The following is a 55,918-nucleotide window of genomic DNA, read 5'->3' as shown; positions in this document are numbered from 1 at the left end:
GCCGATGTTGAGCGTGAATCCGATCAACGCCGCCGTGAAGGCGTCGAGCAGGATGCCGACCGACGGCAGGCCGTAGAAGATGAGGAACAGCTGCACCAAAAGTGGCGTACCCCGGAAGATCCAGACATAGAAGCGCACAAGCGCGACCAGCGGCTTGGGGCCGAACAGCCGGGCGAGTGCTGCACCCAACCCAACGGCCAGCCCCAAGGCGAAGGACAACAGCGTCAGCGGCACGGTGAAGATCAGCGCCGCCCACAGCAGCGAAGGCAGCGACTCCAGCATCAGTTGCAGCCAGTGCGGCACGTATGACCCTCCAGATTGGTCGAAGCAGCTTGGTCAAGGCGAGAATGCGTCTGCCATATCACGACAAAAGCGGCGGGCCGTCAAAGACGGCTCGCCGCTCTATGTGTCTCATGGCCGCGGAGCGGCTCGCCTCGTAGATTACTTCGAAACATCCTGGCCGAAATAGGTGTCGGCGATCTTCTTATAGGTGCCGTCGGCCTTGATGTCGGCCAGCGCCTTGTTGATCGCGGCGACCAGCTCCGGATCGCCCTTGCGTACGATGACGCCGGAATAGTCGGCGTTTTCCTCTTGCGCGGCAATCTTCACATTGGCGTCGGGCTTGTGCTTCTTGAAGTCGAGGAACGACAGGCTGTCATTGATCGTGGCGTCGGCGCGGCCGGTCAGAAGCAGCTGGATCGACTGGTCGAAGCCATCGGTGCCGACCAGCTCGGCGCCGTTCGTTTCGGCCAGCTTGCCGAAATTCGAGGTCAACGACTGCGCCGACTTCTTGCCCTTGAGATCGGCGAAGCTCTTGATGTCGGTGTTGTCGCCGCGCACGATCAGCACCGCCTTGGAGGCGATGTAGGGATCGGAGAAGTCGTACTTGGCTTTGCGGGCATCGGTGATGCCGACCTGATTGATGACGGCGTCGTAGCGATTGGCGTCGAGGCCGGCGATCAGTCCATCCCACTTGCCTTCGAGGAACTCGGCCTGGACACCAAGCTTCTCGGCAATCGCCTTGGCAATTTCGACGTCGAAGCCGACCAGTGCACCGGACGTGTCATGGTAGGTGAACGGCGCATAGGTGCCTTCCGTGCCGATCTTGATGACACCGGCGTGCTTGATCTGGTCGAGATTGGGGCCGGCATGACCTGAAGCGACAGCCAGGGCCTGCAGCGTTCCGGCGATAATGAGCGACTTGAGCCATTTCATTTTTCTGTGATCCCGTCCTTGGCCGGCTGGCCGGCATATTTGTGAGCGCTGGAAACTGACAGATGCAAGCCGAAAAAATAAGGAACAGCATTTCAAAAACGGCGGGTTTATGAAACCATATTCTCTAAACGGCGCTTTTTCACTCGTGATCGCAGCCATCTCGGACCTCCTGAGAATCCTTCAGGCAACACAATCGCGCCGCTGCGGTCGCGGAACCTTTCCCGCGCATGGCAGTTCTGGCTGTTCTAGGGCACGACGCCGGCATTTCAACCCGAGCGGCAGCCAACTTTGCAAAGTCATTCGCACCACCCAGGGAGCGCCTCATGATGGAAGACACGGCAGGACGGATCATGGTCCGCGCGGCAATGAAGGCTCCCTACCTCGAGCGTGACGAAGAGCATCGGCTTGCATTGCTCTGGAAAGAGGACAACGACCAGAACGCGCTGCACTCAATCACCGTCGCCCATATGCGGCTGGTCATTTCCATGGCCTCCAAGTTCCGCCATTACGGCCTGCCGCTCGGCGATCTGGTCCAGGAGGGTCATGTCGGATTGCTCGAGGCCGCCGCCCGCTTCGAGCCGGAGCGCGAGGTGCGGTTCTCGACCTATGCGACATGGTGGATCCGCGCCTCGATGCAGGACTATATCCTGCGCAACTGGTCTATCGTGCGTGGCGGCACCAGCTCGGCCCAGAAGGCGCTGTTCTTCAACCTGCGACGCCTGCGCGCGCGGTTGGCGAATGGCACGGAGCCGCTCTCCAACGCCACGCTCTATCGCGAAGTGTCGGAGGCGCTTGGCGTCTCCGAAGCCGATGTGGCGATGATGGATTCGCGGCTCTCGGCGCCCGACTCCTCGCTCAACATGCCTATTGCCGACGATGCGGGTTCGACCGAGCGCATGGATTTCCTGATTTCGGACGATCCGCTGCCCGACGAGATCGTCGGCGACAAGATCGATGTCGCGCGCCGCTCGCTCTGGCTGAGGGAGGCGCTTCGCGCGCTCAACGCACGGGAGCTTAGGATCATCGAGGAACGGCGGCTGAACGACGAGGGCGCGACACTCGAAGCGCTCGGCGAAACCCTCGGCATCTCCAAGGAACGCGTCCGCCAGATCGAGGCCCGCGCCATGGAAAAGCTCAAGGTCGCATTGGTGAAGCAGAATCCGGAGTTCATGGCGACTGCCGCCTGAACGGCGGCAGGCGTCCAGCGGCGCCTACTTGTCGGTGACGATCTTGACCTTGTCGCCGGCCGAAACGGCGGCACCGGGCGACAGCGCGTTGAGGACGCGGAACAGGTCGAGCTTGCGGTCGACGCCGACCATCTGCGCCGAAAGTGAACCCATCGTCTGCCCAGGCTGGACGGTGACGACGCGGATGTGCAGCGGCTTCAGCGCCGCCTTTTCGGCAGCACTCAGTATCCGGAACGAGCCGCTTACCGAACGGGCGATCGTGTCCAGAGACGTGCTGGCGGAAGGGGCCGCGGTCAGCAGCCGGTAGACTTGGCCGCCAGCGCGGATCACCGCTATGTCGAATTGCCAGCCTTCGGCGCCGGCATGCGCGGTCGCCGCCTCATTGCCGTTGATGGTTTCCTGCTTGACGCTACTGTCGACGAGACCAGCCACCCAGCCGCTGCGGATATAGTCCGTCAGCGCCCGGTTCTTGTCGATGGAGACGCCATCGAAACGGATCGCTATGTCGCCGGGGCCGGTGGCCGTCACCGCTGCCGCCGAATTGTCGATGATGAAGCCGTCCGGCACCGTGAACGACACGCCAAGGCCCGGGTGCAGGAAGGTTTCGCCGCGCACATAGCCTTCCTCGGGTGTGTCGCCATAGAGCAGGCCGTCTATGCCGGCGAGGAAGGAATCGCGGTCGCGCGTGCCGACGCCCGGCGCGCCGAACTGGCGGGCATGGCGCTGCGCCAGATCGATGCGCTGCGGCGTGTTGGGGTGCGTGGCCAGGAAGTCCAGGCTGGCGTCGGTGGCGCCGCTGATCGAGCGGAAATCGGTATAGGCCGACATCGATTGAAGGAAGCGGCCTGCGGCGAAAGGATCGTAGCCGGCCTCGCCGATCGACTTGATGCCGATGGCGTCGGCTTCCAGCTCCTGGTTGCGCGAAAATTGCGCCAGCCTCAGCTTGCCGCGGATCAACGCCGCCTTGGCGGTCGGGCTGTCGCCGAGCACATCGGAAACCACCTTGGTCGCCAGGCCTTCCTCTGCCTCGAGCTGTTGGCGCTGCAGGCCGTGATTGGCGGTGACGTGGCCCATCTCATGCGCGATGACAGCGGCAAGCTCGGCCGAATCATTGGCCAGCGCCAGGAGGCCGCGGGTGATGTAGAGATAACCGCCCGGCAGCGCGAATGCGTTGACGTTGGGCGAATTTAGAATGGTGATGCGATAGGTCTGTGTCGGGTTGGCGGACACCACCGTCAAACTACCGACCACCTTGGCGACCATTCGCTCGAGCTTGGGGTCGGAATATTCACCGCCGTAAGTCGCCAGGATGCGCGGGTGCTGCGCCTTGGCCAATTCGGCGAGCTTGTTGTTGGCGCCGACATTGTCCACTGTGATCGGCTTGTCGGAAGGCTGGAAGCCGGATTCCTGAACTTCCGGCGGCGTGAACATCTGGCAGCTTGCCAACGCCACGGCAAAACCGGCCAGCGCTAGAAAACGCGCCAGCGGTTTCATTCCCAATGTGTTAGCGCCGATCGCCAGAACGGCTTCCTTTCGGGTCCCGGCGCATGACCACGAAAATCGGGGGCGATCTTCGGAACGTGTCATGCGCTATCTCAAACTGCTGCAGCATCCGTTGCCCGTCCCTTAGGGCGGGCGGCGGATACTGCAGGCAAATCACGGCCTGTGCCGGACCGGTAGGGCGACCTAGCCACACTCCCCCGGTCATGGCAAGCAAACGCCACATCGCCTGGAGCCGGTTTGACCGTAAATTATGTCCGCTTCCGGGCAACATCGCGTGATGTGGAATATCCAGCACCCGCGCCGATATAGCGCCGGAACGCCTCCGGACCAGCCCCGGTAAAGAAATCATCAGCCTTGCCGGTTGCGGCCACCAACCCATTGTCGACAAACACCATGTGCTCGCCGATGCGGCGTGCATCCTCGGGCTGGTGGGTGACAAATAGCACCGTCATGGCGCGTTCGGCATGAACGGCAGCAACCAGATCCAGCATCTCGTCGCGCAAAGCGGGTCCGAGCGAAGCGAAGGGCTCGTCGAGCAGCAACACCGGTCGGTCGCGCACCAGCACGCGGGCCAGTGCGACGCGCTGGCGTTCGCCCCCGGAGAGCTCGCGCGGCAGGCGTTTCTCCTTGCCCGCGAGACCGGTGCGCGCAAGCGCCTCGGCGACCGCGGCGCGGTCCGCCTCGGTCAGCCCCAGGGAGGGCGAGCGGCCGAGCCCGACATTCTGCTCGACGGAAAGATGCGCGAAGAGATTGTTCTCCTGGAACACCATCGACACCGGCCGCGCCGAGGCCGGCTCGGCGCTGACATCGGCCCCGCCGATCAGCACGCGGCCCGATTGTGGGGGCTCGAAGCCGGCGACCAGATTGAGCAGCGTCGACTTGCCCGAACCGCTCGGACCCATGATGGCGGTGATCTTCGCCGTGGCGAACTCGACGTCGAAGACAAGTGGCACCTCACCATAACTGAACGACACCTTGTCCAGCCGCACCGGCGCGCCCTTCTCGAGCCTGCTGGCCGCCCTCTCACGCATCGCGGACCTTCTCCCTTCCCAGCCAGTGCGCCGCCACGATCAACGCGAGACAGACGAGGCCGAGCAGCAGTGCCAGGCCGGCAGCATCCTCGGTGCGGTAGCTGCCCATCCGTGCCAGAAGAAGGTAGGGCAATGTCTGCACGGAATCACTGCCGAACAGGGCAATGACACCGAGATCGCCCAGCGACAGCGCCATGGCGAAAGCGAAGGCCGTGGCGAGCGGGCGCCGCAGCGACGGCCAGTCGACCAGCATCAGCCGGTTCCAGCCCGCAATGCCGAGCTGTGCGCAGAGCCGTTCGTGACGCTCGCTCGCCGCATCATAGGCGGGACGCACGGCGCGCAGGGCGAATGGCATCGCCATCACCGCGTTGACGGTGACGACCATTACCGGGGCGATGGCAAAGACATCGCCGGCATGGCGCAGCAACAGGAACCAGCCGGCGCCGACGACGATCGGCGGCACGACAAGGACAAAGCCGGCGCCTGTATCGGCAGCGTGTTCGAGCAGTGTCTTTGCGCCGGCACGGCGGTTCAGCGCCAGTGCCCGCCGCGCCATGGTCAGCGCCAGCGACAGCATCACCGAGAGCAGTGCCGACAGGAAGGCCAGCACCACGCTGGTCAGCGTTGCCTGCCGGACAGTGGCCTCACCGGCCAACCGGCCGAGATCCGCACCCAACCCGGTCATCACCGTTGCCGCCATCGGCCCAACGACGAACAGCAGCGCCAGGATGATGAGTAGCGCGTTCAACCAGGTCTCGCTCCGATGGACTGAGAGATACCGACGTTGCGCGACCGGCAAATTGGTGTCGCCGACCACATTGGCGCCCAGGCGCGTCAGGGCCAGCACAACGATAAAGGTCAGGGCAATCTGCAACAGCGTCAGTGTAACGGCCCGCGCGGGATCGAAATCAAAGCGCAGCGCCTGGTAGATGCCGACCTCCAGCGTCGTCGCGGCCGGCCCGCCGCCGAGCGTCAGCACGATCGTGAAGGATGTGATGCAGAGCATGAACACAAGCCCGGCGACGCCGGGCAGTGCGGCGCGCAGCGTTGGCCATTCGATCAGCCGGAACGCCGGCCGCGCCGCCATGCCGAGTTGGCTCGCCAACCGCCATTGGTCGGCCGGTATGGTCTGCAGCGCCTCGAGGAACAGCCGCGTCGCCAGCGGCAGGTTGAAGAAGACATGGGCGACGAGGATGCCGGACAGGCCATAGATACCCGGCCAGCTTCCGCCGCCGATCAGGGCAAGCACGCCGGCGAAATAGCCGGCACGGCCATAAAGCGCCAGAATGCCGAGCGCTGCGACAATAGCCGGCAGCGCCAACGGCACGGCGAAGATCTGCAGGATGAAGGCGCGGCCGAAGAAACGTGGATGTCGCGACAGAGCCCGCGCCACGAACAGCGCCGGGATGGCCGAAAGCAGCGTCGAGAGCGCCGCTTGCCAGAGCGTGAAGCGAATGACGCGAAGCAGATAGGGATCGAAGGCTGCCCAGGCGCCCGAGAAATCATGGGCGCCCTCGAAAAGCAGGCCGGCAAACGCGCCGCCGATCAGCAGCGCGATCGCGGCAAGCGCGACAATGCCGGCGCTGACGCGGGGATCGGCTGGATGGCGCGTACGCATCTCGCGCTATCCAACCCTGCGACGGGTATTGATCGAGGGGAATATCTGGCGAAGGCCGAGCCCACCCCCCTCTGTCCTACCGGACATCTCCCCCTCAAGGGGGGAGATTGCGCACTCAGCCGCCTTCGCTATTCTCAAGAGTGGCAGGACTAAGAGAGGCGATAAAGCTGCCGATATCCCCCCCTGAGGGGGAGATGGCCGGCAGGCCAGAGGGGGGCGGCTTGGCGCAAACATGCGACGCGGCTCGCGCCCTACTTGCTCATCACCGCAAGCCATTCATCGACCCAGGCCTTGCGATTGGCAGCGACCTCTTGCGGGCTGAACAGCAAGGTCTTGGTCGGCTTGACCAGTTTATCAAAGGCCGGATTGAGCGGCTTGTCGGTCTTGCCGGCCGGGAACATCCAGTTGGTCTCGGGAATGGCATCCTGGAACTTAGGCCCGGTCATGAAGGCCATAAACTTGGCCGCCAGCGGATTCTTGGCTCCCGTCGTGGTGATACCCGCCACCTCGATCTGCAGATACTCGCCCTCCTCGAAGGAGGCCGCCTGGTAGCGCCCGGTGTTCTCGGCGATCATGTGATAGGCCGGCGACGTCGTGTAGGACAGCACCATCGGCGCCTCGCCCTTGGTGAACAGCCCATAGGCCTCGCTCCAGCCCGGCGTCACGGTCAGCACCTTCGGCTTGAGCTTGGCCCAGGCCTCCGGCGCCTTGTCGCCATAAACCGACTTGACCCACAGAAGCAGGCCGAGACCCGGCGTCGAGGTGCGCGGGTCCTGGATGACGATCTTGTCGTCGGCACCGCCCTCGACCAGCTCTTTCAGGCTTTTCGGCGGGTTCGTCAGCTTCTCGGTGTCGTAAACGACAGCGAAATAGCCGTAATCAAAGGGGACAAAAGTATCGTCGCTCCAGCCACCCGGCACGTTGACATCAGTTACGCCGCCATGCGGCGCGAACAAGCCTGACGCCTTGGCATCGGCGGTGAGATTGGTGTCGAGGCCAAGCACGATATCGGCCTTCGTCGATGCGCCTTCCAATCTGACGCGGTTGAGCAGCGCGACGCCGTCGGCGACCGAGACGAACTCGACATCGCAGCCGCATTCGGCCTCGAACGCCTTCTTCACCACGGGACCCGGACCCCAGTCGGCGGTAAAACTCTCATAGGTGTAGACGGTGAGCTTGTCCTTGGCCAAGGCCGGTCCGGACAAGGCCACGACCGTTGCTGAAACAAGAGCGTATAAAAGCGTGCGCATCGGCGCCTCCTTCGTTCGAATTGAAAGGAATTGAGGCGTCGGACTGTCCGAAACGTCTAATCCCTCCGCCGGTACAAACCGGATCAGGTTCAGCGGGTTGGCGAGACTGCCTCTCAGCCGGTCCGCGAAGATCGCGTCCGGCACCCCGTTAGAGCGTTTCGACACATAGGCCGGGCCGATCCGCCACGCAAGTGGGAGTTTGCCGCCTTCCGTTTCCCGTGCCGGGCTGGTAAGGGCCACACGATATGAGCACATTCACCATCCTGCTTGGCGGCGATCTCATCCGCACGCCACGGCTCGACCGCCAGGCCGAAGGCTCCCGCGTCATCGCCGCCGACGCCGGCATAGGCCATGCGCAGTTGCTGGGCCTCGTGCCGGAGCTGTGGGTGGGTGATTTCGATTCCGTGCCGGCGAACCTGCCGGACGATCTCGCTTCCGTGCCGCGCCGGACCTTCCCGGCGGAAAAGGATCAGACCGATGGCGAACTGGCCATCGCCGCAGCACTCGAGCGCGGCGCGACCCGGCTGGTGCTCGCCGGTGCTTTCGGCGGCAAGCGCGCCGACCACGCTTTCCTGCATCTGGCGCTTGCCTTGCGCCTGGCCGAAGCAGGGACCGATGTGCTCCTGACCAGCGGCGCCCAGGAAGGCATTCCCCTGCTGCGCGGAATGGCCGGCTTCGACTATGCCGACGGCACGCTGTTTTCGGTGCTCGGCTTTTCCGAGCTTGCCGGGTTGACCGTCACCGGCGCCAAATGGCCGCTGAACCACGTCAAGGTGGCCTTCGGTTCGTCGCTGACCATTTCCAACGAGGTCAAGGGCCGCCTCGAAATCGCGCTCGGCCATGGCCGCGCGATGCTGCTCGCTCATCCCTATCCCTTACCTGAAAGCTGACATGGCCCCGCCCCTTCTCAACCTCGACGGGATAAAACTGACCTTCGGCGGCACGCCGCTGCTCGATGGCGCCGCCTTGACGGCTTCGGCCGGCGACAAGATCGCACTGGTCGGCCGCAACGGGTCGGGCAAGTCGACCCTGCTGAAGATCGCCGCCGGCCTGATCGAGCCGCAGGACGGTGAGGTGTTCCGCCAGCCTTCGGCAACTGTCCGCTATTTGCCGCAGATGCCCGACATGGAGGGCTTTGCCACTGTCCGCGCCTATGTCGAGGCCGGGCTTGGCCCTGCCGACGATCCCTACCGCGCCAGCTATCTGATGGAGCATCTCGGACTGTCGGGTGAGGAACGTCCGAACGATCTGTCGGGCGGCGAGGCGAGGCGTGCTGCCCTTGCCCGCGTCATGGCGCCGGAGCCAGACATCCTGCTGCTCGATGAGCCGACCAACCATCTCGACCTCTCGGTCATCGAATGGCTGGAAGAAGAACTCATCCGCACCTCCTCGGCACTGATCGTCATCTCGCACGACCGCCGCTTTCTCGAACGTGTGTCGCGCGCCACCATCTGGCTCGATCGCGGCCAGACCCGCAGGCTGGACAAGGGCTTTGGCCATTTCGAGGAATGGCGCGACCTGGTCCTGGAGGAAGAAGAGCGCGAGCAGCATAAACTCGGCCGCCAGATCGTTCGCGAAGAGCATTGGCTGCGCTACGGCGTGACGGCGAGGCGCAAGCGAAACATGCGCCGGCTCGGCGAGTTGCAGACCATGCGCCAGCGTTTTCGCGGCCATCGGGGTGCCGAAGGGTCGGCGACCATGGTGGCGAGCGACGCCGCCGAGTCCGGCAAGCTGGTGATCGAGGCGAAGAACATCGAGAAGAGCTTTGGCGATCTCACCGTGGTCAAGGGGTTTTCGACCCGCATCCAGCGCGGTGATCGCGTCGGCCTGGTCGGGCCGAACGGCGCCGGCAAGACGACGCTCTTGAAGATGCTGACCGGCGAGATGAAGCCGGACGCCGGTTCGGTGCGGCTCGGCACCAATCTGGAGATCGCCACGCTCGACCAAAAGCGCGAGGCGGTCGACCCGCAGGAGACGCTGGCGCAATATCTCACCGACGGGCGCGGCGAGAACCTCGTCATCAATGGCGAGCAGCGCCACGTCGTCTCCTACATGAAGGATTTCCTGTTCAAGCCGGAGCAGGCACGCACCCCGGTGCGCGAATTGTCCGGCGGCGAGCGGGCACGGCTCTTGCTGGCGCGCGTGCTGGCGCGGCCGGCAAACCTTCTGGTGCTCGACGAGCCGACCAACGATCTCGATATGGAGACGCTGGAACTGCTGCAGGAACTGGTCGCTGGCTTTGCCGGCACCGTCATCCTGGTCAGCCACGACCGCGATTTCCTCGACCGCACCGTGACCAGCCTGATTGCACCGGATGGTGACGGCCGCTGGATCGAATATGCCGGCGGCTACTCCGACATGCTGGCGCAGCGCGGCGGCACCAGGCTGGACGACCGCAAGGCGCGCGCGAAGGCCGAAAACGGCGAAGCGCCAGTGACGGCCAAGAGTGAAGCGGCCGCGCCAAAGGGGCCAGCGAAGAAACTGTCGTTCAAGCAGAAATTCGCGCTGGAATCGCTGCCCAAGAAAATCGAGGCTGTGACGGCTTCGATCTCAAGACTGGAGAACAACATCGCCGATCCGGCCTATTACGAGCGCGACCCGGCCTCCTTCCAGAAAACCATCGCCGCCCTCGACAAGGAGCGCGCGACGCTGGCGGCGCTTGAGGAAGAATGGCTGGAACTGGAGATGTTGCGCGAGGAAATGGAAGGGTGAAGGATTGCGTGGGGGCTTTTATGCGCCTAGATTATGCGCATAAAAAGAGGCGATCTTTATGCTTCAATCGACGTCAAAACCTCAGCGACAATCTGTGAATACGTCCATCGACTCTCGGTTGATCAGTGATGCGAAAGCTTTGGGCATCAATATCTCACGCGCCGCCGAAGAGGGCATTGCAAAAGCAATCTCGGCAGAAAAAACGCGCCGATGGCAGGAAGAAAATAAGGAAGCCATCGACAGCTCCAATGAGTATGTCAGACGCAACGGACTACCACTGGCCAAACACCGGCCGTTCTGATGGCGCGTTATGATTTCTATAGGAATGCCGCGGGCGGCGGTTATCTTCTCGACGTGCAATCAGACCTTCTTGAAGGACTAAGCACCAGGATCATCATTCCGCTGATGCCGCCCAAGATAGCCCCGGTTCCTGGTCGCCGATTAAACCCGACCTTCGCCATAAATGGCAAAGATCATGTGATGGTCACCCAGTTTATGTCAGCCTTCTCTGCCTCGGAATTGCCGGATCCAGAGGGAAGCCTTTCCAGGCACCATGACGAGATTGTCTCCGCGCTCGACATGCTGTTCCAAGGCTTCTGAACTGCTCCTTCTCAGCCAGCCGTCTTGGCCTGCCAGGCCTTGATCGCCTCGTCGAACACCTTCTCGCCGGGAATGCCCTTTTCCATGGTCAGCAGTGCCCGCCGTCCGGTCTTGTAGACGACCGGTACGTCGATCCAGTCCTGGCCGCGAAGCAGGGTCATGTTGGCGTCTTCGTCGGCCTTGGTATCGTTGAGCGCGACGAGGAAGAAGCCGTCGGCGATCTTCGCCGGAATGCCGATCAACGGGCTGCCGGCATCCTGTTCCGAACCCTTCATGGCGACGCGCAGGATGTTGTCGACACCGCCGCCCTCGAAACCGTCGGGCGTCAGGAAGATCATCTCGATGATATGGCTGGCCGGCAGTGTCTGATCGGTGTTGCGGCGGATGGTCATGCGCAACTGGATGTCCTTGCCGGGAATGGTGGCCTCGGCACGGATCGCCGGCTCCGGCGGCAGGTCGCCACCGGGCGATTCCTGCACCAGCGACCAGACGATATTGCCGGGCTCGGCGGAGCCCTGGGCGGTGCTGGTGCGCTCCTCGTAGAAGATCGCCTTCTGGCCGACAGGCAGAGCGGTTTCCGCAGGCGCAGCTGCCGGTGCGGGCGGCCTGCCGGCAGCATCGGGCGGCGCTGCCGGGGCAGCTCCGTTGGCAGGCGGCGTTGCGGGGGCGGCACCTGTAGCGGGGGGCGCTGCCGCGGCAGGTGTGCCTGCGGCCGGAGAGGAAATCGCCGGTGCGTTCGCCGCCGAGGGCGGCGTGGTCAGCGCGGCGACCGATTCGCCTTCGCCGATGCCGCTTTGGCCACCGGCCGGACCCGGGTCGACTTCACTGCCCTGCGGCGTCAGCCGCTGCGTGAATTTCGTGCTTTCGGCCTCCGTGCCGCCAGCCGCGGGCGCCGGAGGCGTTGCCGCGGCATCGGTTGCCGGCTTGGCAGGCGCTGGTTTCACCGGCTCGGTCTTGACGACCTGATTGCCGCCGAGCCCAAGCATTTTGCCAAAGGCATCCTTGTTCAGCCAGATTCCGTAGCCACCGCCGGCTACGACCAGAAGAGCGACGACGGCCGCGATCAGCCCACCATAGCTGCGCTTGCGCTCGGCTGGACGCAGGCGCTGGAAGGTGTCCGACACCGGCTCTTCGTCGCTGGAAAAGACATCTGCCTCGTCCTCCGCCTCGTCGGCATCCATACCTGGAAGAGGCGTTTCGGCGCGAGCCGGCTGGGAAGGCGCCGGCGTCGCCCTTTGCCAGCTCGGCTCGACCTTGGCGGCAGGTGGTGGCGCGGGCTGATAAGATTCAGGCTTTGCAGCGGGCGGTGCGGGCCAGGCCGATTCAGCCTTGGCCGGCTGCCGTGTATGGCTCGGCTGATTCTTGTTGCGATCGATCGACGAAAAGATGTGTTCCAGCTCCGCCAGCGGATCGGTCTCCGGCAGGCTCTTGGCATAGTCCCGCTCGACACTCGCGATCGCGTCTTCCAGCGAACGCATCTGCGTGGCTATGGCTTCGGCGGCCGGCGGCGGCGAATATTCCTCAAGCTTCTTCGCCAGCATGGTGCGAACGCTGGCATAGATGCGCGTACGCTTTTCCGGCGTCTCGTCGCCATGCTTGCCGAGCGCCTTTTTCAGAATAGCAACGTAATCTGCCATGCTTCAGTCGACCTGTATTTTGTTTCCGCGCCGGCCCCCGCAAATCGGCCGCGATGCCCGGAAAGGCTTCAGAAACTAGTCTTGAAACGGATCGGTCACAAGTATCGTGTCGTCCCGTTCCGGGCTGGTGGAAAGGAGTGCTACCGGGGCGCCGATCAGCTCCTCGATGTAGCGGACATACTTGACGGCCTGGGCCGGCAGATCGTTCCAGCTGCGCGCGCCGGCAGTGGTGCCTTTCCAGCCCTCGAGCGTCTCGTAGACCGGTTCGACACGTGCCTGCGCGCCCTGGCTGGCCGGCAGATAATCGATCATCTCGCCGTCGAGACGATAACCCGTGCAGACCTTGATCTCGTCCAGCCCGTCAAGCACGTCGAGCTTGGTCAGCGCGATGCCCTTGATGCCGTTGACAGCGACGGCCTGGCGTACCAGCACCGCGTCGAACCAGCCGCAGCGGCGCTTGCGGCCGGTGACGACGCCGAATTCATGGCCGCGCGTGCCGAGGAATTCGCCGACCTCGTTCTTCTGCTCGGTCGGGAACGGACCCTCGCCGACGCGTGTCGTATAGGCTTTGGTGATGCCGAGCACATAGCCGATGGCGCCTGGGCCGACGCCGGAGCCGGCGGCTGCCTGTCCGGCAACCGTGTTCGACGAGGTCACGAACGGATAGGTGCCGTGGTCTATGTCAAGCAGCGTGCCCTGCGCGCCCTCGAACAGGATACGCTCGCCAGCCCGGCGCTTGTCGTCGAGGATCTTCCAGACCCGGTCCATATAGGGCAGGATGTCGTCGGCGACCGAGGTCAATTCCTGCATGATCGCGTCATGCGTGACTTCCGCATGGCCAAGCCCCCGACGCAGCGCATTGTGGTGCGTCAGCAGCCTGTCGACCTTCACGGGCAGTGTTTCCAAATCCGCCAAGTCCATCACCCTGACCGCGCGCCGGCCCACCTTGTCCTCGTAGGCGGGGCCGATGCCACGACGGGTCGTGCCAATCTTCGTCCCGGAATTGGATGCGGCGTCCTCACGGAATCCGTCCAGCTCCCGATGCAGGGACAGGATAAGCGCTGTGTTTTCGGCTATTTTCAGGCGATCCGGTGCGACTTCGACACCTTGCGCCTTGAGCTTGGCCACCTCGGCGACGAAAGCATGCGGGTCGAACACGACGCCATTGCCGATGATGGACAGCTTGCCCTGGCGCACGACGCCCGACGGAAGCAACGACAGCTTGTAAACCTTGCCGTCGACGACCAGCGTATGGCCGGCATTGTGGCCGCCCTGGAAACGCACCACGACATCGGCCCGCTCCGACAGCCAGTCGACGATCTTGCCCTTGCCTTCGTCACCCCACTGCGAGCCGACGACCACCACATTGGCCATGTTTCTTTTCCCTTGAGACGCCGCCAAGCGGCTTGAATATGGTTCGAAACGACAGGCCTCTATAACGTCAAGACCTCGCGAGCGCGACCTTTCTTTGCCGTCGGAAATGCCCTGAGGCACAACAATTTTCGGCTTTGACATCATTTACTTGGGCGAGCGAGGGCAATAGGCCGGCAAACACCGCAGCTCCGGCGACTGGAATCCCGCGATGCATCGAAGCGCCTACATATTCCTGCTGCTCACCACCTTGCTCTGGGGTGGAAATTCGGTGGCCGGCAAGCTGGCGGTCGATCACGTCTCGCCGATGACGCTGGTCTTTCTGCGCTGGGTGCTGGCCGTGGCGATCATGCTGCCCATCGGCTGGAAGACCATCCAGAAGGACTGGCCGGTCGTCCGCAAGCACTGGTTCGTGCTGGTCGCCCTCGGCGCCAGCGGCTTCACCCTGTTCAACACCATCTTCTACACGGCGCTCAACTACACGACAGCGATCAATGTCTCGATCGAACAGGCGGCGATGCCGATCCTGATCATGACTGCCAATTTCGTCTTCTTCCGCCTGCGCGTGAACTGGGCGCAGATTGTCGGCGTCGTGCTGACTATCGCCGGCGTGATCCTCACCGCCTGCCATGGCGACCCGCGCCGGCTGTTGACGCTGGAACTCAATTTCGGCGACGCCATCATGCTGGTCGCCGTGTTTCTCTACAGCGGCTATTCGGTCGGACTGCGGTTGAAACCGGTGATGCATTGGCAAAGCCTGATGCTGGCCCTGTCGGTTGCGGCACTCGTCACTTCGCTGCCGTTCTTCCTGTGGGAGGTCGTCGCCGGCAAGGTCATCATGCCCGATGCGCGCGGCTGGACCGTCATCGTCTATACGGCGATCGGCGCATCGGTCGTTTCGCAGATCTTTTACATCAGAGGCAACGAACTGATCGGCGCCAACCGCGCCGGCCTGTTCATCAATCTGGTGCCGATCTTCGGCACGCTGCTGTCGGTGCTGATCGTCGGCGAGACGTTCCACGTCTATCAGGCACTGGCTTTGGTGCTCGTGCTGGGCGGCATCGGGCTTGCCGAATACAGCGGGCGCAAGATGGCGGTGGCGGACCACCGCGGATGACATGTGGCGGCTGACGCTCTCCCCGTTGCAGCGATTCACGCGAACAGCATGGATTTAGCCAATGGCCCGGAAACAGCGGCATAAACCCTGCCGCGTCCCCACTTGGAACATTTCACCTCCAGCGGAGTTTGAACGGCAGGGAGGCGACATGATGAGCCCCAACCCTCGCAGCACGGCAAGCATTGCCGGTCACCCTATCCATCCCATGCTGATTCCGTTTCCGATTGCCTTTTTTGTCGGCACCTTCGTTTGCGATCTTATCTTCTGGCGAACAGCCGATCCCGGATGGGTCACCGGGTCGCTTTGGCTTCTCGGCGCAGGCCTGATCATGGCAGCTCTGGCTGCGCTTGCTGGCCTGACGGATGTTCTCGGCGATGTTCAGATCCGCAATCTCACGACGGCATGGCTCCATGCCGGCGGCAATGTACTCGTCGTGTTGATCGAGCTTTACAACTGGTACTCGCGGTATGCCGGCGGAGCGGCGGCCGTGATGCCAACCGGCATCGTCCTATCGATGATCGTGGTTCTCATCCTGCTGTTTACGGGCTGGAAGGGCTGGGAACTGGTCTACCGACATCGCGTGGCTGTCTCCGATGGCTCGGACGAGTTGACCTGAACCGGCCGCCGCGGCGGCCGGCATCAGCGAGGGGGTCGGCAACCGCCTGCCCTCGATCACATCGCGTTGACGTCGAACTGCAGCCGCTTGGCCGAGTCGATCGACTTATGCGCCTTGACCTTTTCCAGCACGGCCTCCGGGAACGGCGCGTCGAGATAGAGCAGCGCTATGGCATCGCCGCCCGGCCGGTTGCGGCCGAGCTGGAAGTTGGCGATGTTGACGCCGTTCTCGCCGCAGACGGTGCCGAGCAGGCCGATGATGCCAGGCGCGTCCGCATTGGTGGTGTAGAGCATGTGCTGGCCGACCTCGGCATCGAGGTTGATGCCCTTGATCTGGATGAAGCGTGGCTTGCCATCCGAGAAGCATGTGCCGGCGATCGAGCGCGTCATGTGCTCGGTCTTCACCGTAAGCTTGATGTAGCCGTCGAACACGCCCGATTTGTCGCGCTTGACCTCGGCGACGATGATGCCGCGCTCCTTCACCATGATCGGCGCCGACACCATGTTGACGTCGGAGACCTGAGGCCGGATCAGCCCGGCGAGTGCGGCGCTGATCAGCGCGCGCGTATTCATCGTTGCGGTGGAGCCGTCGAACAGGATCTCGACCTCCTTGATCGGATCCTCGGTGACCTGGCCGACGAAGGCGCCGAGCACTTCGGCAAGCTTGACGAAGGGCTTCAGCCGCGGTGCTTCCTCGGCGGTGATCGACGGCATGTTGATGGCGTTGGAGACGGCGCCCTTGATCAGATAGTCGGCCATCTGCTCGGCAACCTGCAGCGCGACATTCTCCTGGGCCTCCGTCGTAGAGGCGCCGAGATGCGGCGTCGCCACCACATTCTCCATGCCGAACAGTTCGTTGTTCTCGGCCGGTTCGACCTCGAAGACGTCGACGCCGGCGCCGGCCACCTTGCCGCTCTTCAGCGCCGCGATCAGGTCGGCCTCGACGACCAGCCCGCCGCGTGCGCAATTGATGATGCGCACGCCCTTCTTCATCTTGGCGATCGCCGCGGCATCGATGATGTTGCGCGTCTTGTCGGTCAGCGGCGTGTGCAGGGTGATGAAATCGGCGCGAGCGAACAGTTCGTCGAGTTCGACCTTGTCGACGCCAAGCTCCTCGGCACGGCTGTCCGACAGGAACGGATCGAAGGCGATGACGTGCATCTTGAGGCCAACGCCGCGCGTCGCGACGATCGAACCGATGTTGCCACAGCCGATGACGCCCAGCGTCTTGCCGGTGATCTCGACGCCCATGAATCGGTTCTTTTCCCATTTGCCGGCATGGGTCGAAGCGTTGGCTTCCGGTATCTGGCGGGCAAGCGCGAAGATCATTGCCACCGCATGTTCGGCTGTCGTGATCGAATTGCCGAACGGCGTGTTCATCACGATGATGCCCTTGCGGCTTGCCGCCGGGATATCGACATTGTCGACGCCGATGCCGGCACGGCCGATGACTTTGAGATTGGTAGCGGCGTTGATCAGTTTTTCGGTGACCTTGGTCGCCGAGCGGATGGCGAGGCCATCATACTGGCCGATCACTTCGGCGAGCTTTTCCTTGTCCTTGCCGAGATCGGGCAGATAGTCGACCTCGACGCCACGATCCTTGAATATCTGCACGGCGGTGGGGGAGAGTTTGTCTGAGACGAGAACGCGGGGCGCCATGGCGGCCTCCTTGAAATGGATTTGATCCTGATGGGAATGGGCGACCCGAAGGCCGCCGCGAATGATCTCAGGCCGCCGCTTTGAGCGACGCCTTCTGCGCGGCGAAGGCCCAGTCGAGCCAGGGCAGCAGCGCCTCGAGATCCGACGTCTCGACCGTCGCGCCGCACCAGATGCGCAGGCCGGGCGGTGCGTCGCGATAGGCACCGATATCGTAGGCGACGCCTTCCTTGTCGAGCATCGACACCAGCCCCTTGGCGAAAGCCGCCTGCCCCTCGGCGTCGAGCGCGGACACGTCCGGATCGGTGAAGGACAGGCAGACGGACGTGTTCGACCGTGTCGCCGGCTGGACGGCGAGATGACCGAGCCAGGAGGATTTGCCGACAAAGCGATCGAGGACGGCCGCATTGGCATCCGCCCTGGCGATCAGCGCGTCGAGGCCGCCGGTCGACTTCGCCCAGTTGAGCGCATCGAGGTAATCCTCGACGCACAGCATCGAGGGGGTGTTGATGGTCTCGCCCTTGAAGATGCCTTCGATCAGCTTGCCGCCCGAGGTCAGGCGGAAGATTTTCGGCAGCGGCCATGAAGGCTTGTAGGTCTCCAGCCGCTCGACGGCGCGAGGCGACAGGATCAGCATGCCGTGAGCGCCCTCGCCGCCCAGCACCTTCTGCCAGGAGAACGTGACGACATCGAGCTTTTCGAAGTCGAGCCTCTGCGCGAATGCGGCGGAAGTCGCATCGCAGACGGTCAGGCCCTTGCGGTCCGCGGGAATGAAATCGCCGTTCGGCACGCGCACGCCCGACGTGGTGCCGTTCCAGGTGAAGACCACATCGCGGTCGAAATCGATCTTGGTGAGATCAGGCAGTTCGCCGTAGCCGGCTTCGATCTTGCGCACGTCGGCGAGCTTCAACTGCTTGACCACGTCGGTGACCCAGCCGGAGCCAAAGCTCTCCCAGGCGACCATGTCGACGCCGCGCTCGCCAAGCAGCGACCACAGCGCCATCTCGACCGCGCCGGTGTCCGACGCCGGCACGATGCCGATGCGGTAACCCGCCGGGACCTGGAGAATTCCCCGCGTCAGCTCGATCGCCTGTTCGAGCTTGGTCTTGCCGATCTTGGCGCGATGGGAACGGCCGAGCGCGGCATTGTTCAGCGCCTCGACCGACCAGCCGGGACGTTTTGCACAGGGACCTGAGGAAAAATTGGGATTTGCCGGACGGAGTCCGGGCTTCGTATGCGTCGTCATCGTGGTCTATCCTTCCAGATAGTGGCCCCTCGTTGGGGAGGGGTGGCCCACGGACGGCGATATGCGTTCAGACTTCGGGCGTCAAGAGGAAAGTTTTTGTCGCTGCCGGGATACCGGCGATCCCTGATCAGGATGTCGTGACTTCAAACGCAAACGGCGGACCCCGAAAGATCCGCCGTCTGCGTTTTCGTGCATGCCGTACCTACTACCAAAGATCGTAGCGCAGCCCAAGCTTGACCTGATGATTGCTGATCCCCTTGCGGATCGGATAGGAATCTAGGCTCTCGGCGGCTACATATTCGGCGTCCGGGGCGGAGAAATACTGATAGCCCAGGTCGACGGAAACGTTCTTCGATACCTGATAGGCGAGGCCCGCATTCAGCGTGTAGGCCAGCGAGTACTGGGTCTTGCTGTCACTTACAGCAAAATCGTCCGTGTCGTCGCCATTGTCGGTGAAATAGCTTGCCGACAGGGTGCGCTTGCTGCGGACGATGCCGATACCGGCGCCGAGATAGGGTGTGATGCCGACATAGGTGCCAAGATCGACATAGCCGTTGAGTATGCCCGACAAGGCGTAGTTCTTAAGGGATGCCGACGCCACGGTCGGCTCTGCGGCAGTCGCTGAATCGTCATAGCCGACGCCGATCTCGTTGCCGGGCAGATAGCCGAGATTGAGGTCGGCGCGCAGATAGTCGTTGAAATGGTAGCCGAAGCCGATGCTGGCAAAGATCGGATCTTCCTTGTCGCTGAAGGCTGCGGTTTCGGTGGCGAAATCATGATTGTCGAAGCTCTTCTGCGCCAGATAGGAGACGTCGCCGCGCAGATACCAGCCGGAACCGACCTCGACCGGGACGTAGTCGGGCGCCTGGTCGACATAGATCGGCGGATGGTAGTCGGCCGCGTGCACCGGCGTCAGCGGCAGGAAGGCCAGTGCACCGAGCGCCAGCGCCATACGCGATGTAAGTTTCATGGTCCCTGACTCCCGAATTTGGCAGCCCGCAATCGCAGCGTCAGCCATCGTTTCAAGGAGCATTGTTAACCATAGTGGTTAAGTGCCGGTTAAGGCTAACAGAGCGTTAGCGAATTCATTTCCCCTGTCGATTCCAGGCGGCCCAACGAAAAACCGCCCGGCTGAGGCCGGGCGGTTTGTGAAGAATGCAAGTAATGTCGATGCTGTTACTTGGTGTAGATCGGCTCGGGTTCGGGCTGGTAGGCAACGACCGGCGCGGCGCAACCATTGTTGCCACCGAACTGGTAACGCAGGCCACCGCGCACTTCATGTGTGTTGATGCCACGATCGAAGCCGGGACCGGAGCTGGTGATGTTCCAGTCGAACATGCGGCCCCCCTGGATATGGGAGAAGCGGTAGCCGGCATCGAGAATGATCTTGTCGGTCAGGCAGTACGAAGCGCCGGCCATCAGACCGTAGGCGAAACGCCAGCTTGATCTGCCGGGATTGAACTCGGTGGTGTTCGGGTCGTAGACATCATCCCACTTGACGCGGGCGCCGCCGATGCCGGCGCCAACGTAAGGCGTGATGCCATGGTAGGTGCCGAGATCGACATAGGCGTTGGCAAGCAACAGCAAGGCGCTCATCTTCGATACTTCGGTCGAAGTACCGTTGATGTCCGAGGTGCCGCCGTTGAAGTTCGACTTGAACCAATAGTCGGCCGTCAGGTCGGTCCGGAAGTGGTCGTTGATCTTGTAACCAACGCCGGCACCGAGCGAGAAACCGCCCTTGAGCTTGCCGAAATCGAAACTTCTGGTGCCGGGCGTGACCGTACAGTTACAGGGATCGACGGTGTAGGTCATATAGTCGATGCCGCGCACGGTCGACTTGTGATAATCGATATCGCCGCGGATATACCAGCCGCCGACCTCGACCGGCTGCTCGTAGATGGCCTGAGGCGGAGCCTCTTCAACCATCGGTTCCGGCAGATCGGCCGCGAACAACGGCCCTGCCAACCCTGCGAACAGGAAGGCGAGCAGGGCCTTTCTTGCTGTCTTGAACATGCTTGTCACCCCTGAGAAGCTCGGAACGGCGAACCCGCCCGAAATGCGATTGGCTTTCAGTCGTGGATAATGAATTGCAAAGGTTAAAAGGCGTTTAACCCTGTTGCTTAACCACGAATCTCGAAACTTCTAGGGATAGGCGCGAGATTTACGGACACCGAACAAAGTGGCGGCTGACAAGAAAAAGCCCGCCGAGGGGCGGGCCTTGGACCGGTTAAGGGAGCGCGGCGCGCCTGGTTGTCAGATCCACGTCCTGCTGGACGCGCTGGGATCAAGCGGCGCTGCGCGTTTCCGAGATGATGTCCACTATGCCATTGACCACGGACTCGACCAGTTGCGGGTCGTCGCCTTCGGCCATCACGCGGATCAGCGGCTCTGTCCCTGATGGCCGGATAACCAGCCGTCCGGTCTTGCCGAGGCGGTTGCGGGCGTCTTCGATGGCGGCCTTGACCGGCGCCTCCTCAAGCGGCTTGCCGCCGGAAATGTGGACGTTCTTCAGGAGTTGCGGCACGGGTTCGAATTTCTTCGACAGTTCGCTGACCGGCCGCCCCTGCCGCTTGATGCAGGCGAGCACCTGCAGCGCCGAGACCAGGCCGTCGCCGGTCGTCGAAAAGTCGGACAGCACGATATGACCCGACTGTTCGCCGCCGACATTCAAGCCATGGGCACGCATATGCTCGACGACATAACGGTCGCCAACCTTGGTGCGGTGCAATTGCAGCTTCATGTCGCCGAGGAAGCGCTCGAGGCCGAGATTGGACATCACCGTCGAAACGACGCCGCCGCCGGCAAGCCGCCCGCTCTGGTGCCAGGATTCGGCGATCAGCGCCATGATCTGGTCACCATCGACGATCGCGCCGTTTTCATCGACGATGACGACGCGATCGGCGTCGCCGTCGAGCGCGATGCCGATGTCGGCGCGCACTTCGTGCACCTTCTTTTGCAGGCCGGCCGGATGGGTCGAGCCGCATTCCTTGTTGATGTTGAAGCCGTTGGGCTCGACATTGATGGCGACGACTTCGGCGCCCAGTTCCCACAGCGCCTCGGGCGCCACCTTGTAGGCCGCGCCATTGGCGCAATCGACAACGATCCTCAAGCCAGCGAGCGACATCGAGCGCGGCAAGGTGCGCTTGGCGAATTCGATGTAGCGGTCATGCACCCCGTCGACGCGCTTGGCGCGGCCAAGCCCGTCGGAATCGGCGAGCGCCAGTTCGATATCCTTGTCGAGCATGCTCTCGATGCGCTCCTCGATTTCGTCGGAGAGCTTGTAGCCGTCGGGTCCGAACAGCTTGATGCCGTTGTCGTAATAGGGGTTGTGCGAGGCCGAGATCATGACGCCGATATCGGCGCGCAGCGAACGCACCAGCATGGCGACAGCCGGCGTCGGGATCGGGCCGAGCAGGAACACGTCCATGCCGGCGGCACAAAGACCGGCGACCATGGCATTCTCGATCATATAGCCGGAAAGCCTGGTGTCCTTGCCGAGCACGACACGATGTCGATGGCTGCCGCGCTGGAAGGAAAGGCCGGCGGCCATGCCGACCCGCATAGCGATTTCAGCCGTCATCGGAAACTTGTTGGCGCGTCCGCGAATGCCGTCCGTGCCGAAATAATTCCCTGCCATGCTAGTCAGCTTCCTCGAAGTTTCTTCCCCGGCACGTCATGCCACAATTGGCCAGGGCGCTATGATCACATTGTGTGATTGTACGTTACCAATCCTTAGAAAACCATTGTTGTGCACTGCACACACGTGGCCGCAACCTGACATGCCCAGACTGCCATGTTGCAATATACAAGTCATGCGAGCCTTTCAGCGCGGATGCACCAGGAAAATCCTGCTCTGAACCAGACAACGGACAACGATTTCATCACCTTATCGGGAGAAACCGGTTTTCGGCGATATATACGCCACTTAGCATCTGGCGCAACCGCCCGTTGAGCGATATTGATCTGCAGGGACGTATCATGGGCTGCTGCAACGGAGAAACGCTATGCTCATCCACCGACTTGCCACTTTGACCGGCCTCGCCGTCGCGACCTTGTTCCTGGCCGCGCCAGCCAACGCACTGACGATGGCCGAGTGCAGCACGAAATACAACGCCGCCAAGGATGCGGGGACACTCGCCGGCGCGACCTGGAACCAGTTCCGCAAGGCTCAGTGCGGCACCGACGCCGCCGCGACGACCGACGCCAAGCCGGCCGATACCACGAAGGCTGCCGAGACGAAGCCGGCCAAGGCTGCCGCCGCTGCGGACGACAGCACGGCCAAGGGCCTGACGGCGAAGGAATGCAGCACCAAATACCAGGCGGCGAAGGCTGCCGGCACGCTGAACGGCATGAAGTGGAACGACTTCCGCAAGTCCGAATGCGCCGCCGGTGCATCCGCCGCTGCCGCCGCCAAGCCGGCAACCACCAAGGCTGCCGCGGCCCCCGCCGACGGCAAGGGTCTGAGCATGGCCGAATGCAGCACCAAGTATCAGGCCGCCAAGACGGCCAACACGCTGAAGGGCATGAAGTGGAACGACTTCCGCAAGACCGAATGCGGCGCCGGCGCATCGGATGACGACACGGTGCCGGCCGCCGACGAGGCCAGCTACACCAAGGAGCCGGCGAAGCCGACGACGGCTGCGCCCAAGGGCGTCAAGTTCCCGTCCGCGATCTCGGCGAAATATGCCAGCGAGACCCCCGGAAAGGGCCGCATGCACACCTGCCTCGACCAGTACTATGTCCTCAAGGACGCCAACGCGCTCGGCGGCCTGAAGTGGATCCAGAAGGGCGGCGGCTTCTACAGCCTGTGCAACGCCAAGCTGAAGGGCTGATCGCTTAGCCATAGTCTCCAAACAAAGGCCCGCGCATCGCAAGATGCGCGGGCCTTTGTTGTTGCGCGAAGACGCACACTGCCTTGCTCGCATCTGCATGTCGCCGGGCTGCCGGCATCATCAATTCGCCTGCACTGCCCCCCGCCAAGCTCATCGGTAGTCCGTAAAGATTCCGGTTGAACATATAAAGAACAAACCGTATACAAAAAGGCGTCAAACTTATTATCAACCAGGAGGGTCTTATGCACAGTTTGAGATTGGCGGTATTGGCTGCGACCGTATTTATCGTTTGGAGCGTCGCCCCCGCAAGCGCACTGACGATGAAGGAATGCGGCGAGACCTATCGAACAGCCAAGGAAGGCGGCACTCTGAACGGCATGGACTGGACGGCTTTTCGCAAGGAGAAGTGCGCGACACCAGCAGCGGACAGTGTCAGCGAGGATACGGTCAAAACCGAGCCGCAGACGAAAAAGGAAACCAGCGCGGCGGTCGCCCCCACTGTAGTGCCCGCGGGCGTGACATTCCCGACCACGCTGGCCGCCGAGTTCAAGACCGAAAAGCCCGCGAAGGCGCGCATGAAGACCTGTCTGCAGGGCTACCATGGCAACAAGGACGCGGGCACGTTGAACGGCCTTCGCTGGATCCAGAAGGGCGGCGGTTATTACAGCCTGTGCAATGCCAAGCTGAAGAGCTGAGCGACAAGACATCTGAAGAAGAGAAGGCCTGCGAACCGCAGGGTTCGCGGGCCTTTTTGTTGCCTTCGAGGACACGCCAGCGGCGACGTTGCCAATCTCCCCCCTTGCGGGGAGATTAGCTATCACCTTGGCCTTCGCCAATCGTCACCGTCGCAGATGCGAGGTCGCGGACAACTCCTCCCCAACGCCAAAAACAAAAAACGCCGCGGAGCAAGCCGCGGCGTTCGATGAAATCAGTGGTCAAGCTCAGCTCGATGGCTGCGGTTCCATGCCGCCTTCGGGCTCAGGACCCTTCTTTCGCCGGCCGCCGGACTTCGGCACGGCCGAGCCACGGCTGGGCGGCGTGTCGTCGCCGAGGTCGCGCGCGGGCTTGTGGCCGGCGATCAACTGCTTGATCTCCTCGCCGGACAGCGTCTCGTATTCCAGCAGGCCCTGCGCCAGCGCGATCCATTCCTTCTTCTTCTTGGTCAGGATGGTCTTCGCCGACGAATAGGCCTCGTCGATCAGGCGGCGCACTTCGGCGTCGATGATCTGCGCCGTTTCTTCCGAGACGTTCTGCGTGCGCGCCACCGAATGGCCGAGGAACACTTCTTCCTGGTTGTCGCCATAGGCGACATGGCCGAGCTTGTCGGAAAAGCCCCAGCGCGTGACCATGGCGCGGGCCAGCTTGGTCGCCTGCTCGATATCCGAAGAGGCTCCGGAGGTGATGTTCTCCTTGCCGAACTTGAACTCCTCGGCGACGCGGCCGCCCATCATGATGGCGAGACGCGAGATCATGTATTTGTAGCTCATCGAATAGCGGTCGCCTTCGGGCAACTGCATGACCATGCCGAGCGCGCGACCGCGTGGAATGATCGTGGCCTTGTGCAGCGGATCGGCCGATGGCACGTTGAGCGCGAGAATGGCGTGGCCGGCCTCATGGTAGGCGGTCAGCTCCTTCTCGGCCTGGGTCATGGCCGACGAGCGGCGCTCGGCGCCCATCATGATCTTGTCCTTGGCGTCCTCGAATTCGGCCATGGTGACGAGGCGCTTGTTGCGCCGTGCCGCCATCAGCGCGGATTCGTTGACGAGGTTCATCAGGTCGGCGCCGGAAAAGCCCGGCGTACCGCGCGCGATCACCTTGAGGTCGACATTGGGCGCCAGCGGCACATTGCGCACATGCACCTTGAGGATCTTCTCGCGGCCGACGATGTCAGGGTTCGGCACCACGACCTGGCGGTCGAAGCGGCCTGGCCTGAGCAGGGCGGGGTCAAGCACGTCGGGCCGGTTGGTGGCGGCGATCAGGATGATGCTTTCGTTGGATTCGAAGCCGTCCATCTCGACCAGCAGCTGGTTCAGCGTCTGCTCGCGTTCGTCGTTGCCACCGCCGAGGCCGGCGCCGCGATGACGGCCGACAGCGTCGATTTCGTCGATGAAGATGATGCAGGGTGCGTTTTTCTTGGCCTGGTCGAACATATCGCGGACGCGGCTTGCACCAACGCCTACGAACATCTCGACGAAGTCAGAACCGGAAATGGTGAAGAACGGCACATTGGCTTCGCCGGCAACCGAGCGGGCGAGCAGCGTCTTGCCGGTTCCCGGAGGGCCGACGAGCAGCACGCCGCGCGGAATCTTGCCGCCGAGCCGCTGGAATTTCTGCGGATCGCGCAGGAACTCGACAATCTCCTCCAGATCTTCCTTGGCTTCGTCGACGCCGGCAACGTCCTGGAAGGTGACGCGACCATGGGCTTCGGTGAGCAACTTGGCCTTCGACTTGCCAAAGCCCATCGCGCGGCCGGAGCCGGACTGCATCTGGCGCATGAAGAATATCCAGACGCCGAGGATTAGGATCATCGGCAGCCAAGAGATCAAATAGCCGAACAGCGAATTGGAACCGTCTGTTTCAGGCCGCGCATTGATGGTGACGTTCTTGTCCTGCAGCCGCGAGACCAGCGAAGGATCGCCGGGCGAATAGGTCTGGAAGCCGCTGGCATTGTCGGTGTAGGTGCCGCTGATGCGGGCGCCCGCGATGGTCACAGTCTTGACCCGGCCCGCCGCGACATCCTGCAGGAACTGCGAATAAGGCACATCGCTGGAAGCCCCTCGCGTCTGCGGCGTCTGGAACAGATTGAACAGGGCTATGAGCAGGACCGCTATGATCGCCCAGAGCGCGAGGTTGCGATAGTTCGGATTCATCAATTGTCCCGTTGGCGTCCGCGGGGCGGACACGCGTCATGAGAGGAAACTTGCGCCTAACATAGGGAGAGCACCTCCCCTTGCCAAGCATAACAGCACGTCTGGGTTAAGCTTTCGCGCAACCATCAGCCGGCACTACGGCCGCTGAAAGGCAAGGGCGGGACCGGGGCCGCGCCAATCAGCCCGGCGACGGCCTGCGCCGGCGCCAGGTCGAAGGACGGCAGGAAGCGGGCAAACGGGGTAACGACCGGCCGCACTTCCATCATCGCAGACTTCAGTCCATATCCAGGCAAACCAAGGCATTCCCCGGCGTGCCACAACGCCGGTTCGGCCGCGAGCGCGGCGCGCATCAGGCTCGGCGGGGCTTTTCCTTGGCCCGTCGCCAGCCGCTTCGCCGCTGCCATGCCTAGCGGGGCAATCAACAATGCGCTGCTGCTGTCGTTCAATGTGATGCGCCGGCGGCCATCCCACAGGGTGCTGCCAGTAAGGGTTGCGGCGGCGGGCAGGCCGCGCGCCTCGCGGCGCAGGAAGATGCCGGAGCGCCGGGAATCGACAACCGTCCGCGACAATGTGGCGCAAAGAAATCCAGCCCTCAGCCGACCGAACAGAGCCTCGCTGCGGGCCTGATCCGGCAGGAAGGCAATTCCGCCGGTCATGGCCAGCAGGATACGCAACGCATAGACGGCCGCTCGCTCGTCGCCTGTGTTCAGCAAGAGCGGATCAAGACGAATGAGCCCGCAGGACAGCCGGGTCGCGAAATCGCCGATCAAACTTGCGGCGGCGAGGCCGAGTTGACTGCGCGCGCGGCCCTCATGCGCGGCCAGCGCCAGTGCATCGTCGATGCGCTGCGCACCGTTGCTGTCGGCAAGGGCTGCCCGCACACGCGGCCGCTCGAAGGCCGCGTCGATATTGGTGGGGTCGTCGGCCCAGCCGACATTCTCACGCCGCAGGACGTCGCGCAGCGCCTCGCGCCGCAACCCGAGAAGCGGCCGAACGATCCACTCGCGCCAGTCATACAAGGTGGCCGGCGCCATGCCGGCAAGTCCCCGGCCTGCCATTTCGGCATGGCCTTGGCCCCCGTCCCGCGCCAATCCTTCCTCGCGCGCTTGCCGCATCAGCACCGTCTCTGCCTGGTCATCGGCGGTATGGCCGGTGAGGATCAGGCCGATGCCTTCGGCTTGTGCCGCCTCGGCCAGCAGCCGGTAGCGCGCCTCGCGAGCGGCGGCGGGCAGGCCGGTCGATGGCTTGGGGCCCGACCATGTCAGGATGCGGTGTGAAATTCCGAGTCTGGCGCACAGCTTCGCCACTGTTTGCGCTTCCGCAGCCGAACCGGACCGCAAACCGTGGTCGATCGTTACCGCCAGCAGCTTGGTTGCCGGCGCCTTACGGTCGAGATGGTGTCTGAGAAGAAGGAGCAGGGCGGTCGAGTCGCTGCCGCCGGACACGGCCGCAACAGCGCCGCTGGTAAAATCGATATGCGAAAAAGGGTTAGTCGAAAGGTCCGGCTCGGTGTCGAGCATAATGCATGTCGCCCAAAAGTGATCCCGGTTTCAGGACAACGACATGTAGGACAAGGATCAGCAGGCAGCCAGAGCCTTCTCCTGCTTGACGCGTTCCTTGAGCGCGCTGGAAATATCGGGGTAACGCTTGCCGACCTCGCTGAAGGTGGCGCAGGCAACGTCATGCTGCTTGAGCCCGACCAGCGACACGCCGAGCTTCAGCAACATGTCGGGAGCTTTCTTGGCCTTGGGGTAGTCCTTGCTGGCGGCAAGGAACGTCTCGGCCGCATCGCGGTATTTCTGCTGGCCGAGCAAAGACTCACCCAGCCAGTAATGCGCGTCCGCCGCCTTCGCATCCTTGGGGAAGCGGGCGATGTGATCGCGAAAACCTTGCTCGGCGGTGCCGTAGTCGCCCGAGAGGATGAACTGGTAGGAGTTGCGGTAAAGCTCTTCCGGGTTGTTGGTGGCGGGCAACGCCGCGACCACCGTATCGGATTTTCCGGCCTTGGGCGCCGCCCCGGCGACTGGCGCGGTGTCCTGCGCCGGCGCGGTCGATTGCGTGTTGCCGCCGGCATCGATCACATTGCCGTTCTTGTCGACGGTGATGGTGCCGAAATTCTTTTCCGGCGCTCCCGTACCGGGAATAACCTTTCCGGGGTCGCCGTCGGGAGATTCGACGATGACATCCTCGACCGTCTTGCCGCCTGCCGATTGATCGTTGGCGGGCGCGGCGCCGGCATCGGCCGGCGCCCGTATTGCCGGGGCCGCCGCCACATCGTTGTCGGTGCCGGTGGTGGCGTCCGATTTCTTCTGCGCCGGCGGCTGCCCGCCTTGCGTGCCGCCGCCTTCCAGCTGCTGGAAGCGGAATTCATTGTCTTCCTGCTGCTTGCGGATCTGCTCCTGCATCTGCAGGACCTGGAAATTGAGTTCCTCGATCTTGCCGTTCATCTGCCGCAGCTGCTCTTCCAGGCTGGTGACAGCGGCAGGATCGGATTGCACCAGCTGAACCTGGTCTGGTTTCTTCTTTTGACCGAAAAGGCTGGGCAATTCGATACTGGGAAGATGGAAGGTAAAGCCGCTGTCGGTTGATTGCCCCGTGCCGCTCGCCCCGGTGCCGCTGGCCAGGGCGGTGACGCCTGATAGGAGCAGCAGCGCAAGCGTGCCGCTCAGAACCGATCTCAAATGCATGTGCCTCTCGCAGTGATTTCGTTAGCTTGTTCGCGCCTTCCAATCAGCATGGGACCAGCCAAGCGCCCTCGGCTCATAGCAGGAGCCGAGACTTCGGCCAAATTTTGTTTCGGGCATCCGGATGTGAAAAAGGCGGCCCCCAAGGCCGCCTTTCGCACAGGTATGTTGCATTCTTACCGCTAGACGGCCGCCGTTCTTGACGCGCCGGTCGGCTGCATGATGCTTCAGGAGCCAGCGCCGCTAAGCGTGGTGACCGCGCGGCGGTTCTGCGACCAGCAGGAGATGTCGTCGCACACCGCGACCGGACGTTCCTTGCCGTAGGAAATGGTCTTGAGACGGCTGGCCGAAACGCCCTTGGCAACGAGGAAGTCGCGGGTGGCGGCGGCGCGGCGGGCGCCGAGCGCCAAATTGTATTCACGTGTGCCGCGTTCGTCGGCATGGCCTTCGACGACGATGGCATACTGCTTGTACTGGTTCAGCCACTGCGCCTGGCGCGAGAGCGTCGTCTGCGCGTCGGCACGGATCGAGGTCGAGTCCGTATCGAAGAAGATGCGGTCGCCAATGTTGACGGTGAAGTCCTGCGCCGATCCGGGCGTCGCCGCGCCGGCGCCGTTAAGGCCAAGATCGGCCGCGTTGTTCGGCGTCTTCTTCGAGGCGCAACCTGCGATGGCGAGCATCGCCACCAGCGCGATCATGACCGGGTTTCTGGTAAGTGCTGCAATACGGCCCATGCCGCCTCTCCTTCGTATTTCGAGTGATCTAATTTGAGTGATTTCGTTGATCACCCAGTAACCACGTTTGGGTTAACCGGCATTCAAGAAACACGGTTAAATTTCGGTTTAAGCTGCCCGTCCGCAGCCGTTTTGGCCTGAAGCCACATTTCACGCGGACCCTAGGCGTAAATACGGCCAAAACGCGACAAAGAGATGGAAATGAGGAATTGAAGAGTTGGGGAATTGAGGAACTGAAGAGAGAATTCACTTCAGCTTTTCTCTCAGATTGATCAGCATGCCGTAGATATGGGCATAGGATCGCAGCCAATCGTCGTGTTGTGCCTGGCTGATGTATCCAAGGTCGAACGCATAGGAAATCCACGTCTCCACCTCGCTGCATGACCCCATTGCCATCGAAATGAACCGCGCGAATTCGGGTTTGGAGTGAGTCTGCTTGGCAAATCCTTCAGCCAAATTGGCGCAGATTCCTTTGCTGGAGCGACGCAACTGATCAGCCAGTGCGTATTGCTCCATTTTCGGGAAAGCGAGCTTTATGGACGTCAAGAGAAACCACATAAGCGCGCTTATATACCTCTAGATCCTTCGCGCGATTAATGTAGCCGCCCGCCTTCTCCATTCTTCAGTTCTTCAATTCCCCAGTTCCTCAATTCCTCTATTCAAGCAGCGGCGACCAGGCCGGGTCGGAAGCGAAGTTCGCCGTCGGGATCGATTGCTCGTTGCGTCCGGTCAGATCGACCGAAATCAGTTTGGGCCCACCGGCGGAATCGCGGAAGAACATCAGCACGCGGCCATTCGGCGCCCAGGTCGGCCCCTCCTGCTGGAAGCCGGAGGACAGGATGCGCTCGCCCGAGCCGTCGGTCTTCATGACGCCGATCTGGAATTCGCCGCCGGTCTGCTTGGTGAAGGCTATGAGGTCGCCGCGCGGCGACCATACCGGCGTCGAATAGACGCCGTCGCCAAAGGAAATGCGGGTCTGGCCCGAGCCGTCGGCTCCCATCACGTAGATCTGCGCGCGGCCGCCACGGTCGGAGGTGAACACCACCTTGCTGCCATCGGGCGAATAGGACGGCGAGGTGTCGATGGCGGTCGAGTTGGTCAGCCTCGTCGTCGAGCGGCTGCGCAGGTCCATGGCGAAGATGTTGGAATTGCCGTCGTCGCGCAGCAGGCTCATGATCACCTTCTGGCCGTCGGGCGAAAAGCGCGGCGCAAAGGTCATGCCGGGGAAATTGCCGACCAGTTCGCGCTGCCCCGTTTCGATCTGCAGCAGGTAGACCCGCGGCTGGCCGCTTTCATAGGACATGTAGGTGATTTCCTGCCGGTTCGGCGAGAAACGCGGCGTCAGCACGATCGACCTGCCGTCCGAGAGATAGCGCACATTGGCGCCGTCCTGGTCCATGATCGCGAGGCGCTTCTTGCGCGCATTCTTGGCGCCGGATTCGTCGATGAAGACGACGCGGGTGTCGAAATAGCCTTTTTCGCCGGTCAGCCGCTCATAGATGGCGTCGGCGATAATGTGGGCGACACGCCGCTGATTGGCGTCGTTGGCGAAGAACTGCTCGCCGGCCATCTGCTGGCCGGCAAAAGTATCCCACAACCGGTACTGGGCGCGGATGCGGCCGTCGGCTTCCTTGCTGACGCTGCCGGTGACCAGCGCCTGCGCGTTGATCACCTTCCAGTCGTCGAAGCGCGGTGCTGCATCGGGGTTGGTGATCTTCTCGATAAAGGCGCTCTTGTCGATCGGAGCGAACAGACCCGAACGCTTCAAATCGGCGGTGACGATCTGCGAAATCTGCGCCCCAAGCGCGTCGCCGCCCTGGAAATCCGTGATGGCGATCGGCAGCGGCTCGACATTGCCCTTGTTGACGTTGAGCTCGACCAGCGCCAGCGCCGGCAATGTGCTGGCAGCGGTCATGCCCATCGCCATTGCTGCGACCATCAGGAGCGGCTTGAGGATTGATTTCATGTCTTCTCGCTTCTCGTACTGATTTTCGGATACCCGGGCCTTAGAGGCCCAGCATCTCCCTTGGATCGAAGGTGACGCGGACGTCGGCCCAGATGTCCTGCTTGCCGGCGGGAACTTGCAGGCCGGTGACATCGCATTTTTGCACCGCACGAACGGCACTTTCGTCGAACTGGCGGTTTCCGCTCGACGTTTCGACCGCCGGGCGTCCATCCAGCTTGCCGGAGCCATCCAGGTTGAACCGCACCACGACGACGAAGTTCTCGGAACCTTCAAGGCCCGCGGGAAGGGTCCAGCAGCCGCCAAGCTGGCTTTCCAGAGCACCCATTTCGGACCTGGAAAGCTTCTGGCCCTGATCCTTGTCGCCGCCGAGCGACGCCTGCTGGGTCGAGCGCTTGGCGCCACCGCCGGATGGTTTCTGCTTGTCGAGAAGCGCGGAGATCTCGTCGGCGTTGAATTGCTTGTCGTCGGACTTCGGCTTCGACGACGCTTCCTTGACCGGCTTGTCGGCGTTCTTGCGTTCCGGCGCCTTGGCGCTTTCGGCCTGCGCCGGCTGCGGCTTCGGCCGCGCTTCCGGCGCGGGAGCGGAATCCGGCAGCTGCGTCGCCTCGGCGGGCGGCTCCTGCGCTATGGCTTCAGCGACGGCGTCGGGCTTGACCTCGGGCGTCGGATCGATGGCAGCAGTCTTGTCCTGCGGTGGCGGGGTTGGCGCCGGCTTGGCCGGTGTCGGCTTGGGGTCGGCCTGCTTGACCGGCTCGGGCTTGACCTCTTCCTTGGGCGTCGGCGCCGGCGCCACTTCCGTTGCCGGGGTGGGCTTGGGCTTCTCCTGCGGCTTCGGCACGTCCTCGGGCTTCGGCTTTTCGATCGGGGTCGGCGCGGGCGGCGGAGCCGAGGTCATGTCGACGGGCTTCGGCTTGGCTTCCGGCGTTATCGGCTTGTCGGTGTCGACGCTGTTCTCGCCGACCTTCTGCGCGTCCGGAACGATGTCCGGGCGCTGCGTCGGCACAGGTGCCGGCTTTTCATGCATCACGGCCTTCTTGTCGCCCTGCAACGTCTGCGCAATGGCTTCCATGGGCACGATATCGACCGCCACCGACTCGACGTCGGACGACGGAAGTGCCGCCGGCGCCGTCAGCGTGAACAGGCCGAAGGTCAGCGCCGCCGTATGCAAGATCACCGATGTGGTGAGGCCGGTCTTCATCGCGCGTCTATTGGTCCTGTTCCTGCAGTGAAACCAAGCCGATGTTCTTGTAGCCAGCGGCCGAAATGCGGGCCATTACCTTCATCGCCGTGCCATAGTCGGTGGACTTGTCGCCGCGGATGAAGATGCGCTCCTCATAGCCGGTCTTCGAGATCGCCTGCAGCTTGGCCACCAGCTCCTCGATCGGGATCTCGGTTTCCTGCAGATAGATCTGGCCGGCGGCGTTGATCGAGACGGTGATCGGCTGCGTGTCGGCATTCATCGCCTTGGCCTGCGTATCCGGCAGGTCGATCGGCACGCCGACCGTCAGCATCGGTGCGGCGACCATGAAGATGATCAGCAGCACCAGCATCACGTCGACCATCGGCGTGACGTTGATCTCGGACATCAGCGCATGGTGACGGCCGCGCCGCCTGTGGCCGCGCCCGCCGCGTCCTCCCATGCCCATGGACATACCCATCTGCTACTCCTCAGGCCTTGGGGGCCACTTTTTCATCGATTTGGCGCGAGAGTATGGCGGAGAACTCGTCGGAGAACCCTTCCATGCGCACGGCTATCTTGCTCGCGTCGGACGACAACTTGTTGTAGGCGATGACGGCCGGAATGGCGGCCAGCAGGCCGATGGCCGTCGCCAGCAGCGCTTCGGCAATGCCGGGCGCAACCACGGCGAGACTGGTGTTCTTGGAGCCGGCGATCGCCTGGAACGAGGTCATGATGCCGATGACGGTGCCGAACAGGCCGATGAAAGGTGCCGCCGAGCCGGTGGTGGCGAGGAAACCGAGGCGGCCTTCCAGCTTTTCCATCTCGCGGGTCAGCGCCAGGTCCATCGCCTTGTCGATGCGGGTCTGCAGGCCGAGCGGCGACTTGGCGCCCTTCTCGAAACTCTTCTTCCACTCGCGCATGGCCGCGACGAAAATGGCGCCCATGCCGGTGGTCTTGCGGTCGGCGAGCGTGCGGTAGAGCTCCTCCAGCGACTGCCCCGACCAGAACACCTGTTCGAACCGGTTGAGCGCCAGCCGCATGCGGGCATAGGAAACCAGCTTGTCGACGATGATCGCCCAGGTCCAGACCGAGGCGCAGAGCAGGCCAATCATGACCAGCTTGACCACCCAGCTGGCCGAAACGAACAGCGACCAAACCGACAATTGCGCGCCCGGGTCGGCGAGTGCGATATTTTCCATCGTTACGTCCTTAAGATTTTCCGGGCGAAGCTGGCGGCTGGCCCCTGGCATCCCTTGTGGTCGGTTCGCACGAAGCTACCGGAACAACCCCAAACTGTGCCGTTATCGGCCTTTTCGGGGCAAATATTGGTGAAAGGAAGGCGTTCGATAACGCCAATCTTCACCAATCTCTTCATGAACCGTTATGGTTAAGGATGGGTTAGTATATAAGGCGCGGCGCATTGCCACGCCCAATGGCAAGGCCATCAATTCAATGGCTGCGCCTAGGGTGTGCTGAGATTCAGGTCAGGCCGAGCCGAAAACGGTAGATTCCGAGAACCGGAGCGGAGCGTACTTTTCGTACGTGAGCACAGTTCTACCGCGATGCGGTAGAACGGGGAAGCGCAGGAAGCTGCTGTTTGCAGGCCGGCATCACCTGAATATCAGCGCACCCTCGGCATGAATGCCGCCACCCATTCTCTGGGAAAGCGCCTTGGGCGGCCATTCTCGCCGATGATCGCCGCCTCGACCTTGGCCTCGACCAGCACCTCGTCGCCGCGCTTGAGTTGCTGCGCCATGAAGATGCGCGCGCCGGAAATCTCCTCGGTGCGGGTATCGACCGTCAGGATGTCATCGATGCGGGCGGGGCCGCGAAAGTCGATCTCCATGCGGCGCACCACCCAGACTATTCTTTCGCCATGCTTGCCGTCGGCAAGCTCTGTGTGGTGCACGCCGGTCAGCCGGAGATAGTCGGAGCGACCGCGTTCGAAGAATTCGAGATAGCGCGCATGGTAGACGACGCCGGAGAAATCGGTGTCGGCATAATAGACCCGCGCCATCAGCCGGTGGCCGAACGCGGTCAGAGCGCCGGAAAGCCCGGCCAGCAGCGTCGCCGATTCACCATGATCGCCCATTGCGCTTCCTTTTTCAGCCCCGGCGAGGCACCAGTTTCCCGCGGAACAAACATCGGATGGCACTGTTGACGGCGATGATCAAGAGTTTGACGGCGGCGCTGTTCGTGCTGATGGCTTTGGCGCTGCCTGGCCAGACCGCGACATTCTCGATGAAGCGCGGCCTCAACCTCGACCAATGGGTCACATGGCCCGGCGAAGACCAGTGGGGCGACGCCAAGGCCATCCTGCCCTATCCGGAATGGCGGAAATTCCTTGGGGAGAACGACCTCAAGGCACTGAAGGACGCCGGCTTCGATTTCCTGCGCATGCCGGTCGATCCATCGCCCTTTCTGTCCGACCAGACCGTGGCCTTGCGTGACGATCTCTATGCCAGCGTGCTGGACTCCGTGCGCATGATCAACCGCGCCGGGCTGAAGGTGGTCGTCGACATGCACCCGATCCCGGCCGGCGGCAGCCGCAAGATCGGCATGGCGCAAGTAATGGACGACCCGCGGACCTTCGACGCCTATCTCGAGATGGTCCGCAAGATGGCCCGCACGCTGGCCGGCGAAGATCCCACCCAGGTCGCCTTCGAGCCGATGAACGAACCGATCGTCGACTGCGACAGTGATGGCACCAGCCTGTGGCCGGACCGCCAGCGCAAACTGTTCGCCGCGGCGCGATCCTCGGCGACGAAATTGACCCTCGTGCTGACCGGCGCCTGCTATTCCGCGGCGAGCTCGCTGGAGAAGATCGACCCGAAGGCGATCCCTGACGACAACGTCATCTGGACCTTCCATTCCTACGATCCGTTCCTGCTCACCCATCAGGGAGCGACCTGGGCCGGCGACTTCATCCCCTATGTAACCGGCCTGCCCTATCCGTTGACCGCGGTGCCGCAGGCACAGCTCGACGTGACGCTCGACACCATCCGCGCCAGGATCAAGGCCGAGGCCCCGTGGACACGGCAGAGCGGCCTGCTTGCCTATCTCGACGAACAGGTCGCCAGCATGGACAGTCCCGACAAGTTGCTGGGCCTCATGGATGCGCCGTTCAAAAAGGTCGAGGCATGGGCGAGTGCCAATGGCGTCAGGCCTGAAAACATCACGCTGGGCGAGTTCGGCATGATCCGCCAGGAATATGGCAATTCCTATGTGATGCCCGCCGGGTACCGGGCCGCCTATGTCAGGGACATGATCGGGCGTGCCGAAGCACATGGCTTCTCATGGTCGGTGTGGAGTTATGGCGGCGCCTTCGGCATCGTCGACGCCTTCAACGGCGACAAGGCCGAACCGGATGTGATGGACGTGATCCGCGGGCCGCATTGATCGCTCAGCCAAGATCGGTCGAGAAGATTCCGGGTGCATTCAAAAAACGTACCGACGCAATGCTGAGCCAATGCCCGAGACGACGGGCGGCGCGCCGGAAAATTACTCTTCCTGGAACAGGTTGATCTGCTGCTGCGCCAGATCCTTCGGCGCGTCGAGGCCGAGATGCCGCCAGGCATTGGCCGTCAGCATCCGGCCGCGCGGCGTGCGCTGGATGAAGCCCTGCTGGATCAGATAGGGCTCGATGATGTCCTCGATGGCGTCGCGCGGCTCGGACAAGCCGGCGGCGATCGTCTCGATGCCGACCGGCCCGCCGCCGAAATTGCGCGCTATCATGCTGAGATACCGCCGGTCGAGCGCGTCGAGGCCGAGCGCATCGACCTCCAGCCGGGTGAGCGCCTCGTCGGCGATCTTGCGGTCGACATGGCCGTCGCCGGCCACCGAGGCGAAATCGCGCACACGGCGTAAGAGCCGGCCGGCGATGCGTGGCGTGCCGCGCGCACGCCGCGCGATCTCCAGCGCACCGTCGTCGCCAAGCGGCATTTGCAGGATGCGGGCGCCGCGCCGCACGATCTGCTCCAGCTCTTGGACCGTGTAGAAATTGAGCCGTACCGGAATGCCGAAACGGTCGCGCAGTGGATTGGTGAGCAGGCCGAGCCGCGTGGTGGCGGCGACGAGCGTGAAGCGGGCAAGGTCGATCTTGACCGAACGCGCCGCCGGTCCTTCGCCGATGATCAGGTCGAGCTGGAAATCCTCCATCGCCGGATAAAGGATCTCCTCCACCGCCGGGCTCAGCCGATGGATCTCGTCGATGAACAGCACGTCGCCTTCCTCGAGATTGGTCAGCAGCGCGGCAAGATCACCGGCCTTGGCGATGACGGGACCCGAGGTCGAGCGGAAATTGACGCCGAGTTCGCGCGCCATGATCTGCGCCAGCGTCGTCTTGCCGAGACCGGGCGGCCCGACGAACAGCACATGATCGAGTGCCTCGTTGCGGCCCTTGGCGGCCTCGATGAACACTTTGAGATTGGCCCGCACCGCCGCCTGGCCGACGAAATCGTCGAGCGTCTGCGGCCGCAAGGTCTGCTCGGCATCCTCGCCGCGTTTTTCCGGCGCAATCAGGCGGGGCGACAGGCTCATGACGCCTTCCTTGCACACGGCAAGGAACTGAACAAGCGACGGTTCACCGCGCCAGTTCCTTCAGCCCGAAGCGGATCAGCTTCGGCGCATCGGCATCCTCGCCCGCCGTCTTCAGCGCCGCCGCCACAGCATTGGCGGCGGTGTCGCGCGAATAGCCGAGATTGACCAGCGCCGAGACCGCGTCGGTGATGGGCGCGGATGCCACGCCGTCGCCGAGTTCCTGTTTCAGGCCGATGGTGCCCGAGGCGGTTCCGGCATAGGCCGGCGCCTTGTTCTTCAACTCGGTGACGATGCGCTCGGCCACTTTCTTGCCGACGCCGGGCGCGCGCGAAACCATGGCGATATCGCGCAGCGCAATGGCGTTGGCGAGATCCGCCGGCGCCAGCGTCGACAGGATGGCCAGCGCCACCTTGGCGCCGACGCCCGGAACATTGTTCATCAGCAGCCGGAACCACTCGCGTTCCAGCACCGACTGGAAGCCGTAGAGGCGCAGCATGTCCTCGCGCACATAGGTCTCGATGAACAGCACCACCGCTTCGCCGGGCGAAGGCAGCGCCGCCAGCGTGCGCGCCGAGCAATAGGCGACGTAGCCGACGCCATGGATGTCCACGAGGCAATGGTCCTCGTCGACCTCGTCCAGCGTGCCCTTGAGCTTGCCGATCATGCCAGACCTTTCATGGAAGATGGGCTCTCATGGGTGCGTCTCAGGAGAGATGATGTCTAGCTCCGGGAAGTAACTGCGGTAACGAGCAGCGTCGCGGGTCAAAAGACGATGTCCAGCGACGGTCGCGTGAGCGCCTATTAAGAAATCGGGCAAGGTTCTTTCCCTGATGCCACCGGCCCGGCGATAGCGGGAATGCGCGACGCCGGCAAGGAATGCCGCGTCCCAAGGTACAAGTTCGCGATCCATCCCAAGCATGTCGACTGCTTTTCGAAGCGCCGTTTCCGTCGCAATCAGCGGCGCCAACTCGGACCAGACGATCGTGTTGACCACCAACGCGCCGTCGCGGCGGCAGGAGGTGATTGCCGATGCCGACCATCCTTTCAGCGGTCCGGCTGGGCCCCAAACGTCGATCAGGACATTCGTGTCAATCAACGTCGAGATCTTCACGCGGCCCCCTCAACCACTCCATGTACTGATCGGTGGTCATGCCTCCCAGATCCAACGTCCCCTCCATCCGGTCGAGGACATCGCTGAACCTGCGCAATTTCTCTTCCTGGGAGAGGTTCTCGTTGACGGCAACCAGCCGAACGCCCTCGTCGGTGACCACGAACTCCACCTCGGAGCCCGGGGCGATGCCCAGACGGTCCCTTATCGGCTTGGGGATTGTGACTTGCCCCTTGGTGGTCACGCGCATGGTAATACCTCTGCGGTATTACTTATCCCTGCAACGTGAACAAGTCAAGAACATAGCTAGCCGGCCAGCGCCATCCTGTAAGCCACGCTTTGCCGATGATGCGCGTGGCAGATGGCGATGGCCAGTGCGTCGGCGGCATGTTCGGTATCGAAGACGGCTTTCGGCAACAGCACCTTGACCATCATGTGGATCTGCTTCTTGTCGCCATGGCCGACGCCGATCACTGCCTTCTTGACCGCGTTGGGCGCATATTCGGCAACGACGAGACCCGCACGCGCCGGCACCAGCATGGCGATGCCGCGCGCCTGGCCGAGCTTCAGCGTTGCCACCGCGTCCTTGTTGACGAAGGTCTGTTCAACCGCCGCCTCGTGCGGCATCGCGCTGTGCAGGATTTCGGCGAGCCCGTCATGCAGCTGGCACAGCCGCGTTGCCAGCGCCGCCTTATCCTCGGACTTCACGGTCCCGGAAGCAATGAAGCGCAGCGAATTGCCGAGGCTTTCGACGATGCCCCAGCCGGTGCGTCGAAGCCCAGGATCGATACCGATGATGCGAATCGCTTCCGCCATTTGCCGACTTTACCTCCGGCCCACAGCGATGCCAGCGAAATGTGAACAAACCGGAAACAGAAGACAGACCGGGGTCTAACCCCGAGCGAAAGCCGTGTTGAGCAGGCTGATCTGGTCGGAAACTGGATTGAGGCGGCGAGCCATCGGTTGCATGTCGACCAAGGCGCCCGAGCCATAGATCTCCTCGTCCATGCGGCGCACCAGTGCTTGCAGGCGCAGCGAGCGGGTGACGAGATCGAGGAAATCCTCGGGCAACTCGGCCCAGCCGGCGGCTTCGTCATGGGCGGAAGCGGTGTCGAGACGCACCTTGGACTTTTCCGACGCGACCTGGTCGCGGGTCATCTCGCCGGAATTGGCGGCGCGCTGCAAAAGCAGCCAGGACGCAACCTGCATCAGCCTGGTGGTCAGCCGCATCGATTCGGCCGCATAGAGCGTGGCGCCCAGCCGCGACAGTTTCTTTGCCTCGGCCCGGCCCTTGCCGTCGAGATATTCGGCGGCCTGTTCGACCAGGCCCATGCCTTCCTGGTAAAGCGGCTTGAAGGATTGCGAGAACACCCGGCGCTCCGCCAGCTTGACGGTTTTTGCACTGCCCTTCGAAGGCTCGTTCATTGATACGCCCCTGCACTTGCAACCGGCCGATTCGGCTCCCTGCCGATACACCCGGAACCCTATCTGACTGAAGCTTGAAAATGCGCTTCGTCACCGGCGAAGGCAAGCACATGTTTAACAGAAGGTTAACGGCGAGCCGCCATTGGGCGGCCCCGCTGAGATGCGGACAAAAAAGAGAAATGAAGACAAAAAAAGAGCCGCGGATAAGGCGGCTCTCAGGAGTTTAACAGGGAGGCGTCAAACAAAGTGGCTCCAACCACTCGGTAAGAATCCAGATCACTGGATGAACATAGTAAACACCTGTAAAGCTTAATGAAGCCTTAACGGCGCGGATTTTTTTGACCGAACGCCGCCATACTGTGCCGTAACAGGACAGCATCTCCTGCGTCAGGCTAGCTCAGGCTGCCCTCCAGATCGCCGGCACAGCCTCACCTTACCCCAGGTCCCAGCTCAGGCCGTCTTCCAGATCGCCGGCAAGGCGATGAAGGCGAACAGCAGCATGGCTGCGTAGAAGCCCATCGAAGAGGCCGCCACCAGTGGTTCGATCGCGGCATTGCCGGCAAGCAGGAAGTAGAGGCCGATCAGCAGGCCGATGCCGCTGATTGCAGTCAGCCAGAAATGAACGGTGGCGAGTGTCTTTTGCCCGATGGCAGGGAACAAATGGTAGAAGAAGGCGAAGACCGCCGACATCAGCCATCCGGCCACCATTGTGTGGGCGTGAGTCGGCATCTGGCCGTGATCCTGGCTGATCGACATGTGCAGGCCGAGCGCCATGCCGCACAGCGAATAGATGACGGCCAGTGTGAAGAAATTCCGTGCTACCCCTTGCATGTCTGTCCCCCGAATTGCCTTTTCCCGTTGTGGGAATGGGTTGATCGTCAGGCGATTGTTGTCGCCACCGGGCTCCCGGCGTTAGCGCGTTAGCATCGGCGATGTTTCCGGACGATGTCGCCCCACCCCCTCCCGACGATTCGTACATTAGCAGGAAATCAGATAGCGCGTTCACTATCTCAGCCGCTTCTTCATTGCCTGAAACAGATCCGGGTTTTTCGCGACATCGTTCCGAAACAGGCGCCACGCTAAACGCCCGCTCCTCTGACGGCCGGCGCAAATCAGCGCCGCCGCAACCTGACCGGAACACTGCAGGAGCAACCCATGGACTGGTACTCGATCGTCAAATTCCTCCACGTCACTACCGCCATTCTGTGGGTCGGAGGCGGCTTCGTGCTGTTCCTGCTGGGCATGCTTGCCGAGCGGGCGGGCAACATAGAGGAAAAACTGCAGGCAATGCGCGCCAGCGGTCAGCTGGGCGGCAGGTTCTTCGCGCCGATGTCGATGCTGACGCTGATTTTTGGCCTCATCATGTGCTGGTTCTGGGTCGGCTTCTCCGACCTGTGGATCCTCATCGGCCTGGCCGGCTACGCCACGACCTTTTCGATCGGCATGTTCATCTTCAAACCGACCGGCGAGCGCATGGGCGCAATGATCGCCAAGGAGGGCGTCACACCAGAGGTTCTTGCCATCGGCCAGCGTATGATGAGCGCGGCGCGCTTCGACTATGCCGTGATGGTGGTCATCATTGCCGACATGGTGCTCAAGCCGACCGTGCATGACATCGGCATCCTTGCCGGGATGGTGCTAGCCGTCTTGATCGGCGCCACACTGGCCTTTGGCGGCAACCGCCGTCTCGTGCCGAGCGCTGCCTGACCCTGATGACGGGCGGCGGCGCAGCCGCCTTTCTACATCAGACCTGCGATGCCATCCCACAGCAGCTTCAGTGCAACGACCGCGACGGTTGCATAGGTGAAGGGATAGAAGGTTTCCGGCCGCATCCGCCGCACCAGCCAGGCCCCGGCAATGGTCGACAGCGGCGCCAGCGGCATCAGCACCGCCGATGCCGTCAGATTGGCGGTGTCGAACTGGCCGAGCGCGAAATAGGGCACCAGCTTCAGCGCATTGGTGGCGGCAAAGAAGATCGCTGCCGTGCCCGACAGAACCTTCGGATCGAGCCGGATTGGCAAGGCATAGACCTGGAAGGGCGGGCCGCCGACATGGGCGACGAAGCTGGTGAACCCGGCGACCGTGCCCCAGACCGCGGCGGCGACGCGGTTGGGCGCGGCAGCGTGATCGGCGCCATGGCGGAACTGCAGATAGAGCCAGCGCAGGACGAAGATGATGGCGACGGCGCCGACGATTAGCCGCACCGCCTCTTCGGTCACCAGTGCCGCCGTCAGCCAGCCAAGGCCGATGCCGATGACGGCACCCGGCATCATGTCGACCAGCATCTTTCTGTTATAAACGCCCCACCATGTCCATACCGAGACGATGTCCATCAGGCACAGGATCGGCAGCAGGATGGCCGCCGCCTGCACCGGCGGCATGGTCAGCGCCATCAGCGGCACGCCGACGAAACCGACGGCGCCGCCAAAGCCGCCCTTGGACAGGCCGACCAGAATGACCGCCGGAATGGCAGCCGCATAGAACCACGGATCGAGAAGCAGGCCTGACATGGGAGGGGGGACTGGTCCGGAGGGAAAGCGGGTCGACGCTTGAATAGCCCAGAATGCCCGGCGGAGCGACAGCAAATATGAGCGTGGCGGCGGCACACTCGGCCGACGCCGGCCAGTGCCTAGCGCCGAGCCTAGACCAGCAGGAACATCGGCCGCTCGAGCTCTTCCGCCAGTTCCGGCTTGGCTGTGATTTGCGCATCGGTCGGCCGGAATTCCTCGACATGGCCGATGGTGAAGCCGGACCGGATCAGTGCGTTGAGGGTGGTGCCGATGGTGCGGTGATGTTTCACCACGCCCTTGGCCAGCCAGTCGGTGCTGCGCGGTCCTTCCACCAGATACTGGTCGACAGGCCACGTCTTGCGGCCTTCGCTATCGATCACCCAGCCGGGTTTTGTCGGCGCCATGAAGATCGGATGTTCCGTCGAAAAGACGAAATGCCCGCCAGGCGCCAAGGCCCGATGCACGGTCCCGAACAGACGCGACACATCCTCGACATAGTGCAAGGCGAGCGAGCTGTAGACGAGATCGAAGCTGGCTTCCGGCAGGCTGAGCCGATCGAGATCGGCCGTCTCATAGCTTATGCCAGCATCGGGGCCGGCGGCCCTTGCCCGGGCAAGCATCTTCTCCGACAGATCCAGGCCAAGCACCTGCGCCGCCCCATGCTCGCGGGCCCAGCGGCAGAACCAGCCGAAGCCGCAGCCGAGATCGACGACCCTCAAGCCGCCGACATCGGGCAGCATGGCGCGCAGTGCCGGCCACTCGGCGGCACCCTCCAGCCCCGCGACCGAACGGCCGAGCTGGCTATAGCCTGCGAAGAAATCCTCACGATCGTATATATTCTGCGCCATGGTTCCGGCCTCGTTTGGGCCGGCACACTAACCAACCGGCCACCGGCTTTTCAGGAGGCCTGCAAGACCTTTGCCCTATCCCGAGAGGCGGTTGCGCCAAGCGGCGGCGGCCGACGCCGGATCGGCTGCGCCTTGATAATGGCGGTGCTTGTCTCCGCCTTGTCGGCGATACGGTCCAAAATCCCGTCGAGATCGCCGATCGAACGCACGAACAGTCGGGCGACGAAACAGTCATCGCCCGTCACCTTGTCGCATTCGCCGAATTCGGGAATCTCCTCGATCAGCTTCTGAACGATGTGCAGTTTGCCCGGCAAAGGCCGGATGCGCACGATCGCCTGCAGGGTATAACCGAGCGCCAGCGGATCGATCTCGACAGTGAACGCCCGGATGACGCCGCGCTCCTCGAGCCGTCGCAGCCGCTCCGAAACGCTTGGCGACGACAGCCCGACCTGGGCGGCCAGTTCCTTCAGCGAGGTCCGTGCATCCTTGACCAGGATTTCAAGGAGATTTCGGTCGAGATCGTCCAGCATCTTTTTCTTTCCCCGATAGTTTGGAGTTTTCTCCTAATATAATTAGGCCAACCGGCCATACACCCTTTCCAATCAGATGGAAAGCTTCGCGGCAGCATGAGATTATGGCGGCTCAACCGATATGGAGGTTTGTTGTGAACGAAACGGTGCGCGGCACGGTCGAAATGTCAGCCGCAATGGCCATCCTGGGAACGATCGGATGGTTCGTCGTCCTGTCCGGCCAGCCGATCATGGATGTGGTGTTCTGGCGTTGCGCTTTCGGTGCGCTGACGCTGCTCATCATCTGCGCCGGGCTGGGATTGCTGCGCAACAGGCTGTCGCTGCGCATCATCGGCATCGCCGCGCTCGGCGGCGTCGCCATCGTCGTCAACTGGCTGCTGCTGTTCAGCGCATTCTCGCGCGCGTCGATCTCGATCGCCACCGCTGTCTACAACACGCAGCCTTTCATGCTGGTCGGCTTCGGTGCGCTTTTCTTCGCCGAGCGGCTGACCCTGACCAAGCTGACCTGGCTGGCCATCGCCTTCGCCGGCATGGTTCTGATCGTGCAGTCGGCTCCCGATGCCGGCGATATCGGCACGGATTATTTCACCGGCATCGTCATGGCGTTGGGCGCGGCTTTCTTCTGGGCCGTCGCCGCCATCGTCACCAAGAAGCTCAAGGGTACGCCGCCGCACCTCATCGCGCTGATCCAGGTCTGCGTCGGCGTCGTCATGCTGGCGCCTTTCGCCAATCTTGCAGAGCTTCCGGCCGATGCCTGGAGCTGGACCATGCTGGCGACGCTCGGCATCGTCCATACCGGCCTGATGTACATACTGATGTACGGCGCCATCCAGAAGCTGCCGACGCATCTGCAGGGATCGCTGTCCTTCATCTATCCCGTCGTCGCCATTCTGGTCGATGTCGTCGCCTTCGGCCATCGGCTGCATCTGAGTCAGGTCGTCGGCGCCACCGCCATCCTGATCGCCGCCGCCGGCATGAATCTCGGCTGGACGCTGTGGAAGGGCAAACCGCCCGTGGCGAGCCCGCACCCGATCAAATGAAGCGCCCCGCCGAATGCCCGGCGGGTCAAACATCGCGATCCCGGCTGCCCGCCTGTTCAAAGCGGGCACTTTGCTCTATGCCGCAATCCAACCATCTTCGCCCGGCATAGGCGAAACGCGGGACCCGAAGAACCATGAATGAAGCAACGCCCCCCAATCGCTGTCGTATCGTGCTGATCGCGCCGTCCGGCGTGCCGGCGGCCCGTATTGTCGCGGCATTCGATGGCGGCGATGTCGCTTCGCTGATCCTGCCCGAGAACGGCATGGATGAAGCCTCCTTCCAGGCTTTCGCCGAACAGATCGTGCCGGCAGCGCAAGCCGCCGGCGTTGCTGTCATCATCGCCGGCGACACCCGCATAGCCGGCCGCGTCCAGGCCGACGGCATCCATGTCGAGGTCTCCAAGGCCGAACTTGCCGAGACGATCGAGCATTTCCAGGCAAAGATGATGGTCGGCACCGGCGGCGCCAAGACACGTGACGACGCGCTCGAGCTTGGCGAGACGCGGCCAGACTACATCTTCTTCGGCCGCTTCGGTTACGACAACAAGCCCGAACCGCACCCGCGCAACCTGTCGCTCGGCGCATGGTGGGCGGACATGATCCAGATCCCTTGCATCGTCATGGCCGGATCCGACATCGCCTCGGTCGAAGCCGTGGGCGCCACCGGCGCTGAATTCGTGGCGCTGTCGAGCGCCGTGTTCGCCGACGGCACCGATCCTGGGACAGCGGTCGCCACCGCCAACGCGCTGCTCGACGAGACCGCGCCGCGCTTCGAGGACTGAAATGTCCTCGGCGACGCTTCCCCTCCAGGCTCTGCTTGCCGTGCTGATGGTCCAGGCTGCCGCCGCGGAGACCATCCCCCTGCCGCAGCCCAAGCCGGAAATCGGCGTCCACACCGACAAGCCGATCGAGAAGCCATTGCCGCAGCCCGCCACCACGGCCGAGCCCGCGCCGCTGCCGTCGGCCGACACGGTCAATCCCGACCGTTTCGGCGCAAAACCCGCCGACGCGGCCTATGGCGCCTTCCAGCGCGGTCTCTACAAGACAGCTTACAATCTGGCATTGGTCCGGGCGCAAAACGGCGATCCGGCGGCGCAGACCTTGGTGGCCGAGATCCTGTCGCGGGGGCTCGGTGTACCGGTCAATTCGGCGCAAGCGGCGAAATGGTACGCGCTGGCCGCCGAACAGGGTGTGCCGGAATCGCAGTTCCAGTATGCGCTGATGCTGCTCGACGGCCGCTATGTCAAAAAGGATGGAAAAGAGGCCTACGCCTTGATGCAGGCCGCCGCCGAAGCCGGCAACCGGCTGGCGCAATTCAATTTCGCGCAGATGCTGGTCCAGCAGGACCCCGGCGACGCCGGCATGGCCAAGGCGGTTTCCTACTATGAGCGCGCCGCCGCGACCGGCCTCGCGGACGCGCAATATGCAATGTCGCAGATCTACGCCAACGGTGTCGGTGGCAAGCCACGTGACGACGCCCAGGCAAGGCGCCTGTTGGCGCAGGCCGCAAGGCAGAACTACGACACCGCGCAGATCGATCTCGCCGCCTGGATGATCGAAGGCCGCGGCGGTGCGCGCGACCTGAAATCCGCCTTCGGCTGGATGAAGCAGGCGGCGGAGGGCGGCAATGTCGCCGCCCAGAACCGCCTGGCCAAGCTCTATATGCAAGGCATCGGCACCGATCCGGACCTTGTGCTTGCCGGCGCCTGGTACGTCGTCGCCCGCCGTGCCGGCCTCATCGACCCACAGATGGATGACTTCCTGCAGGGGCTGGACGACGACCAGACCAAGCAGGCGCTGCAGAAGGCCAACCGGCTGCCTTGACGGCGGTTCTCGCGGTAATCGCAAGTGTAACCTCGGCTCCCCTCGCCTGGCACCGACCTGCCCGCTCCCTTGCCTCTTCTGGCGATTTGTGGTCTTGGGAGCCCGAAATCGCTTTCCCAGCGAACATCCCATACCGACGGCGTGGCCGTTGGCATTATTCCGGATCATCTCATCATGGCCAAGATCAATGGCAACGAAATCCGTCCCGGCTATGTCATCGAGCATGATGGCGGGCTTTGGGTGGCGGTCAGGACCAACACCGTCAAGCCCGGCAAGGGCGGCGCCTACAATCAGGTCGAACTGAAGAACCTCATCAACGGCACCAAGCTCAACGAGCGCTTCCGCTCGGCCGAGACCGTCGAACAGATCCGGCTCGACCTGAAGGATTTTTCCTTCCTTTACGCGCAGGAAGACGCACTGGTGTTCATGGACACCCAGAGCTACGAGCAGCTCGAATTGAACAAGGACTTCGTCGGCGATCGCGCCGCCTTCCTGCAGGACGGCATGATGGTGACGGTCCAGCTCTACGAAGAGCGGCCGATCGGCATTTCGCTGCCCGACTATGTGACGCTGACCATCACCGAGGCCGACCCGGTGGTGAAGGGTCAGACGGCGGCATCGTCCTACAAGCCGGCGATCCTGGAGAACGGCATCCGCGTCCTGGTGCCGCCCTTCATCGGCGCCGGCGAGCGCATCATCGTCGACACCAACGAAATCACTTACGTGCGCCGCGCCGACTGACGCATGTCGCCCAAAAGTGGCCGGGTTCCGGGTCACCGACATGCATCGAGGCAGAATTTAAAGCGCAGCACCGGGAAAAAGCACTATGGCACGCTCAGCCCTTCTCAACGTCATGGTCCAGGCCGCAATGAAGGCCGGCCGCTCGCTGTCGCGCGACTTCGGCGAGGTGCAGAACCTGCAGGTCTCGATGAAGGGCCCCGGCGATTATGTCAGTCAGGCCGACCGCAAGGCAGAGGACATCGTCTTTGCCGAATTGTCCAAGGCTCGGCCCGGCTATTCCTTCCTGATGGAAGAGCGCGGCGTGGTTGAAGGCGACGACGGCCAGCATCGCTGGATCGTCGACCCGCTCGACGGCACCACCAATTTCCTGCACGGCATTCCGCTCTTTGCCGTTTCGATCGCGCTGGAGCGCCAGGGCCAGATCGTCGCCGGCGTCATCTACAATCCGGCGATGGACGAACTCTACACCTGCGAACGCGGGGGCGGCGCCTTCATGAACGACCGCCGCTTGCGCGTCGCCGGCCGCATCAAGCTGGTCGACACCGTGATCGGCTGCGGCATGCCGCATCTCGGCCGCGGCCACCACGGCAATTTCCTGGTCGAACTGCGCAATGTCATGGCAGAGGTTTCCGGTGTCCGCCGCCTCGGCTCCGCATCGCTCGATCTCGCCTATGTCGCGGCCGGCCGCATGGATGGCTTCTGGGAAACCGGCCTGTCGGCCTGGGACATCGCCGCCGGGCTGCTTTTGATCCGCGAGGCGGGCGGCTTCGTCTCCGACATGGATGGCGGCCAGGACATGCTCGACAACGGCTCGGTCGTCGCCGGCAACGAGGTCATCCAGCGCGCTTTGCTGAAGGTCGTGAAGAAGCCGCTCTCCTCCCGCTGACAGCCACGCCGCGCTGATGCGCCGCAGTCGCAAAACCGCAATGGAAGCTTGAAATACTGCGCGGCATGCGCCCAAATTGAAGGGCGCGGTGCAGGAACCCGGCTTAGTGAGAGACAACCAACCCTACCCCGATATCCCGTTCATCGGACGCTGGCACTATTCGCGTGCCGAGATGATCGCAGACGGTATCGTCCACGCGATCGGCATCGTGCTGGCGATCGCGGCAGGGTCGGCACTGCTGGCGCTGGCGGCGTTTCGTGTCGGACCGGGCGAATACATCGCCGCCGCCTTCTATGTGGTTTCGCTGCTCACCGCGCTGTCGGTGTCGATGACCTACAATCTGTGGCCGGTGTCGTCGCCGGCAAAATGGGTGTTGCGGCGTTTCGACCACGCCGCGATCTATCTGCTGATCGCCGCGACCTATACGCCTTTCCTGGCGCAGCTCGAAGGCTCGCCGCTGGCGCGCTGGATGATCGTGCTGGTCTGGACCGCGGCAGTGCTGGGCATTGCCATCAAGGTGATCTTTCCCGGCCGTTTCGACCGGCTGGCGATCGGTTTCTATCTCGCCATCGGCTGGAGCGGCATCATCCTGGTCAAGCCGCTTGTCCAGACGCTGCCGACGACATCGATAGCGCTGATCGTCGCAGGCGGCATCGTCTACTCCTGCGGCGTCATCTTCTTCGCCTGGAAGGGGCTGCGCTTCCACAACGCGCTGTGGCACGGTTTCGTCGTCACCGGTGCTGGCCTGCATCTGGCCGCCATGGTCGACTGTCTGGTCATCAATCGCCTCTGACATTCTCGACGCGGCAATATTGCCAAGCGCCATTCAATTTGGTCACAATTCCGTTTAGAGTCGCGGTTTACGTGATCGGCGGCGGCATCGGAAACGGGGCACGGATGGCTTTTCTCAGATCCTTCGGCATGGGCAGACGTTCTGATGTCCTGATCTACGACCCGCATAAATTATCGAGCCCGCAGGTCTTTTTGCTCACCATGGTGATCTTCCTGGTCATCGTCGCCTTCATCGCCGCCATCCTCACCCGACAGATCTCAACCGCTTTTGGCAGCAATCCCGGCCTCAATGGCCTGATCGTCGGCGTGCTGGTGGTCGGCATCCTTTTGGCCTTCGCCCAGGTCGGGCGACTGTTTCGCGAAGTGCGCTGGGTCAACTCCTTTCGTGCCGGCTCGGAGACGACAGAACCGGTGCTGCTGGCTCCGATGAAGGCGATGATCGGTCGCTCCTCAGCGACGGCCTTCTCGACCAGTTCGATGCGCACCATGCTCGATTCCATCGCCACGCGCCTCGACGAAAGCCGCGACACCTCGCGCTATCTCGTCGGCCTGCTGGTGTTCCTCGGCCTGCTCGGCACCTTCTGGGGCCTGTTGAACACCATCGGCTCGATCCGCGAGACCATCGAATCGCTCGATCCCGGCACCGGTGACGCCGCCGCGGTGCTCGATTCCCTGAAGCAGGGGCTTTCCGCGCCGCTGGCCGGCATGGGCACGGCCTTCTCGTCCTCGCTGTTCGGCCTCTCCGGCTCGCTGGTGCTCGGCTTCCTCGACCTGCAGGCCGGCCGCGCCCAGACGCGCTTCTACACCGAGCTGGAAAACTGGCTTTCCTCGGTGACCGACCTGTCGTCGGACATCGTCGTCGCCGACCCGGCCAAGACCGAATCCTCCGACGAGATCCGGGTGCTGTCGGAACGGCTGCGCTCGATGCAGGAGAATGGCGGCGGCTCCAACCCGCGCGTCGCCACCGCCATGGCCAATCTCGCCGACGGCATTTCCGGCCTGGTCAAGAACATGCGCTCGGAACAGCAGATCATGCGCGACTGGGTCGAAGCCCAGTCCGACGAGCAGAAGGCGATGCGCAACACGCTGGAAAAGATCGCCGATGCCCTGAAGAAGCCCGGAGTTCACTGAAGTGGCACTCGCCAGGGGCCGGCGCACCGATCGCCGCATCGACTACTGGCCGGGTTTCGTCGACGCGCTGTCGACGCTGCTTTTGGCCATCATGTTCCTGCTCACGGTCTTCGTGCTGGCGCAGTTCCTGCTGGGACGCGAAATCTCCGGCAAGGATACGGCACTCTCGCGCCTCAACTCGCAGATCAACGAGCTGACCCAGTTGCTGGCGCTGGAGCGCTCGACGGCGCAGGACAAGGATGATTCACTGGCCAATCTGCAGGCGTCGCTGTCAGCCGCGCAAGCGGAAAGGAGCCGGCTCCAACAGTTGCTGGCGCAAGGCGCCGGTGCCGGCGACGCCGCCAACCAGCGCGCCGCGGCGCTCGGCGGCGAACTCGACAGCCAGCGCCAGATCAGCCAGCAGGCGCTGAGCCAGGTCGAGATCCTCAACCAGCAGATCGCGGCACTGCGCAAGCAGATCGGCGCGCTCGAGGATGCGCTCAACGTCTCCGAAATCCGCGACCGCGATTCAAACACCAAGATCGCCGACCTCGGCCGTCGCCTCAACGTCGCACTGGCACAGCGCGTGCAGGAGTTGAACCGCTACCGCTCCGACTTCTTCGGCCGCTTGCGCGAAATCCTCGCCGACCGCGAGAACATCCGTATCGTCGGCGATCGCTTCGTCTTCCAGTCGGAAGTGCTGTTCCCGACCGGCTCCGAGGTGATCAACGATGCCGGCAAGGTCGAGATGAAGAAGCTCGCCGACGCCATCATCGAGTTGCAGAAGGAAATCCCGCCCGAGATCAACTGGGTGCTGCGCGTCGACGGCCACACCGACAACAAGCCGCTCTCCGGCGCCGGCCGCTACCGCGACAATTGGGAGCTGTCGACGGCGCGTTCGACCTCGGTGGTGAAATTCCTGATCGAAAACGGCGTGCCTGCCAACCGGCTCGTAGCCGCCGGTTTCGGTGAGTTCCAGCCGCTCGACCCCGCCGACACTGAAGAGGCGCGCAATAAGAACCGCCGTATTGAACTGAAGCTCACCGAACGTTGATCTAAAATCACGCGAACTTGTTCGCCGGCTCAACTCTAGGGCGCAGATAGAGGCCGACAAGGCCTGAAAAGATTATCTTTTTTTAATTACACATTGTCGCAGGGCGATCCTAGCTTGCCGACCGGGCCGAGAACCGCCGGCGATGAACCCCCTCATCGCGACGCGACGGAACCGGACGGCCCAAGGCCGGAAGGCAGGCGGACAACCGCCGCCTTCCTCTACAAGAGGAGACGCGTGATGCGCTCTTTCAAGACCTCGCTTAGAACTGCTACACTCACGGCGTTCCTCATCGCCGTTCCGCTTGCCGGCGCCTATGCCGCGGGCCATCACAAGGGCGCTCTCGACGCGGCCGATCCGACCGACATGACTGGCCCGCGTGTCGAGGCGCTTATCGCACAGGTGCAGGGCGTCCGGCAGGGCATCGTGGACGCAAGACAGGCCAACAACATCACCCCGGCCGTGGCGGAACGCCTGGAAATGCGCACGGCCCACATCGGTCAGGCGGCAGAGAAAGTCGCCGCGTCCGATCACGGCAGGATACCGGCCGCGCAATATCATGACCTGCTGCGCCGGCTCGACAATGTCGACCAGCGCCTGAGGGTCGATACTGGCAGCGGTTTCCTGATGGGCGACGGCGACGACGGCGGCAACTACCCGAACGGCTGAGACCACAGCGGCTGAAACGGTCCAGGAGGAAGGGACCACCTGGCGCTTTCGGGAGCCATCCCGCGGGCGTCCTTTTACCAGCCCAGCCAGACCGCGATCAGCGCGGCAATCGCCGGCGCGGTCTGGATAAACAGGATTTTGCGGCCAACCGTTGCCGCGCCATAGAGGCCGGCAACAGCCACGCACAGCAGGAAGAAAACCTTGACCTGGAAACCGGCCGCCCCGAGGTAAAGCCCCCAGATGAGGCCAGCGGCGAGGAAACCGTTATAGAGCCCCTGATTGGCGGCGAGCACTTTCGAGGCACTGGCGAATTCCGGGGTCAGGTTGAAAGCCTTGTGTCCGCGCGGCGTGTCCCACAGAACCATCTCCAGATAGACGATGTAGGCATGGATCAAGGCCACCAGCCCGACAAGGATGTTGCCGGTCATTTTTTTCCCCCTTGATGTGTTGCCGGCAGCATTTCATGCGCGGCCTCGCCTGCGCAAGGTGCATCTGCCGGACGGCATCCGAGGGTTGCCAACGCATTTGCGTTGGTGTCTTTTCGCGCCGTCCCCAATCACGGAAGCCGCCATGTCCTTTCAGAAACTCGATGACCTCGGCCACAAGCTCGAAGCGCTCGAGCATGCGCTGGCCATCCTCGGCGCCGATGAGGCCACGCATATGGCCGTCGGCGGCGGCGAGAAGCGTGCCGAGGCGATGTCGGCACTGGCCGGCATGTATCACACCAGGGCAACGGCGCCGGAGATAGCCGACTGGATCGCTGCGGCCGAACAGGAAGCATTGGGTGAAGAGCAGCGCGCCGCCGTCTCGGAACTGCGGCGGCAATACACCAACCTGACCTGCCTGCCGGTCGAATTCGTCGAACGCCAGACGACCGCGCGCATGCGTTGCGAGCAGTTGTGGCGCGGCCTGCGCGCCAAGAACGACTGGGCAGGCTTTCAGCCGGCGCTGGAGGGCGTCGTGGCGCTGGTGCGCGAGGAGGCGGCGCTGCGTGCCGATGTGCTCGGCCTTGCCCCCTATGACGCGCTGATGGAGCAATACGATCCTGGGAACCGCACCGCCGACATCACGCCTGTGTTCACCGACCTGAAGGCTTTTCTGAAAGGCTTCGTGCCTGAGGCGCTGGCTATCCGGGACGCACGGCTGCGCAAGCGCCCGCTGAAGCCGCTCTCAGGCACCTATGCGATCGACCGGCAGCGCGAGCTCGGCCTTGCCATGATGGCGGCGGTCGGCTTCGACCTGACGCACGGATCGCTGTCGGTGTCGCACCATCCTTTCTGCGGCGGCGTGCCGAGCGACGTGCGCATCACCACCCGCTACAAGACTACAGACTTCCTGTCGGCGCTGATGGGCGTACTGCACGAGACCGGCCATGCGCTCTACGAGCAGAACCTGCCGAAGGCATGGTCGCACTGGCCGCTCGGCAAGGCGCGCGGCATGGCCGTGCATGAAAGCCAGAGCCTGTTCGTCGAGAAGCAGCTCGGCCGCAACCCGGCCTTCTGGCGCTGGGCGCTGCCGGTGGTCGAAAAGCATCTCGGCGAAGCCTGGTCGCTCGACGACATCCTGCCGCATGTGCATCGCGTCGAGCGCGGCCTGATCCGTGTCGATGCCGACGAGGTGACCTATCCCCTGCATGTCATCCTGCGCTACGAACTGGAGCAGGAACTCGTCGCGGGTCGGCTGGAGGTGGCTGATCTGCCCGAAGCCTGGGACGCCAAGATGCGTGACTATCTCGGCCTCTCCACCATCGACAACCCCGCCGACGGACCGATGCAGGACGTGCATTGGCCAGGGGCCGCCTTCGGCTATTTCCCCTCCTACACGCTGGGCGCGATGATGGCGGCACAGCAATGGGCGGCGCTGACGCGGGAGCATCCTGCCGCCGATGACGATCTCGCCAAGGGCAATTTCGAAGCGATCAACGACTGGCGCCGCCAAAAGATTTGGTCGCAGGGATCACGCTGGTCGACGCCGGACCTGCTCGAACGCGCCACCGGCGAAAAGCTCAACGCCACTTATTTCGTGAACCATCTGAAGCAGCGATACGGAGCCGTATAGCGGCTGCCGGCACAGCGGCAGATGTTTCTGCCTACTCAGCCGCGCCCCTGAAAGCACTGGCGCCGGTTTCGAACTGCAGCTTGGCCAGCCGCGCATAGATGCCGCCCTTGGCGACAAGGCTTTGATGCGTGCCTTCCTCGACGATCGAGCCGCCATCCATGACCAGGATCCTGTCGGCCTTCAGCACCGTTGCCAGGCGGTGGGCGATGACGATCGTGGTGCGGCCCTGCATCAGCCGTTCCAGCGCCGTCTGCACCAGCGTCTCGCTTTCGGCGTCGAGTGCCGAGGTGGCCTCGTCGAGCAGCAGGATCGGGGCGTCGCGCAGGATGGCGCGGGCGATCGCAACCCGCTGGCGCTGGCCGCCTGACAGCGTCACGCCGCGCTCACCGACCTGGCTGTCATACCCGTTCTCGAGCTTGAGGATGAATTCATCGGCAAGTGCATCCTTCGCCGCCGTCTCGATTTCGGCCTTGCTGGCTCCCGGCCGGCCGAACCCAATATTGTCACGCGCGCTTGCCGCGAAAATGGTGACGTCCTGCGGCACGATCGCGATGCGCTGGCGGACCGAAACGGGATCGGCCTCGCGCACATCGACGCCATCGATCAGGATCTTGCCTGTTTCGGGATCGTAGAAGCGCAGGATCAGTGAAAACACCGTGCTCTTGCCGGCCCCTGACGGCCCGACGATCGCCACCGTCTCGCCCGGCATGACCTGAAAGCTCAAGCCATGCACGGCGGCACGGTCCGGCCTTGCCGGGTAGGAGAAGGAGACATTGTCGAAGGCGATCGCGCCCTTGGCGACGGCCGGCAGCGGCTTCGGATCGGCGGGAGCCTGGATCGCCGGCTTCTCGGCCAGGATTTCGGTCAGCCGTTCGGCGGCGCCCGCCGCCTGCGCAAGCTCGCCCCAGACTTCCGACAACGCGCCCAACGCGCCGGCGGCGAACACCGAATAGAGCAGGAACTGGCCAAGCGTGCCTGGCGATATCGAGCCTTCGAGCACGTCGCGCGAGCCGAACCACAGCACCGCCACGACGGACGAGAAGATGGTGAAAATGGCGAAGAAGGTAAGGAAGGAGCGCGCGAAGATCGAGGAGCGTGCCGCCTCGAAAGCAGCTTCCACCGCGGCCGAGAAATGCCCGGTGACCAGCTTCTCATTGGTAAAGGCCTGCAGCGTGCGCACCGCGCCGATCTGCTCGCTGGCATAGGCGGTGGCATCGGCAAGCGTATCCTGCGCCTGGCGTGATTTGCGCCGCACCGAACGGCCGAAAGCGACCAGCGGCAGCACGATGACGGGTATCGCTGCGATGACCAGGCCGGACAATTTCGGACTGGTGATGACCATCATACCCACCGCGCCAAGACCAAGGATGACATTGCGCAGCGCCACCGAGGCCGTCGCTCCGACCGCCGACTTGACCTGCGTGGTGTCGGCGGCAAGCCGCGACACGATCTCGCCGGACTGGGCGGTGTCGAAGAAGGCAGGCGAAAGCGTCGTCACATGGGCGAAGACATCGCGCCGGATGTCGGCGACGACGCGCTCGCCCAGCGTGATGACGAAATAGTAGCGACCGGCCGATGCGGCCGCCAGCACGGCGGCCATCGCCACCAGGGCGGCGAAATATTCGGCAATGAAGGTGGTGCTGGACGACGAGAAACCATGATCGATCATGCGTCGCACCGCCAGCGGCAACGCCAGCGTGGTTGCCGCCGCGATGACCAGCGAGATGATGGCGCCGACGACCAATGTGCGATAGTGCGTGATG

Annotated in this window: 56 protein-coding genes and 1 riboswitch (1 of these 57 cut by a window edge); of the genes, 21 read left to right on the top strand and 35 right to left on the bottom strand. The window is 63.1% G+C overall.

Going from position 1 to position 55,918, the window contains the following annotated elements:
* On the bottom strand, positions 1-303 hold the start of the coding sequence (locus EOB49_RS08065) for an amino acid ABC transporter permease (protein WP_127380678.1). The gene continues 378 nt to the left of window position 1, outside the view; only the first 303 of its 681 coding nucleotides appear in the window; it begins with the start codon at positions 301-303; its stop codon lies off the left edge, out of view.
* Between the two features lie 138 nt (positions 304-441).
* Positions 442-1,215 (bottom strand): amino acid ABC transporter substrate-binding protein, encoded by a 774-nt coding sequence (locus tag EOB49_RS08060; protein ID WP_127267251.1) that lies wholly within the window; start codon positions 1,213-1,215, stop codon positions 442-444.
* A 323-nt stretch (positions 1,216-1,538) separates the two neighbouring features.
* On the opposite strand from EOB49_RS08060, the gene EOB49_RS08055 reads away from it, so the two are divergent.
* Complete coding sequence (locus EOB49_RS08055; protein WP_023814301.1) at positions 1,539-2,402, top strand: RNA polymerase factor sigma-32; 864 nt, start codon at positions 1,539-1,541, stop codon at positions 2,400-2,402.
* 24 nt (positions 2,403-2,426) lie between these two features.
* Here EOB49_RS08055 and EOB49_RS08050 read toward each other — a convergent pair whose 3' ends face one another.
* From EOB49_RS08050 to thiB, 4 genes are all read right to left on the bottom strand, one after another.
* Positions 2,427-3,896 carry a M48 family metalloprotease gene (locus EOB49_RS08050; protein ID WP_127267258.1) on the bottom strand — a complete coding sequence of 490 codons (1,470 nt, stop codon included), beginning with the start codon at positions 3,894-3,896 and terminating at the stop codon, positions 2,427-2,429.
* A gap of 257 nt (positions 3,897-4,153) precedes the next feature.
* Positions 4,154-4,936 carry a thiamine ABC transporter ATP-binding protein gene (gene thiQ, locus EOB49_RS08045; protein ID WP_127380677.1) on the bottom strand — a complete coding sequence of 261 codons (783 nt, stop codon included), beginning with the start codon at positions 4,934-4,936 and terminating at the stop codon, positions 4,154-4,156.
* Positions 4,929-6,554: a thiamine/thiamine pyrophosphate ABC transporter permease gene (gene thiP, locus EOB49_RS08040; RefSeq protein WP_127380676.1), complete on the bottom strand. Its 1,626-nt coding sequence runs from the start codon at positions 6,552-6,554 to the stop codon at positions 4,929-4,931. Before thiP ends, thiQ begins: the two co-directional genes overlap by 8 nt.
* A 251-nt stretch (positions 6,555-6,805) precedes the next feature.
* Positions 6,806-7,804 carry a thiamine ABC transporter substrate binding subunit gene (thiB, locus tag EOB49_RS08030; RefSeq protein WP_127380675.1) on the bottom strand — a complete coding sequence of 333 codons (999 nt, stop codon included), beginning with the start codon at positions 7,802-7,804 and terminating at the stop codon, positions 6,806-6,808.
* Positions 7,805-7,847: 43 nt separating this feature from the next.
* Positions 7,848-7,962, bottom strand: a riboswitch (TPP riboswitch).
* Positions 7,963-8,049: 87 nt separating this feature from the next.
* On the opposite strand from thiB, the gene EOB49_RS08025 reads away from it, so the two are divergent.
* From EOB49_RS08025 to EOB49_RS08010, 4 genes are read left to right on the top strand one after another with little or no spacing between them, the layout of a single operon-like run.
* Positions 8,050-8,694, top strand: coding sequence for a thiamine diphosphokinase (locus EOB49_RS08025; protein WP_127380674.1), 645 nt, complete (start codon positions 8,050-8,052; stop codon positions 8,692-8,694).
* Position 8,695: 1 nt separating this feature from the next.
* Positions 8,696-10,516, top strand: a complete 1,821-nt coding sequence (locus EOB49_RS08020; protein WP_127380673.1) for an ABC-F family ATP-binding cassette domain-containing protein — start codon at positions 8,696-8,698, stop codon at positions 10,514-10,516.
* Between the two features lie 58 nt (positions 10,517-10,574).
* The gene (locus EOB49_RS08015) at positions 10,575-10,817 is read left to right on the top strand and encodes a type II toxin-antitoxin system CcdA family antitoxin (RefSeq protein WP_127270148.1); all 243 of its coding nucleotides are present in this window, start codon (positions 10,575-10,577) and stop codon (positions 10,815-10,817) included.
* Positions 10,817-11,116: a CcdB family protein gene (locus EOB49_RS08010; protein WP_127327637.1), complete on the top strand. Its 300-nt coding sequence runs from the start codon at positions 10,817-10,819 to the stop codon at positions 11,114-11,116. The genes EOB49_RS08015 and EOB49_RS08010 overlap by 1 nt, the downstream gene beginning before the upstream one ends.
* Positions 11,117-11,127: 11 nt before the next feature.
* Here the strand turns inward: EOB49_RS08010 and EOB49_RS08005 are convergent, their stop codons facing one another.
* Together EOB49_RS08005 and EOB49_RS08000 are read right to left on the bottom strand one after the other, a co-directional pair.
* The gene (locus EOB49_RS08005) at positions 11,128-12,753 is read right to left on the bottom strand and encodes a hypothetical protein (RefSeq protein ID WP_127380672.1); all 1,626 of its coding nucleotides are present in this window, start codon (positions 12,751-12,753) and stop codon (positions 11,128-11,130) included.
* A gap of 75 nt (positions 12,754-12,828) precedes the next feature.
* Positions 12,829-14,127, bottom strand: a complete 1,299-nt coding sequence (locus EOB49_RS08000; protein WP_127267133.1) for an adenylosuccinate synthase — start codon at positions 14,125-14,127, stop codon at positions 12,829-12,831.
* A 208-nt stretch (positions 14,128-14,335) separates the two neighbouring features.
* Here EOB49_RS08000 and EOB49_RS07995 point away from each other — a divergent pair, with 208 nt between their 5' ends.
* Positions 14,336-15,241, top strand: coding sequence for a DMT family transporter (locus EOB49_RS07995; RefSeq protein ID WP_127380671.1), 906 nt, complete (start codon positions 14,336-14,338; stop codon positions 15,239-15,241).
* Between the two features lie 151 nt (positions 15,242-15,392).
* The gene (locus EOB49_RS07990; RefSeq protein WP_127327665.1) at positions 15,393-15,857 is read left to right on the top strand and encodes a DUF2231 domain-containing protein; all 465 of its coding nucleotides are present in this window, start codon (positions 15,393-15,395) and stop codon (positions 15,855-15,857) included.
* A 56-nt stretch (positions 15,858-15,913) separates the two neighbouring features.
* On the opposite strand, the gene serA is transcribed toward EOB49_RS07990, so the two are convergent.
* From serA to glmM, 5 genes are all read right to left on the bottom strand, one after another.
* Complete coding sequence (serA, locus tag EOB49_RS07985) at positions 15,914-17,515, bottom strand: phosphoglycerate dehydrogenase (protein ID WP_127380670.1); 1,602 nt, start codon at positions 17,513-17,515, stop codon at positions 15,914-15,916.
* Between the two features lie 67 nt (positions 17,516-17,582).
* Positions 17,583-18,758, bottom strand: coding sequence for a phosphoserine transaminase (locus EOB49_RS07980; RefSeq protein WP_127380669.1), 1,176 nt, complete (start codon positions 18,756-18,758; stop codon positions 17,583-17,585).
* Between the two features lie 205 nt (positions 18,759-18,963).
* Complete coding sequence (locus tag EOB49_RS07975; protein WP_127380668.1) at positions 18,964-19,728, bottom strand: outer membrane protein; 765 nt, start codon at positions 19,726-19,728, stop codon at positions 18,964-18,966.
* A 206-nt stretch (positions 19,729-19,934) separates the two neighbouring features.
* A complete protein-coding gene (locus EOB49_RS07970; RefSeq protein ID WP_127322289.1) occupies positions 19,935-20,771 on the bottom strand; it encodes an outer membrane protein in 837 nt (278 codons plus the stop codon).
* 271 nt (positions 20,772-21,042) lie between these two features.
* Positions 21,043-22,395 (bottom strand): phosphoglucosamine mutase, encoded by a 1,353-nt coding sequence (glmM, locus tag EOB49_RS07965; RefSeq protein ID WP_127267139.1) that lies wholly within the window; start codon positions 22,393-22,395, stop codon positions 21,043-21,045.
* A 367-nt stretch (positions 22,396-22,762) separates the two neighbouring features.
* On the opposite strand from glmM, the gene EOB49_RS07960 reads away from it, so the two are divergent.
* Together EOB49_RS07960 and EOB49_RS07955 are read left to right on the top strand one after the other, a co-directional pair.
* Entirely contained in the window at positions 22,763-23,590 is an 828-nt protein-coding gene (locus EOB49_RS07960; protein WP_127380667.1) for a hypothetical protein, read from the top strand.
* A 242-nt stretch (positions 23,591-23,832) separates the two neighbouring features.
* Positions 23,833-24,285: a hypothetical protein gene (locus EOB49_RS07955; RefSeq protein WP_127380666.1), complete on the top strand. Its 453-nt coding sequence runs from the start codon at positions 23,833-23,835 to the stop codon at positions 24,283-24,285.
* Between the two features lie 246 nt (positions 24,286-24,531).
* Here EOB49_RS07955 and ftsH read toward each other — a convergent pair whose 3' ends face one another.
* From ftsH to ybgC, 10 genes are all read right to left on the bottom strand, one after another.
* Positions 24,532-26,460, bottom strand: a complete 1,929-nt coding sequence (ftsH, locus tag EOB49_RS07950) for an ATP-dependent zinc metalloprotease FtsH (protein WP_127380665.1) — start codon at positions 26,458-26,460, stop codon at positions 24,532-24,534.
* A 125-nt stretch (positions 26,461-26,585) separates the two neighbouring features.
* Positions 26,586-27,980 (bottom strand): tRNA lysidine(34) synthetase TilS, encoded by a 1,395-nt coding sequence (gene tilS / locus EOB49_RS07945; protein ID WP_127380664.1) that lies wholly within the window; start codon positions 27,978-27,980, stop codon positions 26,586-26,588.
* A gap of 57 nt (positions 27,981-28,037) precedes the next feature.
* The gene (gene ybgF, locus EOB49_RS07940; protein WP_127327632.1) at positions 28,038-29,147 is read right to left on the bottom strand and encodes a tol-pal system protein YbgF; all 1,110 of its coding nucleotides are present in this window, start codon (positions 29,145-29,147) and stop codon (positions 28,038-28,040) included.
* A 224-nt stretch (positions 29,148-29,371) separates the two neighbouring features.
* Complete coding sequence (gene pal, locus EOB49_RS07935) at positions 29,372-29,878, bottom strand: peptidoglycan-associated lipoprotein Pal (RefSeq protein ID WP_013529149.1); 507 nt, start codon at positions 29,876-29,878, stop codon at positions 29,372-29,374.
* Positions 29,879-30,124: 246 nt separating this feature from the next.
* The gene (locus tag EOB49_RS07930; protein ID WP_245466330.1) at positions 30,125-30,424 is read right to left on the bottom strand and encodes a four helix bundle protein; all 300 of its coding nucleotides are present in this window, start codon (positions 30,422-30,424) and stop codon (positions 30,125-30,127) included.
* A gap of 109 nt (positions 30,425-30,533) precedes the next feature.
* Entirely contained in the window at positions 30,534-31,844 is a 1,311-nt protein-coding gene (gene tolB / locus EOB49_RS07925; RefSeq protein ID WP_127380663.1) for a Tol-Pal system beta propeller repeat protein TolB, read from the bottom strand.
* Positions 31,845-31,884: 40 nt separating this feature from the next.
* Positions 31,885-33,042 carry a TonB family protein gene (locus EOB49_RS07920; RefSeq protein ID WP_127380662.1) on the bottom strand — a complete coding sequence of 386 codons (1,158 nt, stop codon included), beginning with the start codon at positions 33,040-33,042 and terminating at the stop codon, positions 31,885-31,887.
* Positions 33,043-33,049: 7 nt separating this feature from the next.
* Positions 33,050-33,502, bottom strand: coding sequence for a protein TolR (gene tolR, locus EOB49_RS07915; protein WP_023811855.1), 453 nt, complete (start codon positions 33,500-33,502; stop codon positions 33,050-33,052).
* A gap of 10 nt (positions 33,503-33,512) precedes the next feature.
* Positions 33,513-34,223, bottom strand: coding sequence for a protein TolQ (gene tolQ, locus EOB49_RS07910; protein ID WP_013529145.1), 711 nt, complete (start codon positions 34,221-34,223; stop codon positions 33,513-33,515).
* A gap of 422 nt (positions 34,224-34,645) precedes the next feature.
* A complete protein-coding gene (gene ybgC, locus EOB49_RS07905; protein ID WP_127380661.1) occupies positions 34,646-35,116 on the bottom strand; it encodes a tol-pal system-associated acyl-CoA thioesterase in 471 nt (156 codons plus the stop codon).
* Positions 35,117-35,172: 56 nt separating this feature from the next.
* On the opposite strand from ybgC, the gene EOB49_RS07900 reads away from it, so the two are divergent.
* Positions 35,173-36,423: a cellulase family glycosylhydrolase gene (locus tag EOB49_RS07900; protein WP_127380660.1), complete on the top strand. Its 1,251-nt coding sequence runs from the start codon at positions 35,173-35,175 to the stop codon at positions 36,421-36,423.
* A 102-nt stretch (positions 36,424-36,525) separates the two neighbouring features.
* Here the strand turns inward: EOB49_RS07900 and ruvB are convergent, their stop codons facing one another.
* The 7 genes from ruvB to EOB49_RS07865 form a co-directional block, all read right to left on the bottom strand.
* Positions 36,526-37,563: a Holliday junction branch migration DNA helicase RuvB gene (gene ruvB, locus EOB49_RS07895; protein ID WP_127272275.1), complete on the bottom strand. Its 1,038-nt coding sequence runs from the start codon at positions 37,561-37,563 to the stop codon at positions 36,526-36,528.
* Between the two features lie 43 nt (positions 37,564-37,606).
* The gene (gene ruvA, locus EOB49_RS07890) at positions 37,607-38,227 is read right to left on the bottom strand and encodes a Holliday junction branch migration protein RuvA (RefSeq protein WP_013529140.1); all 621 of its coding nucleotides are present in this window, start codon (positions 38,225-38,227) and stop codon (positions 37,607-37,609) included.
* A 27-nt stretch (positions 38,228-38,254) separates the two neighbouring features.
* A complete protein-coding gene (locus tag EOB49_RS07885) occupies positions 38,255-38,674 on the bottom strand; it encodes a type II toxin-antitoxin system VapC family toxin (protein WP_127380659.1) in 420 nt (139 codons plus the stop codon).
* A complete protein-coding gene (locus EOB49_RS07880; protein ID WP_127380658.1) occupies positions 38,652-38,921 on the bottom strand; it encodes an AbrB/MazE/SpoVT family DNA-binding domain-containing protein in 270 nt (89 codons plus the stop codon). Before EOB49_RS07880 ends, EOB49_RS07885 begins: the two co-directional genes overlap by 23 nt.
* Before the next feature lie 56 nt (positions 38,922-38,977).
* Positions 38,978-39,487, bottom strand: coding sequence for a crossover junction endodeoxyribonuclease RuvC (gene ruvC, locus EOB49_RS07875; RefSeq protein ID WP_127320884.1), 510 nt, complete (start codon positions 39,485-39,487; stop codon positions 38,978-38,980).
* 75 nt (positions 39,488-39,562) lie between these two features.
* Positions 39,563-40,096: a DUF1465 family protein gene (locus EOB49_RS07870; RefSeq protein ID WP_127320883.1), complete on the bottom strand. Its 534-nt coding sequence runs from the start codon at positions 40,094-40,096 to the stop codon at positions 39,563-39,565.
* A gap of 450 nt (positions 40,097-40,546) precedes the next feature.
* Positions 40,547-40,927 carry a hypothetical protein gene (locus EOB49_RS07865; protein WP_127268487.1) on the bottom strand — a complete coding sequence of 127 codons (381 nt, stop codon included), beginning with the start codon at positions 40,925-40,927 and terminating at the stop codon, positions 40,547-40,549.
* Between the two features lie 324 nt (positions 40,928-41,251).
* Between EOB49_RS07865 and EOB49_RS07860 the strand changes: the two genes are divergently transcribed.
* Positions 41,252-41,803 (top strand): DUF2269 family protein, encoded by a 552-nt coding sequence (locus EOB49_RS07860; RefSeq protein ID WP_127268486.1) that lies wholly within the window; start codon positions 41,252-41,254, stop codon positions 41,801-41,803.
* 32 nt (positions 41,804-41,835) lie between these two features.
* Here the strand turns inward: EOB49_RS07860 and EOB49_RS07855 are convergent, their stop codons facing one another.
* From EOB49_RS07855 to EOB49_RS07845, 3 genes are all read right to left on the bottom strand, one after another.
* Positions 41,836-42,606: a sulfite exporter TauE/SafE family protein gene (locus EOB49_RS07855; protein ID WP_127296191.1), complete on the bottom strand. Its 771-nt coding sequence runs from the start codon at positions 42,604-42,606 to the stop codon at positions 41,836-41,838.
* 131 nt (positions 42,607-42,737) lie between these two features.
* Positions 42,738-43,454: a class I SAM-dependent methyltransferase gene (locus EOB49_RS07850; RefSeq protein WP_127380657.1), complete on the bottom strand. Its 717-nt coding sequence runs from the start codon at positions 43,452-43,454 to the stop codon at positions 42,738-42,740.
* A gap of 50 nt (positions 43,455-43,504) precedes the next feature.
* Positions 43,505-43,984: an Lrp/AsnC family transcriptional regulator gene (locus EOB49_RS07845; protein WP_127380656.1), complete on the bottom strand. Its 480-nt coding sequence runs from the start codon at positions 43,982-43,984 to the stop codon at positions 43,505-43,507.
* A gap of 134 nt (positions 43,985-44,118) precedes the next feature.
* On the opposite strand from EOB49_RS07845, the gene EOB49_RS07840 reads away from it, so the two are divergent.
* From EOB49_RS07840 to EOB49_RS07800, 9 genes are all read left to right on the top strand, one after another.
* Positions 44,119-45,024, top strand: coding sequence for a DMT family transporter (locus tag EOB49_RS07840; protein ID WP_127268482.1), 906 nt, complete (start codon positions 44,119-44,121; stop codon positions 45,022-45,024).
* Between the two features lie 134 nt (positions 45,025-45,158).
* Positions 45,159-45,806 (top strand): thiamine phosphate synthase, encoded by a 648-nt coding sequence (locus EOB49_RS07835; RefSeq protein ID WP_127323222.1) that lies wholly within the window; start codon positions 45,159-45,161, stop codon positions 45,804-45,806.
* Position 45,807: 1 nt separating this feature from the next.
* Positions 45,808-46,848: a tetratricopeptide repeat protein gene (locus EOB49_RS07830; RefSeq protein WP_127380655.1), complete on the top strand. Its 1,041-nt coding sequence runs from the start codon at positions 45,808-45,810 to the stop codon at positions 46,846-46,848.
* 174 nt (positions 46,849-47,022) lie between these two features.
* A complete protein-coding gene (gene efp / locus EOB49_RS07825; RefSeq protein WP_013529127.1) occupies positions 47,023-47,589 on the top strand; it encodes an elongation factor P in 567 nt (188 codons plus the stop codon).
* 85 nt (positions 47,590-47,674) lie between these two features.
* Positions 47,675-48,475 carry an inositol monophosphatase family protein gene (locus EOB49_RS07820; RefSeq protein ID WP_023811836.1) on the top strand — a complete coding sequence of 267 codons (801 nt, stop codon included), beginning with the start codon at positions 47,675-47,677 and terminating at the stop codon, positions 48,473-48,475.
* 106 nt (positions 48,476-48,581) lie between these two features.
* Positions 48,582-49,268, top strand: a complete 687-nt coding sequence (locus EOB49_RS07815; protein WP_164781618.1) for a hemolysin III family protein — start codon at positions 48,582-48,584, stop codon at positions 49,266-49,268.
* A 104-nt stretch (positions 49,269-49,372) separates the two neighbouring features.
* Complete coding sequence (locus EOB49_RS07810; RefSeq protein ID WP_027037204.1) at positions 49,373-50,398, top strand: MotA/TolQ/ExbB proton channel family protein; 1,026 nt, start codon at positions 49,373-49,375, stop codon at positions 50,396-50,398.
* Between the two features lies 1 nt (position 50,399).
* Positions 50,400-51,431, top strand: coding sequence for a peptidoglycan -binding protein (locus tag EOB49_RS07805; protein ID WP_127327624.1), 1,032 nt, complete (start codon positions 50,400-50,402; stop codon positions 51,429-51,431).
* Between the two features lie 237 nt (positions 51,432-51,668).
* Complete coding sequence (locus EOB49_RS07800; RefSeq protein WP_127380653.1) at positions 51,669-52,097, top strand: hypothetical protein; 429 nt, start codon at positions 51,669-51,671, stop codon at positions 52,095-52,097.
* Positions 52,098-52,171: 74 nt separating this feature from the next.
* Here EOB49_RS07800 and EOB49_RS07795 read toward each other — a convergent pair whose 3' ends face one another.
* Positions 52,172-52,525 carry a DUF1304 domain-containing protein gene (locus EOB49_RS07795; protein ID WP_127380652.1) on the bottom strand — a complete coding sequence of 118 codons (354 nt, stop codon included), beginning with the start codon at positions 52,523-52,525 and terminating at the stop codon, positions 52,172-52,174.
* A 142-nt stretch (positions 52,526-52,667) separates the two neighbouring features.
* On the opposite strand from EOB49_RS07795, the gene EOB49_RS07790 reads away from it, so the two are divergent.
* Complete coding sequence (locus EOB49_RS07790) at positions 52,668-54,155, top strand: carboxypeptidase M32 (protein WP_127380651.1); 1,488 nt, start codon at positions 52,668-52,670, stop codon at positions 54,153-54,155.
* A gap of 31 nt (positions 54,156-54,186) precedes the next feature.
* Here the strand turns inward: EOB49_RS07790 and EOB49_RS07785 are convergent.
* The coding region (locus EOB49_RS07785) for an ABC transporter transmembrane domain-containing protein (RefSeq protein ID WP_127380650.1) at positions 54,187-55,918 on the bottom strand (1,732 nt) is incomplete at its 5' end.

Origin of the sequence: Mesorhizobium sp. M7A.F.Ca.MR.148.00.0.0, assembly GCF_003997735.1 — a bacterium.
Taxonomy (GTDB): Bacteria; Pseudomonadota; Alphaproteobacteria; order Rhizobiales; family Rhizobiaceae; genus Mesorhizobium.
The sequence above is the reverse complement of the archived record's forward strand: the minus strand, read 5'-3'. Positions and strand labels throughout refer to the sequence as shown.

Coding starts and splice junctions, on each gene's coding strand:
- EOB49_RS08060 (WP_127267251.1), bottom strand. CDS start 1,215: ATGAAATGGCTCAAGTCGCTCATTATCGCCGGAACGCTGCAGGCCCTG.
- EOB49_RS08055 (WP_023814301.1), top strand. CDS start 1,539: ATGATGGAAGACACGGCAGGACGGATCATGGTCCGCGCGGCAATGAAG.
- EOB49_RS08050 (WP_127267258.1), bottom strand. CDS start 3,896: ATGAAACCGCTGGCGCGTTTTCTAGCGCTGGCCGGTTTTGCCGTGGCG.
- thiQ (WP_127380677.1), bottom strand. CDS start 4,936: ATGCGTGAGAGGGCGGCCAGCAGGCTCGAGAAGGGCGCGCCGGTGCGG.
- thiP (WP_127380676.1), bottom strand. CDS start 6,554: ATGCGTACGCGCCATCCAGCCGATCCCCGCGTCAGCGCCGGCATTGTC.
- thiB (WP_127380675.1), bottom strand. CDS start 7,804: ATGCGCACGCTTTTATACGCTCTTGTTTCAGCAACGGTCGTGGCCTTG.
- EOB49_RS08025 (WP_127380674.1), top strand. CDS start 8,050: ATGAGCACATTCACCATCCTGCTTGGCGGCGATCTCATCCGCACGCCA.
- EOB49_RS08020 (WP_127380673.1), top strand. CDS start 8,696: ATGGCCCCGCCCCTTCTCAACCTCGACGGGATAAAACTGACCTTCGGC.
- EOB49_RS08015 (WP_127270148.1), top strand. CDS start 10,575: ATGCTTCAATCGACGTCAAAACCTCAGCGACAATCTGTGAATACGTCC.
- EOB49_RS08010 (WP_127327637.1), top strand. CDS start 10,817: ATGGCGCGTTATGATTTCTATAGGAATGCCGCGGGCGGCGGTTATCTT.
- EOB49_RS08005 (WP_127380672.1), bottom strand. CDS start 12,753: ATGGCAGATTACGTTGCTATTCTGAAAAAGGCGCTCGGCAAGCATGGC.
- EOB49_RS08000 (WP_127267133.1), bottom strand. CDS start 14,127: ATGGCCAATGTGGTGGTCGTCGGCTCGCAGTGGGGTGACGAAGGCAAG.
- EOB49_RS07995 (WP_127380671.1), top strand. CDS start 14,336: ATGCATCGAAGCGCCTACATATTCCTGCTGCTCACCACCTTGCTCTGG.
- EOB49_RS07990 (WP_127327665.1), top strand. CDS start 15,393: ATGAGCCCCAACCCTCGCAGCACGGCAAGCATTGCCGGTCACCCTATC.
- serA (WP_127380670.1), bottom strand. CDS start 17,515: ATGGCGCCCCGCGTTCTCGTCTCAGACAAACTCTCCCCCACCGCCGTG.
- EOB49_RS07980 (WP_127380669.1), bottom strand. CDS start 18,758: ATGACGACGCATACGAAGCCCGGACTCCGTCCGGCAAATCCCAATTTT.
- EOB49_RS07975 (WP_127380668.1), bottom strand. CDS start 19,728: ATGAAACTTACATCGCGTATGGCGCTGGCGCTCGGTGCACTGGCCTTC.
- EOB49_RS07970 (WP_127322289.1), bottom strand. CDS start 20,771: ATGTTCAAGACAGCAAGAAAGGCCCTGCTCGCCTTCCTGTTCGCAGGG.
- glmM (WP_127267139.1), bottom strand. CDS start 22,395: ATGGCAGGGAATTATTTCGGCACGGACGGCATTCGCGGACGCGCCAAC.
- EOB49_RS07960 (WP_127380667.1), top strand. CDS start 22,763: ATGCTCATCCACCGACTTGCCACTTTGACCGGCCTCGCCGTCGCGACC.
- EOB49_RS07955 (WP_127380666.1), top strand. CDS start 23,833: ATGCACAGTTTGAGATTGGCGGTATTGGCTGCGACCGTATTTATCGTT.
- ftsH (WP_127380665.1), bottom strand. CDS start 26,460: ATGAATCCGAACTATCGCAACCTCGCGCTCTGGGCGATCATAGCGGTC.
- tilS (WP_127380664.1), bottom strand. CDS start 27,980: ATGCTCGACACCGAGCCGGACCTTTCGACTAACCCTTTTTCGCATATC.
- ybgF (WP_127327632.1), bottom strand. CDS start 29,147: ATGCATTTGAGATCGGTTCTGAGCGGCACGCTTGCGCTGCTGCTCCTA.
- pal (WP_013529149.1), bottom strand. CDS start 29,878: ATGGGCCGTATTGCAGCACTTACCAGAAACCCGGTCATGATCGCGCTG.
- tolB (WP_127380663.1), bottom strand. CDS start 31,844: ATGAAATCAATCCTCAAGCCGCTCCTGATGGTCGCAGCAATGGCGATG.
- EOB49_RS07920 (WP_127380662.1), bottom strand. CDS start 33,042: ATGAAGACCGGCCTCACCACATCGGTGATCTTGCATACGGCGGCGCTG.
- tolR (WP_023811855.1), bottom strand. CDS start 33,502: ATGGGTATGTCCATGGGCATGGGAGGACGCGGCGGGCGCGGCCACAGG.
- tolQ (WP_013529145.1), bottom strand. CDS start 34,223: ATGGAAAATATCGCACTCGCCGACCCGGGCGCGCAATTGTCGGTTTGG.
- ybgC (WP_127380661.1), bottom strand. CDS start 35,116: ATGGGCGATCATGGTGAATCGGCGACGCTGCTGGCCGGGCTTTCCGGC.
- EOB49_RS07900 (WP_127380660.1), top strand. CDS start 35,173: ATGGCACTGTTGACGGCGATGATCAAGAGTTTGACGGCGGCGCTGTTC.
- ruvB (WP_127272275.1), bottom strand. CDS start 37,563: ATGAGCCTGTCGCCCCGCCTGATTGCGCCGGAAAAACGCGGCGAGGAT.
- ruvA (WP_013529140.1), bottom strand. CDS start 38,227: ATGATCGGCAAGCTCAAGGGCACGCTGGACGAGGTCGACGAGGACCAT.
- EOB49_RS07880 (WP_127380658.1), bottom strand. CDS start 38,921: ATGCGCGTGACCACCAAGGGGCAAGTCACAATCCCCAAGCCGATAAGG.
- ruvC (WP_127320884.1), bottom strand. CDS start 39,487: ATGGCGGAAGCGATTCGCATCATCGGTATCGATCCTGGGCTTCGACGC.
- EOB49_RS07870 (WP_127320883.1), bottom strand. CDS start 40,096: ATGAACGAGCCTTCGAAGGGCAGTGCAAAAACCGTCAAGCTGGCGGAG.
- EOB49_RS07865 (WP_127268487.1), bottom strand. CDS start 40,927: ATGCAAGGGGTAGCACGGAATTTCTTCACACTGGCCGTCATCTATTCG.
- EOB49_RS07860 (WP_127268486.1), top strand. CDS start 41,252: ATGGACTGGTACTCGATCGTCAAATTCCTCCACGTCACTACCGCCATT.
- EOB49_RS07855 (WP_127296191.1), bottom strand. CDS start 42,606: ATGTCAGGCCTGCTTCTCGATCCGTGGTTCTATGCGGCTGCCATTCCG.
- EOB49_RS07850 (WP_127380657.1), bottom strand. CDS start 43,454: ATGGCGCAGAATATATACGATCGTGAGGATTTCTTCGCAGGCTATAGC.
- EOB49_RS07845 (WP_127380656.1), bottom strand. CDS start 43,984: ATGCTGGACGATCTCGACCGAAATCTCCTTGAAATCCTGGTCAAGGAT.
- EOB49_RS07835 (WP_127323222.1), top strand. CDS start 45,159: ATGAATGAAGCAACGCCCCCCAATCGCTGTCGTATCGTGCTGATCGCG.
- EOB49_RS07830 (WP_127380655.1), top strand. CDS start 45,808: ATGTCCTCGGCGACGCTTCCCCTCCAGGCTCTGCTTGCCGTGCTGATG.
- efp (WP_013529127.1), top strand. CDS start 47,023: ATGGCCAAGATCAATGGCAACGAAATCCGTCCCGGCTATGTCATCGAG.
- EOB49_RS07820 (WP_023811836.1), top strand. CDS start 47,675: ATGGCACGCTCAGCCCTTCTCAACGTCATGGTCCAGGCCGCAATGAAG.
- EOB49_RS07810 (WP_027037204.1), top strand. CDS start 49,373: ATGGCTTTTCTCAGATCCTTCGGCATGGGCAGACGTTCTGATGTCCTG.
- EOB49_RS07800 (WP_127380653.1), top strand. CDS start 51,669: ATGCGCTCTTTCAAGACCTCGCTTAGAACTGCTACACTCACGGCGTTC.
- EOB49_RS07795 (WP_127380652.1), bottom strand. CDS start 52,525: ATGACCGGCAACATCCTTGTCGGGCTGGTGGCCTTGATCCATGCCTAC.
- EOB49_RS07790 (WP_127380651.1), top strand. CDS start 52,668: ATGTCCTTTCAGAAACTCGATGACCTCGGCCACAAGCTCGAAGCGCTC.